The organism is Chlamydiota bacterium (genome assembly GCA_012729785.1).
In the GTDB taxonomy this organism is placed as follows: Bacteria; Auribacterota; Tritonobacteria; order UBA1439; family UBA1439; genus UBA1439.
In genome coordinates this window covers 57,672-103,193 of the sequence record JAAYCL010000027.1, presented here as the reverse complement: position 1 = coordinate 103,193, position 45,522 = coordinate 57,672, and the positions used below count along the sequence as shown (strand labels likewise).

37 protein-coding genes and 4 pseudogenes (1 of these 41 cut by a window edge) are annotated in these 45,522 nt (G+C 67.6%); 28 read left to right on the top strand and 13 right to left on the bottom strand.

Going from position 1 to position 45,522, the window contains the following annotated elements; genetic code table 11:
- From GXY35_06775 to GXY35_06715, 13 genes are all read left to right on the top strand, one after another.
- Positions 1-197, top strand: a 197-nt coding sequence (locus GXY35_06775) for a BMC domain-containing protein (protein NLW94277.1), incomplete at its 5' end; no start/stop codon positions are given.
- Positions 198-293: 96 nt separating this feature from the next.
- A complete protein-coding gene (locus GXY35_06770; GenBank protein ID NLW94276.1) occupies positions 294-611 on the top strand; it encodes a EutN/CcmL family microcompartment protein in 318 nt (105 codons plus the stop codon).
- Positions 612-649: 38 nt separating this feature from the next.
- Positions 650-2,080 (top strand): aldehyde dehydrogenase EutE, encoded by a 1,431-nt coding sequence (locus GXY35_06765; protein NLW94275.1) that lies wholly within the window; start codon positions 650-652, stop codon positions 2,078-2,080.
- A gap of 116 nt (positions 2,081-2,196) precedes the next feature.
- Positions 2,197-3,525 (top strand): electron transport complex protein RnfC, encoded by a 1,329-nt coding sequence (locus tag GXY35_06760; protein NLW94274.1) that lies wholly within the window; start codon positions 2,197-2,199, stop codon positions 3,523-3,525.
- Between the two features lie 52 nt (positions 3,526-3,577).
- A complete protein-coding gene (locus GXY35_06755; GenBank protein ID NLW94273.1) occupies positions 3,578-4,126 on the top strand; it encodes a BMC domain-containing protein in 549 nt (182 codons plus the stop codon).
- A gap of 47 nt (positions 4,127-4,173) precedes the next feature.
- The gene (locus GXY35_06750; GenBank protein ID NLW94272.1) at positions 4,174-4,941 is read left to right on the top strand and encodes a class II aldolase/adducin family protein; all 768 of its coding nucleotides are present in this window, start codon (positions 4,174-4,176) and stop codon (positions 4,939-4,941) included.
- Positions 4,942-4,943: 2 nt separating this feature from the next.
- Positions 4,944-5,240, top strand: a complete 297-nt coding sequence (locus GXY35_06745; protein NLW94271.1) for a helix-turn-helix domain-containing protein — start codon at positions 4,944-4,946, stop codon at positions 5,238-5,240.
- A gap of 66 nt (positions 5,241-5,306) precedes the next feature.
- On the top strand, positions 5,307-6,092 hold the full coding sequence (locus GXY35_06740; protein NLW94270.1) for an ABC transporter permease: 786 nt from the start codon (positions 5,307-5,309) through the stop codon (positions 6,090-6,092).
- Between the two features lie 122 nt (positions 6,093-6,214).
- Positions 6,215-7,393, top strand: coding sequence for an ABC transporter ATP-binding protein (locus tag GXY35_06735; GenBank protein NLW94269.1), 1,179 nt, complete (start codon positions 6,215-6,217; stop codon positions 7,391-7,393).
- Entirely contained in the window at positions 7,390-7,872 is a 483-nt protein-coding gene (locus tag GXY35_06730) for a hypothetical protein (protein ID NLW94268.1), read from the top strand. The genes GXY35_06735 and GXY35_06730 overlap by 4 nt, the downstream gene beginning before the upstream one ends.
- A 59-nt stretch (positions 7,873-7,931) precedes the next feature.
- A complete protein-coding gene (locus tag GXY35_06725; protein NLW94267.1) occupies positions 7,932-8,354 on the top strand; it encodes a hypothetical protein in 423 nt (140 codons plus the stop codon).
- 186 nt (positions 8,355-8,540) lie between these two features.
- A complete protein-coding gene (locus tag GXY35_06720; protein ID NLW94266.1) occupies positions 8,541-9,731 on the top strand; it encodes a glycosyltransferase in 1,191 nt (396 codons plus the stop codon).
- 183 nt (positions 9,732-9,914) lie between these two features.
- The gene (locus GXY35_06715; GenBank protein NLW94265.1) at positions 9,915-10,991 is read left to right on the top strand and encodes a glycosyltransferase family 4 protein; all 1,077 of its coding nucleotides are present in this window, start codon (positions 9,915-9,917) and stop codon (positions 10,989-10,991) included.
- 315 nt (positions 10,992-11,306) lie between these two features.
- On the opposite strand, the pseudogene GXY35_06710 reads toward GXY35_06715, so the two are convergent.
- A pseudogene (locus GXY35_06710) lies at positions 11,307-11,399 on the bottom strand (30S ribosomal protein S5).
- 664 nt (positions 11,400-12,063) lie between these two features.
- On the opposite strand from GXY35_06710, the gene GXY35_06705 reads away from it, so the two are divergent.
- The 5 genes from GXY35_06705 (at position 12,064) to GXY35_06685 (ending at position 18,938) form a co-directional block, all read left to right on the top strand.
- The gene (locus GXY35_06705) at positions 12,064-14,547 is read left to right on the top strand and encodes a hypothetical protein (protein ID NLW94264.1); all 2,484 of its coding nucleotides are present in this window, start codon (positions 12,064-12,066) and stop codon (positions 14,545-14,547) included.
- A 115-nt stretch (positions 14,548-14,662) separates the two neighbouring features.
- Positions 14,663-15,646, top strand: a complete 984-nt coding sequence (locus GXY35_06700) for a hypothetical protein (GenBank protein NLW94263.1) — start codon at positions 14,663-14,665, stop codon at positions 15,644-15,646.
- Positions 15,643-16,632: a polyprenyl synthetase family protein gene (locus GXY35_06695; protein NLW94262.1), complete on the top strand. Its 990-nt coding sequence runs from the start codon at positions 15,643-15,645 to the stop codon at positions 16,630-16,632. Before GXY35_06700 ends, GXY35_06695 begins: the two co-directional genes overlap by 4 nt.
- Positions 16,633-16,788: 156 nt before the next feature.
- On the top strand, positions 16,789-18,387 hold the full coding sequence (locus GXY35_06690; GenBank protein ID NLW94261.1) for a hypothetical protein: 1,599 nt from the start codon (positions 16,789-16,791) through the stop codon (positions 18,385-18,387).
- 287 nt (positions 18,388-18,674) lie between these two features.
- Entirely contained in the window at positions 18,675-18,938 is a 264-nt protein-coding gene (locus tag GXY35_06685; protein ID NLW94260.1) for an IS110 family transposase, read from the top strand.
- Positions 18,939-19,517: 579 nt separating this feature from the next.
- Here GXY35_06685 and GXY35_06680 read toward each other — a convergent pair.
- On the bottom strand, positions 19,518-21,083 hold the full coding sequence (locus GXY35_06680; GenBank protein ID NLW94259.1) for a hypothetical protein: 1,566 nt from the start codon (positions 21,081-21,083) through the stop codon (positions 19,518-19,520).
- Positions 21,084-21,504: 421 nt separating this feature from the next.
- Between GXY35_06680 and GXY35_06675 the strand changes: the two are divergent.
- From GXY35_06675 to GXY35_06665, 3 pseudogenes are all read left to right on the top strand, one after another.
- Positions 21,505-21,627: pseudogene (locus GXY35_06675) on the top strand (hypothetical protein).
- Positions 21,628-21,633: 6 nt separating this feature from the next.
- Positions 21,634-22,395: pseudogene (locus GXY35_06670) on the top strand (PQQ-like beta-propeller repeat protein).
- Positions 22,396-22,527: 132 nt separating this feature from the next.
- A pseudogene (locus GXY35_06665) lies at positions 22,528-22,707 on the top strand (hypothetical protein).
- Positions 22,708-23,279: 572 nt separating this feature from the next.
- Here GXY35_06665 and GXY35_06660 read toward each other — a convergent pair.
- Positions 23,280-24,191, bottom strand: a complete 912-nt coding sequence (locus GXY35_06660; protein ID NLW94258.1) for a hypothetical protein — start codon at positions 24,189-24,191, stop codon at positions 23,280-23,282.
- A 411-nt stretch (positions 24,192-24,602) separates the two neighbouring features.
- On the opposite strand from GXY35_06660, the gene GXY35_06655 reads away from it, so the two are divergent.
- Complete coding sequence (locus GXY35_06655; GenBank protein ID NLW94257.1) at positions 24,603-25,217, top strand: hypothetical protein; 615 nt, start codon at positions 24,603-24,605, stop codon at positions 25,215-25,217.
- Positions 25,218-25,390: 173 nt separating this feature from the next.
- On the opposite strand, the gene GXY35_06650 is transcribed toward GXY35_06655, so the two are convergent.
- The 10 genes from GXY35_06650 to dnaA form a co-directional block, all read right to left on the bottom strand.
- Entirely contained in the window at positions 25,391-25,840 is a 450-nt protein-coding gene (locus GXY35_06650) for a hypothetical protein (GenBank protein NLW94256.1), read from the bottom strand.
- Positions 25,841-25,891: 51 nt separating this feature from the next.
- The gene (locus tag GXY35_06645; protein ID NLW94255.1) at positions 25,892-29,059 is read right to left on the bottom strand and encodes a cyclic nucleotide-binding domain-containing protein; all 3,168 of its coding nucleotides are present in this window, start codon (positions 29,057-29,059) and stop codon (positions 25,892-25,894) included.
- A complete protein-coding gene (locus tag GXY35_06640) occupies positions 29,056-30,435 on the bottom strand; it encodes a hypothetical protein (protein ID NLW94254.1) in 1,380 nt (459 codons plus the stop codon). Before GXY35_06640 ends, GXY35_06645 begins: the two co-directional genes overlap by 4 nt.
- 55 nt (positions 30,436-30,490) lie before the next feature.
- A complete protein-coding gene (locus GXY35_06635) occupies positions 30,491-31,351 on the bottom strand; it encodes a zinc-dependent peptidase (protein ID NLW94253.1) in 861 nt (286 codons plus the stop codon).
- 24 nt (positions 31,352-31,375) lie between these two features.
- Positions 31,376-32,650 carry a serine--tRNA ligase gene (serS, locus tag GXY35_06630; GenBank protein NLW94252.1) on the bottom strand — a complete coding sequence of 425 codons (1,275 nt, stop codon included), beginning with the start codon at positions 32,648-32,650 and terminating at the stop codon, positions 31,376-31,378.
- Between the two features lie 70 nt (positions 32,651-32,720).
- Positions 32,721-35,255: a DNA gyrase subunit A gene (gyrA, locus tag GXY35_06625; GenBank protein NLW94251.1), complete on the bottom strand. Its 2,535-nt coding sequence runs from the start codon at positions 35,253-35,255 to the stop codon at positions 32,721-32,723.
- A 64-nt stretch (positions 35,256-35,319) separates the two neighbouring features.
- Entirely contained in the window at positions 35,320-37,731 is a 2,412-nt protein-coding gene (gyrB, locus tag GXY35_06620) for a DNA topoisomerase (ATP-hydrolyzing) subunit B (GenBank protein NLW94250.1), read from the bottom strand.
- Positions 37,732-37,735: 4 nt separating this feature from the next.
- Positions 37,736-38,038: a DUF721 domain-containing protein gene (locus GXY35_06615; GenBank protein NLW94249.1), complete on the bottom strand. Its 303-nt coding sequence runs from the start codon at positions 38,036-38,038 to the stop codon at positions 37,736-37,738.
- A 30-nt stretch (positions 38,039-38,068) separates the two neighbouring features.
- Complete coding sequence (gene dnaN, locus GXY35_06610; protein ID NLW94248.1) at positions 38,069-39,205, bottom strand: DNA polymerase III subunit beta; 1,137 nt, start codon at positions 39,203-39,205, stop codon at positions 38,069-38,071.
- Positions 39,206-39,506: 301 nt separating this feature from the next.
- Positions 39,507-40,940 (bottom strand): chromosomal replication initiator protein DnaA, encoded by a 1,434-nt coding sequence (gene dnaA, locus GXY35_06605; protein NLW94247.1) that lies wholly within the window; start codon positions 40,938-40,940, stop codon positions 39,507-39,509.
- Positions 40,941-41,261: 321 nt separating this feature from the next.
- Between dnaA and rpmH the strand changes: the two genes are divergently transcribed.
- The 6 genes from rpmH to mnmE all read left to right on the top strand — a co-directional run.
- Positions 41,262-41,396: a 50S ribosomal protein L34 gene (rpmH, locus tag GXY35_06600; protein NLW94246.1), complete on the top strand. Its 135-nt coding sequence runs from the start codon at positions 41,262-41,264 to the stop codon at positions 41,394-41,396.
- Positions 41,397-41,429: 33 nt separating this feature from the next.
- Positions 41,430-41,798 (top strand): ribonuclease P protein component, encoded by a 369-nt coding sequence (gene rnpA, locus GXY35_06595; GenBank protein ID NLW94245.1) that lies wholly within the window; start codon positions 41,430-41,432, stop codon positions 41,796-41,798.
- Between the two features lie 98 nt (positions 41,799-41,896).
- A complete protein-coding gene (yidD, locus tag GXY35_06590) occupies positions 41,897-42,184 on the top strand; it encodes a membrane protein insertion efficiency factor YidD (protein NLW94244.1) in 288 nt (95 codons plus the stop codon).
- Between the two features lie 3 nt (positions 42,185-42,187).
- Positions 42,188-43,837: a membrane protein insertase YidC gene (gene yidC / locus GXY35_06585; protein NLW94243.1), complete on the top strand. Its 1,650-nt coding sequence runs from the start codon at positions 42,188-42,190 to the stop codon at positions 43,835-43,837.
- A 28-nt stretch (positions 43,838-43,865) separates the two neighbouring features.
- On the top strand, positions 43,866-44,378 hold the full coding sequence (locus tag GXY35_06580; GenBank protein NLW94242.1) for a hypothetical protein: 513 nt from the start codon (positions 43,866-43,868) through the stop codon (positions 44,376-44,378).
- 147 nt (positions 44,379-44,525) lie between these two features.
- On the top strand, positions 44,526-45,522 hold the 5' portion of the coding sequence (mnmE, locus tag GXY35_06575) for a tRNA uridine-5-carboxymethylaminomethyl(34) synthesis GTPase MnmE (GenBank protein NLW94241.1). The gene runs 392 nt beyond the window's last position; 997 of the gene's 1,389 nt are visible here — the first part of the coding sequence; its start codon is at positions 44,526-44,528; its stop codon lies beyond the right edge, outside the window.

Below are 45,522 nucleotides of genomic sequence, written 5' to 3'. Positions count from 1 at the left end.
TGAGCTACGAGAAGATCGGCGGCGGCTACGTGACGGCGATCGTGCGCGGCGACGTGGCGGCGGTGCGCGCGGCGACCGAGGCGGGGGCGCGGGGGGCCGAGAAGGTGGGCGAGCTCGTCTCCGTGCACATCATCCCGCGGCCGCACGTGAACGTGGACGCGGTCCTGCCGCTCGGCCGTTCCGCGGCCAAGGACTGACCGGCGGGCCCGGGATCCCCGGACGAGGGGCCGGCCGCGGCCTCCGCGGCGCCCCTCCCCGTTTCCCGGGCCCTGAACCCTCGCAGGGAGGCCACAATGCTCCTCGGCAAAGTGGTGGGTACGCTCGTCTCCACGCAGAAAGACGAGAAGCTCGGCGGGCTCAAGTTCTTCCTCGTCGAGCGGCTCGACCTCCGGGGCGCCCCGACGGGCGTCTTCGTCGTGGCCGCCGACTCGGTCGGCGCCGGCGTGGGCGAGGTGGTGCTCTACGTCTCGGGCTCCTCCGCCCGCTACACGGCGGCCACGGAGGGAAAGCCCGCGGACGCGACGATCCTCGGCATCGTCGACTCGTGGGACCTCGACGGCACGCTGCAGTACCGGAAGGCCGAGGCGGACGGCGCGCCGACGAAGCGATGAACCCGCGCCGCGTCCGGGCGCACTAGACGGAGCGACCTATGAACCTCACCGAAGCGCAGATCGCCGCGATCGTCGACAACGTCATCAGGCGCCTCGCCGAAGAAGGGGCGGTCGAGAAGGCCGCGGCGGCGGGCGTCTCCCCCGGCGACGGCGTCTTCCCCGACGTCGACTCCGCCCTCAAGGCCGCCGAGCTGTCCCAGCGCGAGCTCGAGGCCCAGTCGCTCGACATGCGCCGCGAGATCATCGCCGTGCTCCGCCGCACCGCCGAGGAGAACGCCCAGACGCTCGCCCGGATGGCGGTGGACGAGACGAAACTGGGCCGCTACGAGGACAAGATCAAGAAGAACCTCTGCGTGGCCCGGCTCACCCCGGGGACCGAGGACCTCCGCCCGATCGCCTGGACCGGCGACCACGGCCTCACCCTCGTCGAGCGCGCCCCGTACGGGGTCATCGGCTCCATCACCCCGTGCACGAACCCCTCCGAGACGATCATCTGCAACGGGATCGGGATGATCGCCGGCGGCAACTCCGTCGTCTTCAATCCCCACCCGACCGCCAAGGGCACCTCCGCCTTCACCGTGCGGCTCCTCAACAAGGCGATCGCCGCGGCCGGAGGCCCGCGCAACCTGCTCTGCTGCATCGGCGAGCCGACGCAGGAGACGGCGGGCGAGATGATGAAGCACCCGAAGGTGCGGCTCGTGGTGGTGACGGGCGGCGGCGGGGTGGTCAAGGCCGCGATGAACAGCGGCAAGAAGGCGATCTGCGCCGGCCCCGGGAACCCCCCGGTGGTCGTGGACGAGACCGCCGACATCGCCAAGGCCGGCAAGGATATCGTCGCGGGCGCCTCCCTCGACAACAACATCATCTGCGTGGACGAGAAGGAGCTCATCGCCGTCGAGTCGATCGCGGACCGGCTGAAGGCGGAGATGAAGGCGCACGGGGCGCACGAGGTGACCGGGCGCGACATCGAGCGCCTGACGAACCTCGTCATCTCGAAGCGCAACGCCCCGCCGCACGAGAGCGTGGTGAACAAGCAGTGGGTCGGCAAGGACGCCGCGGTCATCCTGAAGGAGCTCGGCATCAGCGCCCCCGCCGAGACGCGCCTGGTGCTGGTGGACGTCGAGCGGGACCACCCGCTGCTCTGGTCCGAGCAGCTGATGCCGGTCTTCCCGATGACGCGCGCCAGGCACGTGGACGAGGCGATCGACCTCGCCCTCGAGATGGAGCACGGCTACCGCCACACCGCGTCGATGTTCTCCCGCAACATCGAGAAGCTGTCGAAGATGGCGCGCCTCGTCAACTGCTCGATCTTCGTCAAGAACGGCTCCAACGGCTGCGGCCTCGGCCTCGGCGGCGAGGGGTACACCTCGTTCACGATCGCGAGCCCCACCGGCGAGGGGCTCACCTCCGCGAAGGACTTCACACGGGTGCGGCGCTGCACGCTCGTGGACTACTTCCGGATCGTCTGAGACGCGGGGGGCCGCGGATCGGCGCGGACACGCGCATATAGCGGACCCCCGGCCCGGCCAGGGCGGAACCGCGCCGGTCGGCGGCGCACCCGGATCGCGCGGCCTGAGTGGGAGAGATGACCGCAACGCTGATCGACAAGGTGAAGCAGGCCGGGGTGGTGGGCGCCGGGGGCGCCGGGTTCCCCACCTGGAAGAAGATCGACGCCCGCGTCGACGTCGTCATCGCCAACGGCGCCGAGTGCGAACCGCTCCTCCACAACGACCAGTACCTGATGGCGCGCGAGGCGGCGCGCGTGGTGCGGGGGATGGAGCTCGTGATGGAGGCGACCGGGGCCGGGGAGGGGATCGTCGGGCTCAAGGAGAAGTACCGGGACGCGGTCGCCGCCTTCAGGAAAACCCTCGGCAAGAAGAGCCGCATCCGCCTCGCCTTCCTCGAGAACGCCTACCCCGCCGGCGACGAGTTCGTCATCGTCTACGAGACGACCGGCCGCGTGATCCCCGCGGGCGGGCTCCCGCTCGACGTCGGCGTGGCGAACAGCAACGTCGAGACGTTCAAGAACATCGCCGACGCCGCGGAGGGGAGGCCGGTCGTCTCCCGCTACGTCACGGTCGCGGGGGCCGTCCGCGCGCCGGCCACCTTCGAGGCGCCGATCGGGATCGCCTGGGGGGAGCTGATCGACGCGGCGGGGGGGCCGACGGTCGAGGAGTACGCCCTGATGCTCGGGGGGCCGATGATGGGGAAGCTCTCCTACGACGCCTCGCAGCCGCTCACCAAGACGACCGGCGCCGTGGTGGTCCTTCCCCGCGACCACCTCCTGGTCCGCCGGCGGACGGTCCCGTTCACGAAGAGCCTGCACGTGACGCGCCAGTTTTGCTGCCAGTGCGACCTCTGCACGATGATCTGCCCCCGCTACCTGCTCGGGCACGAGCTGTACCCGCACCTGGTCATGCGCTCGGTCCTCTTCGGCCTCCCGTTCCCGGCCGGCGCGGGCACGACCTCCGCGCACCTGTGCTGCGAGTGCGAGCTCTGCGGCCTCTACATCTGCCCGATGGGCCTCCCGATCGCCCGCATCAACGGCAACATCAAGCGGAATCTGAAGGCGCTCGGGTGGGCGGCGGGGGGGAAGGCCCCCGCCCCGACGCCCCGGCCGGCGCGGGAGACCACCCGCATCGCCACCGGCCGCCTCGTCGCCCGCCTCGGCCTCGGCAGGTACAACGTGAGGGTGCCGTTCAGCCCGAAACGCCTCGCCCCCTCGCGCGTGTCGATCCCCCTGAAACAGAACGTCGGCGCGGCGGCGGTGCCGTGCGTGAAGGTGGGGCAGCGCGTGCGGAAGGGGCAGGTCGTCGCGGAGATCCCCGAGGGGGCGCTGGGGGCGCGGCACCACGCGAGCATCGCCGGCGTGGTGAAAGAGATCAAGGACGCCGTGGTCATCGCCGCGGCGTGAGCACAAGGCCGCCGCGGGGCGCATCCGCGCCGCGGCCGACCGCAAGGGTGGTATGGAACCGGCAATCGGACTGATCGAGTTCAACAGCATCGCCTCGGGGATCCTCGCCACGGACGCGATGGCGAAGAGGGCCGAGGTCTCGGTGGTGGACTCGCGCGGCATCTGTCCCGGCAAGTACCTCGTGCTGGTCACGGGGGACGTCGAGGCGGTGCAGCGGTCCCTCGACGCGGGCCTCGAGGCGGGCGGCGGCGCGGTCACCGGCACGCTGCTGCTGCCGAACGTGCACGCGCAGGTCGTCCCGGCGCTCATCGCGGCCACGCCGGTCCACGCCCTCGGGGCGCTGGGCGTCATCGAGACGTTCAACGCCCCCGCCTGCATCGTCGCCGCGGACGCCGCCGCGAAGGAGACGGCGATCGAGCTCGTCCTCATACGCGTCGGCAACGGGCTCGGGGGAAAATCGTTCGTCGTGCTCACGGGGGCCTGGGCGGACGTCGAGGCGGCCGTCCAGGCCGGCATCGACCGGATCAAGGAGATGGGGGCGCTCGTCCGCCGCGTGGTGATCCCGAACCCCCACCTGGACCTGAACGCCTTCATCCTCTGACGCCGCGGCCCCCGGGCGCGGCGGGGGGACGGGATCCGGAACCGCCGATGAAATCGGAACGCGAATACCGCCAGGATATCGTCGAGGTCTGCCGCCGCATGTACGCCCGGGGCTTCATCTCCGGGAGCGACGGCAACGTGAGCGTCCGCCTCGGCTCCGGCCGCCTCCTGAGCACCCCCAGCGGCATCAACAAGGGGTTCCTCTCCCCGCGCGACCTTATCGTGACGGATATGGGGGGGAAGAAGCTGCAGGGGGACAAGAAGCCGACCGGCGAGCTGTACCTGCACCTCGAGGCGTACCGGCAGCGCCCCGACATCGGCGCCGTCGTGCACGCCCATCCCCCCGTCACCATCGCCTTCTCCCTCGCGGGGCAGAAGCTCCCGCAGTGCGTGCTCCCGGAGATCGTGATGATCTTCGGCTCCATCCCCACCGCATCCTACGCGACCCCCTGCACCGATGAGGGGCCCCGCGCGATCGCGGAGCTCATCGGCGACTGCGACGCCCTCATCATCGAGCGGCACGGCACGATCACCGTCGGCGACACCGTCTTCACCGCCTACGACCGGCTGGAGAAGGTCGAGCACAGCGCCCAGGTGAGCGCCGCCGCGCGCCAGCTCGGCCCCGTCAAGCCCCTGCCGCGGGAGGAGATCGACAAGCTGCTCGCCCTCCGGGAGAAGCTCGGGCTCAAGAGCAAGGTCTATCCGTGCAACAGCTGCGGCCTGTGCGCCTCGAGCGGCGGGGCGGCGCACACCGCACACGGGCTGGTAAGCGCCCTCTCCGCCGAACTGTACCGGACGCTACGGGAGAAACTCTGACGATGGCCGGCATTGCGAAGAACCCCGCACCCGCGGAAGCCGCGGCGGAAACCGCGCGCTTCCCCGAGGTGATGACGATCGACCAGGTCGCCGACTACCTGCACCTGCACAAGCAGGTGGTCTACCGGCACGTCAAGCGCGGCAACATCCCCGCGAGCCGCATCGGGACGACCATCCGCTTCAAGAAGTCGGTCATCGACGCGTGGCTCGAGGAGTCCGCGCGGCGGAGCCTCCGCGGGGGAACGCGGGGCGCCGCCGCGGCGAAGCCCGGCACCCGGGAGAAGTTCGTCTGGGAGTAGGACGCCCCCCCCGGGGCCAAACGGCGCGGTGTCGCCGCGCGTGCATCGAGAGGCCGGGAGCCCGCCATGGGGCTTTTCACCGACATCATCGGCAAGCGGGAGATGCTGGCGACGCTCGTCGCCCGCAACCTGAAGATCCGCTACCAGGGCTCGACCCTCGGCTTCCTCTGGACGCTCCTCAACCCCCTCTTCATGATGCTGGTCTACTGGATCTTCATCAGGTTCCTGAAGTTCCCGATGCCGCTCCCCGACCTCCTCGCCGGCATCCTCGCCTGGCAGTTTCTCACGATGTGCTGCAACGACTCGATCAGCGCGGTGGCGGGGCACCCGAACCTGGTGAAGAAGATCTACTTCCCCCGGGCCATCCTGCCGCTCTCCACGGTCCTCGCGAACCTCGTGAACTATCTCCTCTCCCTTTTCGTCCTGTTCGTCTTCGCCCTGCTCGCGGGGCGGCTCGCCTGGGGGCCGCGGCTCGCCCTCCTTCCGCTCGTCGTCGCGCTCCAGCTCGTCTTCTGCCTGGGCCTGGCCTTCCTCGTCTCCTGCTCGAGCGTCTACTTCCGCGACACGGAGCACCTCGTCGGGGTGCTCCTGATGGCCTGGTTCTTCATGTCGCCGGTCATCTACTCGTACGAGTTCATCGCGGAAAACGACCTGGTGCCGCGCTGGCTGCTCGCCCTCTACGGGCTGAACCCGATGGCGGGCCTCATCACGCTGTACCGGGCGGTCATCGTCGGCGGGCCGTGGCCGGGGGCGCCGGCGGCCGCCGCCGCGGTCGTCGTTTCGCTGCTCGTCCTCGCGGCGGGGGTCCGGGTCTTCGGGAGGTACGCGCCCGACTTCGCCGACGAGCTTTGACCGGGACTATACGCCTTGCCGCGGAGTGCCGTTCGTTTCGCCGCGGATCGACACGGATCTCCGGCGATCAGCCGAAGGGCCGGCGTTGATCCGTGAAGATCCGCGGCACCGAGGATCAGATCATGAAATCCATCGAGGTCAGCGGCGTCGGGAAGCGGTTCACCCTCAAGCACGCCGGGCGGAACACGCTCAAGGCGTCCGCCATGTCTCTCCTGCGCGGCCAGAAGGGGCGGGAGGAGTTCTGGGCGCTGAAGGGGATCAGTTTCGCCGCCGAGGCGGGCTCGACGATCGGCATCATCGGCGCCAACGGCGCCGGGAAGAGCACCCTCCTCGGCATCCTCGCCCGCACGATGCGCCCCACCGAGGGGACGGTCGAGGTGCGCGGGCGCGTCTCCTCGCTGCTGGAGCTCGGCGCGGGGTTCCACCCCGACCTCACCGGCGCGGAGAACATCCGCCTGAACGGCTCGATCCTCGGCTTGACGAGGAGGGAGATCGCCGAGCGGTTCGACGCGATCGTGCGCTTCGCGGAGCTCGAGCAGTTCATCGACATCCCGGTGAAGCACTACTCCTCCGGGATGTACGTCCGCCTCGGCTTCGCCGTCGCCGTCGAGGTGAATCCCGACATCCTCCTCATCGACGAGGTGATGGCGGTGGGGGATGAGACGTTCAGGAAGAAGTGCATCGAGAAGATCGCGCAGTTCAAGCGCGCGGGGAAGACAATGCTCATCGTCTCGCACGACCTCGACACCATCACCGAGGTGAGCGACTCGGTCCTCCTCCTCGACGCGGGGAGGATCGTCCGGGTCGGCGAGCCGGGACAGGTGGTGGACCAGTACAAGAGCCTCGGCTTCCAGAAGGCGGGGGCGGTGGTCGTGCGGGAGTGGGGCACGAAGGAGGCGGTCATCTCCGCCGTCCGGTTCACGGACGGGAAGGGCGGGGCGGTCGAGCGCATCCTGAGCGGGGAGCCGCTCGTCGTGGAGCTCGACTGGCGCGCCGGGAAGCGGATCGAGGACCCGGTCTTCGGCTTCGCCGTGACCAAGGGCGACGGGACGCTCTGCATCGGGAGCAACACGCTTATCGACCCGTTCCCGATCGACGCGATCGAGGGCGAGGGAACGCTGCGCCTCTCCTTCCCCTCCCTGCCGCTCCTCCGGGGGAGATACTACTTCTCCTTCTCCCTCCACACCCGCGACCACAAGACGAGTTACCACCGGCTCGACAACCGGTTCAGCCTCTGGGTCGACTCTCCCCGCAAGGCCGAGGGGGTGGCGGACATCCCCTGCCGGTGGGAGCGGATATGAGATCGCCGGCCTCCGCATCCTGCGGGCGCGTCCGGCACGGGGCGGGGCGCCTCGCGCATCCCGGCGCCCTCCTCCTGGCGTGCGCCCTGTGCGCCTCGTCTGGATGTGCGGCCGCCTTCGGGCCGCTCGGCGAGGACGAGGCGCGGCGCGCGGGGGCCCGCATCCTCCTCTCGGAGGTGAGCCGTTCGTTCCACGAGGACAACGAAAGGTGGCCGAGGGACTACGAGGAGCTGATGACCTACTGCGAGGAGGTCGACCTGCTGACCCTCTCGGATGTCGCGGAGAGCGCACGGCGCGGCGGAATCGATATCGATATGTATATGTTCAAGGAGCTCCTCTTCACGCCGCGCCGGGACGGCACGTTGGAGATCGACTTTACGACCGCGCCGACCTTCAGGGCGGACGGCACGCGGACCGGTTACGTAACGGGCACGGCGACCGTCCGCGTGCCGGACGACGAGGGCGAGAGCGCCCCTTGACGCACAACGGATGGGGTTCCTCCGCGACGGAGGGTTGTTCGTGCCCGGGAGGTGACAGCATGACAGGCATGTTCCAGATCGGCGCCGACGGGGTGGACGTGGCGGCGATACAGCGCGAGATCGAGGACCGCGTCGCCCGCAAGAAGGAGGCCGGGGTCTACGACCGGTACGACCTCTCGCGCGTCGCGGCGCTGGAGCTGAGCGGGGTGAAGAGCGAGGCGGACTTCCTCGAGTATTCGTTGAAGGTCATCCAGCAGACCTGGGATTTGGACATCGGCGACTTCCCGATCTACTCCAAGGGGGGGATCCTCGGCGCCCCGGCGGTCCTGCTCAAGAAGGCGATCTGGAAGCTCCTGAAGTTCTACACCTTCCGCCTCTTCTCCCAGCAGAAGGAGTTCAACTGCCAGGTGGTGAACGCCATCGTCAGTCTGAACCGCAAAGTGGACGCCGAGCTCGCGAAACTGAAGAGCGGAGGCGAATAAGCCCGAACTGGAATTATATAACATATTCCCCATGAAACTGTTATGGAGTTCTCCACAGCCCCAGGGCACACGTAAGTGTGCCCTGGGGGAAATGGTTTTCAAAGCTATCAGGGGCGTCCGAGCGGGGCGCACCCCACGGTGATACCCGGGGCACCCGTACGTGTGCCCCCGGGTGGAATGGCCCTCATGCCCGCGCGCACAATCGCGTTCGTGGTTCCACGCTACGGCGTGCACTCGGCCGGCGGCGCCGAGATGCTCGCCCAGGGCGTCGCCGAGCGGCTCGCGGCGTCCGGGGACGAGGTCACCGTCCTCACCACCTGCGCGCGCGACCATTTCACCTGGGCCAACCACTACCGCCCCGGGACGGAGACGGTCGGAGGCGTAACCGTCCGCCGCTTCCCCGTGGACGCGCGCGACCGGGCCGCGGAGTTCGCCTCGATCCAGGAACGCATCTCGCGCGGGGCGGCGGTGTCGCCCGGCGAGGAGGAGTGCTGGATCAGGGGGAGCGTCCACAGCGCCCCGCTCTACGACTTCATCGGCGGCAACCGGGACCGGTTCGACTGCTTCATCTTCCTCCCCTACCTGTTCGGCACCACCTGGGCGGGGAGCGCCGTCGCGCCCGAGAAGTCGCTCCTGATCCCGTGCCTCCACGACGAGCCGTACGCGCGTTTGGGGATATTCCGCGAGATGTTCGCACGCGTGCGCGGAATCCTCTTCAACAGCCCCCCCGAACGCGAGCTCGCCCGGCGCCTCTTCGAGACCGAGGACGCGCGCGCCGCGGTCGCGGGGATGGGGTTCGAGGCGCGCCCGCGCTACCGCCCGGAGCGGTTCCGCAAGAGGTTCGGCCTCACGACCCCGTTCCTCCTCTACGCGGGCCGGCGCGAGGAGGGGAAGAACACCCCGCTCCTCGTGGAGTACGTGCGCGTCTTCAAAAAGAATAACCCCGCGCAGCCGCTCTCCCTCGCCCTCCTCGGCACCGGCGAGGTGCGGATCCCGCCCGAGAGCGCCGGCGGCATCCTGGATCTCGGGTACGTCGACGAGGAGCTCAAGCACGACGGCTACGCCGCCTGCCTCGCCCTCTGCCAGCCCTCGGTGAACGAGAGCCTCTCCATCGTGCTGATGGAGGCGTGGCTCGCCGGGACGGCGGGGATCGTGAACGCCCGCTGCGCCGTGACGGAGGGCCACTGCGCCCGCTCCAACGGCGGCCTCGCCTTCCGCGACTACTACGAGTTCGAGGAGTGCGTGCACCTGCTCCTCGAACGCCCGGGGTTGCGCGAGGCCCTCGCCGCGGGGGGGAGACGTTACGCGGAGCGGGACTACTCATGGGACGCGGCGCTGGGGCGCTATCGGGAGGCGTTCGGCCGCTTCGGGCTGTAATCGCAGGCGTCGCAGCCGTCGGGATCGCCGTCGGGACCGGCGTCGAAACAGGATCGATCCCGTTCCCGACAGCGATATGGATCCAGGCAAGCCCCAACAGGGGGGCGCAGTCCGCGGCCTCCCGCTGACGTTGCGGCAACAAGATTCTGCGTCCCCCGTGATCTCTGTGGCACAATAGCTACCATGCGACTCGACCAGCTTCTCCCGGGCTTCGGCAGCGGCGACGCGATCAGCAACTACGCCCTCGCCCTCCAGGAGATCGCCCGCGGCTGGGGCCTCGACTCGACGCTCTACTGCGAGCCGCGCCACGTCCACCCGGCCGTCGAGCGCTTCTGCGAGGACTACCGCCGCCTCCCCTCCCCCGGCGACCCGTCGAACATCACCCTGTTCCACTTCTCCGTCGGCTCCCCCCTCTCGGACTACTTCGCGCGCCTCCGCACGCGCAAGGTGCTCGTCTACCACAACATCACCCCCGCCGACTGGTTCGACGGCGTCCACGAGGAGAAGGCGCGCGTCCTCAGGGCGGGACGGGAGGAGATGCGGGCGCTCGCCGGCGTCCCCGACCTCGCCCTCGGCGTCTCGGAGTTCAACCGCCGCGAGCTCGAGCAGTTCGGCTTCTCCCCCACCGGCGTGCTGCCGCTCGTCGCCGACCCGGCGAAGCTCTCGTCCGCCCCCGACCCGGTCTTCCTGCGGCGGTTCGGGGACGGGGCGGCGAACCTCCTCTCGGTCGGGAGGGTCGTGCCCAACAAGCGCGTGGAGGATCTGATCAAGATCTACTACTACTACCGCAACACCGTGGACCCGCGGTCGCGCCTCATCGTCGCCGGGGCGATGACCGGGATGGACCGGTACACCGCCCTGCTGCGCTCCCTCGTCACGGTCCTCGACCTCCCCGACGTCGTCTTCCTCAACCACGTCACCGACGCCGAGCTGTTCGCCCTCTACCGCACCGCCTCGGTCTTCCTGTCGATGAGCGAGCACGAGGGGTTCTGCATCCCGCTGCTGGAGGCGATGCAGTTCCGCGTCCCGGTGATCGCCTACGCCGCGGCGGCGGTGCCCGAGACGCTCGCGGAGGCGGGGGTGCTCGTGAAGGAGAAAAGGTTCCCCGCGATCGCGGAGCTCGCCGGGAGGATCCTCGCGGACCCGGCGCTCAAGACGGCGATCGTCGAGCGGCAGCTCCCGCGCCTCGCGTCGTTTTCGCGCGAGGCGGTCGCGGCGCGCCTGCGGACGCTGCTCGAACCGTGGCTGGAGAAAGGGTGAGGCGCATGGCGCGTCGGGCCGTTCACCAGATCGTCGCCGGGTTCGTCGAGGGGGATGCGATCAGCAACCACGCCCTCGCCCTCCAGAAGATCTTCCGCGCCTGGGGGCACGGCTCCGAGATCTTCTGCCCCCTGCGCCACATCTCCCCGAGGATGCGCGGCCGGGCCCGCGACCTCGCCGCCCACCGCGCCGAGGCCCGCCCCGGCGACCTCACCCTCTTCCACTTCTCCATCGGCTCCGAGACGGTGGACTACTTCCGCGCGCTCCCCGCCCCGCGCGTCCTCGTCTACCACAACATCACGCCGGGCCGCTGGTTCCACGCCCTCTACGACGAGCGGGAGCGCATCCTCGACCGCGGCCGCGGGGAGCTCGCCGGGCTCGCCGCCCTCCCCGACCTCTGCCTCGCCGACTCCGCCTTCAACGCCGAGGAGCTCGTGGCGGCGGGGTTCAGACACGTCGAGGTGATGCCGATCATCGTCGGGGATCCGCTCTCACGCGAACGCCCCGACGAGAAGTTTCTGCGGCGCTGGCGGGACGGACTGAAGAACATCCTCTTCGTCGGCAGGGTCGTCCCCAACAAGCGCTTCGAGGACCTGCTCAAGGCGTTCGCCGCCTACCGCCGCTTCGTCGGCCGGGACGCGCGCCTGCTCCTCGTCGGCTCCTACATGGGGCTCGAGCGCTATCTCGCCCTCCTGAAGAACCTCGCCCGCGAGCTCGGCCTCGACAACGTCCTCTTCACCAACCACGTCCGCGCCGACCAGCTCGCCGGCTTCTACCGCGTCGCCGACCTGTTCCTCTGCGCAAGCGAGCACGAGGGGTTCTGCATCCCGCTGCTGGAGGCGATGGCGGCGGACGTCCCGGTCCTCGCCTACGCCGCGGGCGCCGTCCCCGAAACGCTCGGGGGGAGCGGCGTCCTCTACCGCGAGAAGGATTACCCGCGCATCGCCGAGATGATGGCGCTCCTCCTCGCCGACGGGCCGCTCCGGCGCGGCGTCGTCGCCCGGCAGCGCGCCCGCCTGGCGGCGTTCGACCCGGGCCTGCTCGAGCGCCGGCTGAAAGGACACCTCACCCGATGGCTCGCCCCCTGATCCTTCTCGCCGCGGCGCCGCTCCTCCTCGCCCTGCCGGGCGCCCTGTTCCTGCGCCTCGCCTCCAAACGCGGCCGCGGGCCGCTGCCGCGCGATTTCGGCGAGTGGCTCTTCCTTGCCGCCCTCGGGAGCGTCCTCTCCGCGTCGTGGATCGGCCTCCTCCTCGCCCAGCTCTCGCTCTTCTCGCTCGAGGCGCTCCTCGCCGCGCAGGCGCTCGTCTCCCTCGCCCTGTTCCTCGCCGCCCCGCGCGCCGGATGGGGCGTCCCGCCTCCGCGCCTCCGGCCGCTCGCCTGGGCCGGCCTCATCGCCCTCTTCGCCGCCGCCCTCTACTCCCCCCCGTACGAGTACGTCCTCGGCAACTGGGACCCGGGCACCTACATCAACACCGGCGCCCGGCTCGCCCGCACCGGCCGGATCGCGTACCGGGACCCGCTCCTCGCCTCCCTCCCCCCCGCGGACCGGGAGCTGTTCTACTTCACCCACCTCATCCCGCAGCGGTACGAGGGAGGGATGGCGATCGGCGACCACGACCGCGCGATCGTCTCCCCGCACTTCTACCACCTCTACACCGTCTGGATCGCCGCGCTCCACGCCCTCGGGGGGCTCCGCCTCTCGCTCTGGACGAATGTCGGGATGGGGCTCCTCGCGCTCGCCGCCTTCGGCCTCGCGGCGCGCGAGCTCGCGGGAAAGAGGGCCGCCGCGCTCGCCGCGGTCCTGCTCGCCGGCAGCGCCGCGCAGGTCTGGTGCGTCCGCTTCCCCACCGCGGAGATCTCGGCCCAGCTTCTCCTCTGGGCCGGGATCCTCTGTCTCTCCCGGGCGCTGGACGAGAACCGGCCGGCGTGGGCCGCCCTTGCGGGCGCCTGTTTCGGGGAGGCGTTGCTGGCCATCTTCGCCGCGGCCCTCCTCCTCCCCGCCTTCCTCCTCTGCCTGCTCCTCTTCAAGAGCCGCCGCGCGGCGGCCGCGTTCCTGGTCCCGCTGGCGTTCGGGGCCGCGCACCTCGCGGTGCAGAACCTGACCGTCTGCCGGCCCTATTTCGAGCGCCAGGCGGAGGTCCTCCGCTCGCACGGCCTCGCCCCGCTCCGGCTCGTCGCCGCGGGCGGGGGGTTCCTCGCCTTCCTCGCCGCGCTGCGTTTCGCCCGGCGGCGCCCCGCGCGCCGCGCCGCTTCGAGCGGCGTCCGCTGGGCGCTCGCGGCGGCGCTGGTCGCCCTCTCGGTCTACGCGTACCATATCCGGCCGCGCCTCGGCGGCGGGCCCGACGCGCGCAACCTCCGCGAGCTCGGCTGGCTGCTCTACCCCGTTTCCGCGGGCGGGGTGACCGTGCCGCTCGGCCTCGTCCTCGCGCTTTCGGGCGCAATCCTCTTCATCCGCGGCGGGCTCGACGGCGCGCGGGGGGCGTTCTTTTTGATCGCCGCCCCTGTCTGCGCGTTCTTTGTCGCCAGGAAGATGGTCTTCCCGTCGTATCTGTGGGCCGCCCGGCGCTTCATACCGCTCGCCTTCCCCGCGCTGGTCTTCTTCGCGGCGTATCTCCTCGCCCGCCTCGCCGAACGCGGTAGGCGGTGGCGCTGCGCGGCGGCCGCCGTGGCGCTCCTCCTCCTCGCCCGGATGGGATCCGGCTACACGCGCCGCGTCCTTCCGGTCGACTACGCGGGGACCGCCGAGTTCATCGCCCGCCTCGCCGCCGCGCTCGACCGGGGGGGGATCCACGTCTGCGAGGGGAGCGGGATGGCGGCGCCGCTCGACTGCGCGTACGGCGTCGACGTGCTCCAGCTCTCCGAGCAGACACCGCGGAAGTGCCGCGGGGTGGAGCGGGTGATGGGGCGCTGGATCGAGGAGGGCCGCCGCGTCTACTACATCTCGCGCGGCGGGACGCCGTTCTCCCCCGCCCTCGACTTCGAGCCGCTCCTCGCCCTCCCCCTCTCGACGGACCACCTCGAGTACCGCGTGGGGGGGTTCCCGGCGAGGCGGATCCCGGTGGAGGCGGTCGCGCGGGTCTTCCGCGTCGTCCCCGCCGCGGAACGCGCCGGGGCGGCCCGGCGCCGGGTCATCGACGTCGCCGTCGACGCCTTCGCGCTCCTTCGCGGTTTTCACGGGCCCCTGATGCGATGGGAGCGGGACGGGGGCGCCCCGGTGCGGCGCTGGGCGCGCTGGACAAACGGCGACGCCGCCCTCGCCGTCCCGACCCTGGACGCACCCGGCGGCGTCGCCGTGACGCTTCGCGCCTCCGCGGGCAGGGGCGTTCCCCCGGTGCCGGTCAGCGTCCGCGTCGGGGGGCGGGAGATCGCGACGATCGAGGTCGGCCCTTCGTTCCGGGAGTATCGTGTCTCGGTCCCCGCCTCGGCGCTGCCCGCACACGGGACCCGCGCCGTGCTCGAGCTCGTATCCCCCGTCCGCAGGGGCCGTCCGACCGAGTTCGCCGCGCCGGCGGACCTGGGCATCTGTCTGGATTGCGTCACCGTCGAGCGGCGCTGATGCCGCCCCGTGTGCGGGCACGCGGGACCGTTTCGCGACAGCCGTCCCGCCTCTCGCGATGTGGTACCATACCGGTGTGCGGCCCGGAGCCCGTGGGGCCGCGGGGAGGAGACGCGTGAACAAGACGGCGCGGTGGTGCGTGGCATGCGCGGCGTTGGCGGTCTTCGCGCCGGCCTGCGCGAAGAAGACGGTGGTGATCGAGAACCGCTACGCGAAGGGGGAGGAGCTCACCTACCGCCTCCTCACGAAGGGGAGCGGCACGACCTCGATGTCAGGCCTCCCGGGCCGGCCGGATGCGGCGGAGATGCCGATCGGGATGGAGATGGAGCTTCTCTACCGGACAACGGTCAAGGACGTGGACGCCCGGGGCGCGGCCGAGATCGAAACCTCCTTCGAGCGGTTCAGCTCGGTGAACGAAAGCGGCGCGCTCAAGGTGCGCATCGAGGCGGACGCGAAGGGGGCGCGGATCATCCAGGGGGAGACGGTGACGAAGGAGGCCCCCGGGCTCGACGGGCTGAAGGCCCTCTTCGCCAGACCGACCGCCTTCACGATGGACAAACGCGGCAGGGTCCTCTCCGTCGCCCGGCCGGGGGGCGTCGCGGCGATCCTCCCGCAGATGGACCTGCACGCCTTCCTCAAGCACGGGCAGTTCCTCCTGCCCGACGGGCCCGTCGCCGCGGGAAACTCGTGGGTCGAGCAGCGCACCCTCTCCCTCGGCGAGGCGGCGGGGGGGAAGGCGGAGGACGCCGGCACGCTCGTCCTCGACATCCGCTACACGCTCGTGCGGCTGACGACCAGAGGGGGACGGCGCTGCGCGGAGATCGCGCTGCAGGGGGAGATGGACGCGAAGGATGTGGCGGTCTCCCTGCCGTTGACCGGGCCCGGGGGGGCCGGGATGAAGACGGTCTTCGACCGCCTCCGGCAGCGTCTGAACGGGACGCTCTTCTTCGACCTCGGCAAAGGGTGTGCCGCCGAGCTCCGCGTCGAGACGGAACAGGACGTCACGATGACGATGCGCCTCGACGGCCCCGAGGGGGAGGCGCGCCTCTCCACCGTGACGAAGATGAAGACAGACTCCACCCTGAAGCTTGTCGAATGAACCCGACACTCGGAGAGATCCTCCGCCCGGTCTCAGCGGACCTCGAGTGCGTCGAGGAGACCATCCGCGCGCGTCTCGACTCGGCCGCGGAGCGGCTGGGGGAGCTCGCGCGCCGCTGTCTCGGGGGCGCCGCGAAGCGGATCCGGCCCGCCCTGGCCCTCCTCTCGGGGGAGGCCGCGCAGGCAGCCCCGGCCGCCGGGGACGGTGCGCGCATCCCGTTCGCCGCCTCCGCCGAACTCATCCACCTGGCCACCCTCGCGCACGACGACGTCATCGACGACGCCGCCGTGCGGCGCGGCGCGGCGACGCTCAACGCCGCCTGGGGGAACAGCGTGGCGGTCCTCTACGGCGACTACCTCCTCGCGCGCGCCTTCGAGCTGCTCTCCGAGAGGTGCGGGGCGGAACTGTTGACGGCGATGGTGCGCGTGACGCGGGAGGTGTGCGAGGGGGAGCTCCGCCAGCTGCGGCGGCGGTACGACATCTCGATGCGTGCGGCGGAGTATCGGGAGACCGTCACGATGAAGACCGCCTCGCTCTTCGCGGCGTGCTGCCGGCTGGGGGCCCTGACCGCGGGAGCGCCCGCCCCGCTCGCGGAGCGCCTCGGGCAATTCGGCATCGGGTTCGGCATCGGCTTCCAGATCGCCGACGACTGCGCCGATATCGCGGGGACCGACACCGCCAAGGACCGCTTCAAGGATATCGCGGGCGGCCGCGTGACCCTCCCGCTCATACGGGCCCTCGAAACCCTCCGGGGCGAGCACCGGGAGCGTCTGGCCTTCTGCTTCCGGGAGGGGAATGTCGCCTCGTCGAGGAGGGAGATCATCCTCTCCGGGGCGCTGGAGACGAGCGTCCGGGAGGCGGAGAAGGCGCTCGGCGACGCCGCGTCCCTTCTCGTTCCCCTCCCCGACTCGCCCGCGCGCCGCGCGCTGCGCGGCCTGGCGGGATTCGTCGCCGCCCGCGCCCGCGACTGCCTCGCAGCGGGATGACGCCGTGCGCCGGGCCCGCTGGCGCCCGTTCCCCGCGCCTGAGGGGGTGCGTCCGCGAACGCTTTGACACGCCTGCACCCTCGTGATACGATTGCCGCGGCGTAACGGGTAGAGATCTTCGCCTGCTTTCGCGCCGCACCAAAAGGAGGTTGCGTCATGCGCGTGGTGATCGTAGCGGCGGCGTTTTTCCTTTGCTGCGCGGCGGGCTTATCGGCACAGACATACACGGTGCTCCACAATTTCGCCGGAATCCCCGCGGACGGCGCATGGCCGGAGGAGGGGGTCGTATCCGATGGGAAAAGGATCTACGGGACCACCGGCAACGGCGGAGAGGAGGGCAAGGGCACCGTGTACGCGGTGAACCTCGACGGAAGCGGCTATTCGATCCTTCACTCCTTCGGCCCGGCATCCGACGGAACGTACCCGAACAGCGAGCTCGCGCTGGCCGGCGGCGTCCTCTACGGAACCACCCAGGACGGCGGCGAGAACGGATGCGGCGTTATCTACTCCATCAAAGCCAACGGCAGCGGATACAGGATCATTCACCATTTCGCCGCGGACCTGTCTTTCCCGGGCCCCGTCACGGCGGCCGGCGGCACGCTCTACGGCGTGGTCGAGACCGGAGGGACCCATAACGAAGGGATTGCCTACTCCATCAAGACCGACGGCACGGCCTATACCGTGCTCCACGAATTCGCCGGGTCTCCTTCCGACGGCGCGATACCCGTGGGGAAACTGCTTCTCGAGAAGGGTGTCCTGTACGGGGCGACCGCCATGGGAGGCAAATACCTCCGCGAGGCGGGCTCACTCTTCTCGATGGCCGACGACGGGAGCGACTACAGGGTCCTGTACGACTTCTCGGGCATGCAGACGGCCAACCCGCGCGGCGGGCTCATCTCAAACGGGAACCGCCTCTTCGGTTTCACCGTCCCGGCGCAGGAGTTCTTCTTCCTCTCCTCTCTCCCGTCCGCGGTTTTCTCCGTCGCCAAGGACGGAACCGATTTCACCATTCTCCACGCCTTCGAGGAGGAATCCGTTTTCTCACGCGGGAATAGGGAATATACTGAGAAACTGTCGAGCGATGCCTCCTTCTGCACGGGCCTTGTCCTGCAGGGGACCACGCTGTACGGCACCGTGACCTCGCTCGGGATGGTCTTCGCCAGGTCCGGTGCGGCGGGGGGGGGCGATCCGGGCGCGATCTTCAGTCTCGACGCGGCCGGGGGCGGGTATGCGGTGCGGTACCGCTTCGACGGCCTTATCGGGGGGACCGGATCGCTTCCCTCAGGGACGCCCCTGCTGCTGAAGGGGACGCTCTACGGCACCGCCACCGAAGGGGGATCGGAGGGAATGGGGGTCGTCTACTCCTGCACCCTGCCGTCGCCCCCCCCGATCGACCTGACGCCGAACAAGAGGGCCTTCTTCACGACCGATTGGATCGCGGTCAGGGCCGACGTCGCCGCCATCCGCGTGCCGTGCATACCGTTCGTTCGGCTCATTACGCCGAGCGGTCAGGAGCTTTACTGCGAGCAGGGGAAAGGGTTCACGGAGATCCCGATCGGGTATCTCGGTTTCCCCGGCGTCGCTATCGTGGCATCGCCCATCTCCGACTATCCCATCTTCGACACGCAGTTCAGGGGGATGCCGAAGGGGACGTATTACCTCGAGGGCGGCGCCATCGACCCGGTGAAGACGACGGACATACGCAATCCCGTCTATATCGGGAACGTCGACAAGGAAATCCTGACCATAGACTGAACAAAGGCAAGTCGGGGTCTCACCTATGTAGGCGGAAGGCAAGCGTAAAGACACCTTGCCAGTCAGGCCTCCCCCCCTGCACATAACTTCCACGCTCTTCTCTTGCCAGCCTGGCTGAGTATCCGCGAAGCACTGGATTGTAGCGCACCAGTCTTCAGTCACCTATCGGCGGCCTTACTCCTCAACGCCGCATGATAATCTCGGGGGAGCCCCCTATGGCCTTGCTGGAGACTGGGCCGATCGAGCGGTTTGCATAGCCTGGGAATTATGCCTCGTATTGTCGGGCAGTGAAGGCCGAGCACACAAGCAATGAGCGCAAGAAGGGCGCAGGCAATCGCAAGAGCGGCAATCGATATCTTGCATGGGCATATGTAGAGGCTGCGGTTTATGCGGTGCGGTTTAGCCCGGAGCTACGTGCATGGTATCAACGCAAGGAGAAGCGGACGAACCGGGCGGTGGCAATCAAGGCACTGGCTACTACGTTGGCCAAGGTTTGTTTCTTCATTCTACGCGACGGCGTGACTTTCGACGCTAAGAAGTTAGTGGGCTAGAACGGGCGGCGGCGGTGAACCGGATCAGGGTTTGGCATAACCGACATAAGTGAATGGGACCCGCCGCCTCCCACAGTATCCGAGGATGGGATGATGTTCCGTTTCGACCACGACGCGAGTCGGCAAAGGGCTGGGAGCAGTTGTGCGCTCGGCGGACAACATGCGAACCACGATTATGTGAGAAATCCTATTGAACGCGTCGCGGCACCGACGATTTGCTGGACCCGTAAGGGCGGGATATGTCCCACGGCGATGAGGCCTTCTCGGCCCTCCCGCCGGAATGACGAGAACCAGATGGCTGACTGAACGAAACGGTCCCATATGACGTGGGCCTTAATTCCTGATGATTGCAGGGAGTCGGGTTCGAGACGGGATGGCAGCCGAGTCACGGATGCTGATTAGTATGATCGGAGCAGATAGCTTATCCCGTGGTATTGCGCGAGAGGGAGGAATTATGTCTATCGACTCCGCGCCTTTGATGGCTGACCCTGATGCTTCGCGGAAGCCCCACGCGAAGAAAAAAGCGGCCGGGGATCGCGATCCACGGCCGCGCAGAATACCTCACTACTCGAAGGACGCCTACTTCACGACCACCTGGCCCTCCCAGTAACATCCCGGGATGACGTTCTCCTTGGACGGCGGCGTCCCCGCCGGGACAAGTCCGAGGATGAAGGTATAGGTATGCCCCTGGGTGTACGGGAGCAGCGCCGCCTGGCCGTACAGCAGCCCCTCCCACGTCGTGGGGAGGCCCGGCACACCGGCGACGAGCGGCTGCACTCCGGGGCGGAGCTCCGTCGGGTCCGACAGGTTGAAGGACTGCGTGCCACACGTCGGGGAAAGGACGATGCCGTAGGCGTCGAACGGCGTGCTAAGGGGCTGGCAAATAGCTGAGAAGGTAAACGACCCCCCGACGGACGGCGACTTGCTGCTGGCTACGCCCATGAGGATGGGCGTCGGGGTCTGGGTCGGGGTCGGGGTCAGTGTCGGGGTCAGTGTCGGGGTCGGCGTCGCCAGCATGGCGATCCCCGCCGGTGCGGTGCTGACCGGCCCGATCGCGCTGACGCTCCACGTGGAGAGATCGACGGCGGAGACGCTGGAAACCGCATCACTGCCGGAGGTGTTCGTGGCGAGCGCGGTCTTCCCGTCCCCGCTCACCGCCAGCGTATCCACGCCGAACCACGCGTAGTGCGTCTTGGACAACAGGTTCGCCGCTGCCGCCGCGCCGAGCGACACCTGCCCCGGCCCCGTCACGCTCAGCCAGGAGAGCTGCGTGGTGGCGTCTTCGGGAACGGGCGTCCCCGACGGTGCCCACGTGCAGGTTTCGACGTACGCCCTGCTCCCGTCCGGGGAGAAGGCGACGGACTGCTGACACCCCGGCAGGCCTTCCACGATCGGGGTCGTCCCCTCCACGACCGTTCCGGGACCCGTGATCCTGTAGACGTTCATCGGTGCCGGCGCCTCGAGCGTCGGAGACGGGGGCGCCGTGTTGCCGAAGTTCGCCACGATGGCGGTCTGCCCGTCGGGGGAGATCGCGACGTTGAGCGGCATGCCGTCGGTGGGGAGCGACGAGTCCGACACGATGCCGGTCGCCGGGTCGACGAGCCCGAAGACCATGAGGCGAGCAAAGTAGTCGACGAAGACGGCCGTCTGGTTGTCGGGTGCGATCGCCACCGCCTGCGCGGCTCCCGCCTTCAGCGTGGAAATGGTCGTAAGCGCGAACGTATCCAGGTCGATGACGGCCACTTCGTGTTTATAGCCCCCGTCCGTGACAAGGGCGAACTTCCCGTTCGGCGCGACGGCGACATCCTCCGCAGAGAAGCCGATCTCGATCGACCCGGCGGCGACCGGGGCGGTCGGGTCGGAGACGTCGACGCGGAACAGGAGCTCATCGCCGAAGTTGGTCACGAGGATGTACGGGCTGTTGGGGACGACCGCGACGTCGAAGAGGCCGCCGTCATCCGTGCCGAGTTCGCCCGCCAGGAACGGGCCGTGCAGCGTGGGCGGGGTCGTGCCAAGGTCGATGGTGCTGATGGTGGCTTCCGCGCTGTTCGCCACGACGGCCCATGGCGTGGCGTGGGCGGCATAATGGGGCGTCAGCGCGAGTACGGCGGCGAGAACGATGCACGCACGGATACCAATGCTCATTACATTCTCCTTTCTGTATGCACTGGTTAGGATACCACACCATCCCTCCATGTCAATGCGTATCCCCCAGGACTTGCCCCACTTTTCCGGATTTCAGGATGAAGAAGGAACAGATCCAGGGTCAGCTATGGGGTGCTCGCTCATTATCCCCCTCCCCCTTGCGGGGGAGGGTTGGGGTGGGGGGTAACAATGCACCCCATAACTGACCCATTACACATCGCCCTCCAAACCCTCAAAACCTTACAATACCCTCCAAACCTGTTGTGTGCCACCCGAAAGGGTGTTAATCTACGCATCACCGGCTCGCCATATGCCATAGGAGGGAGTTATGCCCAAGTTTGCCGCCTCGCTGATGCTCGCCATCGGTGTGTCATTGCTCGCGTCTTCCACGGACGCCCAGCTCGCCGACACGCCGTGGCCGATGTTTCGCCGCGACGCGGGGCACACGGGGCAGAGCGTGTATGAAGGGCCGTCTATTCCCGCGCTCGCGTGGAGCTATGGCACGGGGGGCTATGTGATATCCTCCCCCGCGCTGGGGAGCGACGGGAGGGTGTATGTCGGGTCCTACGATAACAACATCCACGCCGTGAATCCCGACGGCACGCTCGCGTGGAGCTATGCTGCGGAATCGAGAATTTTCTCCTCCCCCGCACTGGGGAGCGACGGGAGGCTGTATGTGGGGTCTTGGGATGACAACCTCTACGCCCTGAATTCCGACGGCACGCTCGCGTGGAGCTTTGGCACGGGGGACAGTGTGGTATCCTCCCCTGCGCTGGGGAGCGACGGGAAGGTATATGTCGGGTCCTACGACAACAGCCTCTACGCCCTGAATTCCATCGGCACGCTCGCGTGGAGCTATCTCACCGCGGACGGGACATATTCCTCCTCCCCCGCACTGGGGAGCGACGGGAGGGTGTATGTCGGGTCCGACGATTACAACCTCTACGCCCTGAATTCCGACGGCACGCTCGCGTGGAGCTATGGCACGGAGAACGATGTGTCCTCCTCCCCCGCGCTGGGGAGTGACGGGAGGGTGTATGTCGGGTCCTACGATAACAACCTCTACGCCCTGAATTCCGACGGCACGCTCGCGTGGAGCTATGGCATAGAGGACGTTGTGTACTCCTCCCCCGCGCTGGGGAGCGACGGGAGGGTGTATTTCGGGTCCGACGATAACAACCTCTACGCCGTGAATTCCGACGGCACGCTCGCGTGGAGCTATGGCACGGAGGACGATGTGTCCTCCTCCCCCGCGCTGGGGAGCGACGGGAGGGTGTATTTCGGGTCCTACGATAGCAACCTCTACGCCGTGAATTCCGACGGCACGCTCGGGTGGAGCTATGGCATAGAGGCCTTTGTGTCCTCCTCCCCCGCGCTAGGGAGCGACGGGAGGGTGTATGTCGGGTCCCATGACTGCAACCTTTACTGCATAAAGCAGGCGGCTCCGACAGAAACGCCGACGCATACCCCGACGGCGACGCCGACGCATACGCCGACGGAGACGCCCACGCCGACCCATACGCCTACGGAGACGCCGACGGAGACCCCGACGTTCACCCCGACGTTCACTCCGACGCATACACCGACGCAGACGCCGACGCACACGCCGACGTTCACGCCGACCGCCGTCCCCGCCTTCGCGACCGCGGGGCTGTGGATGAACGCTCGGACGTTCCGCGCGGGCGAGCCGATGGTACTGTACTACTCGCTCACGACGAACGCGGCGCAGGGGATGCTGGCGGACGTCTATATCGCGCTCGCGGGGCCGCGCGGGCTGCGATGGTACGTGGGGAACAACGCGTTCTCGGACAGGGTGGTGCCGATGGTGAGGGGGATGCGGGTCTCCCCCGGGAGCGTCTGGGGCACGGCGGTCTGGATGAGGCCGGACAAGACGTGGGCGGCGGGGCGGTACGAGTGGCTCGGGGGGCTGTGCGCGAGCGGGGCCGACCCGTTGGACGAGGACAGCCGTTTGAGCAACGTGGCGCGGACGGGGTTCGTGTTCGCGAAGTGACGCGCGGGCGAGGCAGCCGGAGACCACCCTGTCGGTATCACGGGCCTCGCGTCCACGCCGCCCGCATGCATGACCAGCGGACCGTCACCGGATCGTGAACGTCTTCGCCGCCTCCATGAACGCGTCGCCCCGTCCCGTGATCGGCGCGCGTACCTTCGGGGCGTGCCTTCGGGGTTAGACCTTTACTATACACTAAAAAGCTTGCGGTGGATCTTTTCCACGCGTCTGGTTAATCTTGCATCATCCGACATCTGTTGCTGAAGACGCATGTGGTTGTTTGTTATCGCAGCTCCTCCAATCCCCCCCAATTCATCCCCCAATTTCTGAAGAGGTAGATAGTTCGTGTTCAACCGATAACTCATCTCAAGCAGTACTCGCCGCGCCTCCCGATGCGGCGAACGCACTTTGAAATTTTCTGCGGGTTTGACTCCATACTCCTCTCCCACCGCCTGCGCGATCTCCTCCACGGGAATCACGCCCCTAAGCGGTTTCACCTGCGGTTGTTCCTTTCGAGTCCATTTCCGTCCGTCGACAAAGGTCTTCCTGATCCATTCAATGAAACTCTCCGTCCCCAACACCGCTCCCGCCCGCGAATCCGCAAGAGGGTTCTTCATCACCGTACCCAACCCGGATAGCACGAAGTCGCCATACCGCCTCGCCCCTTCCTTCGTCTCTCCGCCCATGTAGCCCAATACCGTATCATACAGCACAAATGAATCCCGTTTCCCCAAACCCATATAGCCGCGCAGGCTGCTCCAGCGATACTCCTTGAGTAGCTTCGCCTTCTCCTCGATCGGCAATTCTTTGTACTTCTTCAGTCGCACCGGGTTCAAATGCAAATACCGTGACAACTCCTTTAGATACTCGTCCGCCTCCACCACCACCGCCTTGAACCGCCCCCCGTATAAGTGCCCCGTAATAGTCGAGGCCTGGTCTTCGGCCTCGTCAAACCATCCCCTCGCAATGCCCCCCTTGGGGTGAGTGCCATCCGCCGGCAGCGGGTTGGCATAGATCCGGATGGATCTATCGTTTTTCAGCGGATTGGAGCTGTGCGAATCGAATTCAGCCCTGTGCAATTTACTGAGCTGCTCCCGCATCGTCTCCGACCTACGCGCCAAACCGTTGTTTTTCAGTCGATCCACAACTCCGTGCGCCTCTGCAGCCGCACCGGGTTCAGGCGCGGACACCGGATCGACTCCTGCCGCCGCTCGTCCGCCGCCGCCCTGAACCGCCCCCCGTATAAGTGCCCCGTGCTGGTCGAAACCCGATCTTCAACCTCGTCAAACCACCCCCTAAAAATGTCCCCCGTGGGGTGATTGACATCCCCCGGTAAGTAGTTACCATTGATCCAGGAGGGTATATCGGCTCTTTGACGATTTTGAGCTGCATGCAATAGACGCAAGCCGTCTATGCCCGGTGCATGTCGCGGAGGCCCATGTGCGGCCGCCGCGCCGAAGGCGGCAGGGTCGTTGACGGGAGCGGCTGGATCAGCACAGAGGAGGGGAGGCATGAAAAAGCTGATCGCTGTGCTTTGCGTGCTGCATGCAGTTGCCTCTTTTTCATCGGCCCAGAGCGACCCCCTCGTGGCGGGGGACGTCTCCTACATGCAGATCTCCATCACGCGCTCGAGCATAGACGGCGGATGGTTCTTCATCCTGGGGCTGGCAAGCGACATCTCCGGGTCTCGCCTCGGCTCTGTAAATGACAACCCCAACGACTTCACCGACTTGAACAGCTACGCGCCCGCTCCGGTGGGTCTGTGGGTGGGGCGCGATTCCGAGGATATAGCCGTCCAGGCCGGCGATTACCTGACGATTAAAATTGATTCCGGCGATTGGCGGAACATCTATCTGCCGGAGATACATGGCGGCGATATCAAGCTGTACGTGGGGGCAGACGGCTCGACATACTACGATCCCTCCTTGACCGTTCTGGCGTGCGCAGCCAATCTTTTGACAGACATCTACGTATCTTTCGGGCCCGAGAGTGCCGGAACAAAAACGTGGATAGAGGGGATCTTTTATCCGCCCTGGCCGCGATGGTTCTATTTCGACAGCGCTCAGGGGAGCGCGAAATATTATGGCTTGGCGGGTGTGCTCGAATACGGATGGATGACGGACTAGAAAATCGATCGGCGGAGTCGATCGAACGCCGGTGATGACGCAAACGTTGTACTATTGTTCAATGAAAATGCTCGAGAAAAAAAGCGGGATCAAACCTCGACTTGCGCAAGTGTCAGGGTAAACTACCCACAGCCCCCCTACCCTGAAGCGTATCGATATCCGGTTATTCGCGCTCAATCGGCGCCGTCGGGTTGTATCCCCTGATCATCCTGTCCCCATCCGCGCTCTATCCCCTCGGCGACGTGGACGAAGCCCCTGAGTTCCCTCGTGTCTTTTGCGTAACGGGATTCCCGGAGCTTCCCGGTGACGGGTATCTTATCGCCGTCTTTCAGTTGCGCGAGAAGGCCGCTCGTGCGGGCGGTCTTCTTCATCACGATGCTGTCCAAGCCCCGGGGCAGATAGATCGGATAGCCGTCTTGCCCTGCCCGGCGGGCCCAGCGGCCGTACTTGTCCGCATCGACCGGATACAGCGTGCCCTCGCGGAACTGTGCATACAACCGCAGGCTGTTCGCATTGGTGTACCCCGCCCGCTTCTCCAGAACCGTGAACTGACCGCTCATCGCCCTGAAGTACCTCCCTCCGCTCGTTCCCGCGGCTCGTCGCGTGGCGCCGGATTTCCGCATCTTCGATCCGCGGTGCCCATGCCATGACCCGAGCAGACCACCCGCCCCATCTCAGTCATTAGACGATAGTTGACCCCGGATGCCCACCTTTCCGATGGTGCGGCGCAGGCGGCGGCAGAACTCCTCGCAGATCATGATCGAGACGCCCGGGTACTCCCGGAGCATGTCCCGGAATTCGCGCTTTTCGATCTTCAGGGCCGTGACCGGCCCGTCGGCGACCGCGGTGGCCGAGCGCGGCGAGTCGTCGAAGAGCGCCATCTCGCCGAAGTAGTCGTTCTCGCCGAGCGCGGCGAGCTGGACCTCCTTCGCGTCCCCCTCCGCGTGCGAGAGGATGCGCACCTTCCCGGAGACGATCAGGTACATCGCGTGGCCCCGCTCCCCCTGGCGTATGATGCGGTCGCCGGGATCGAACGTCTCCTCGCGCGCGATCGAGGCGATGGCGAGCAGCTCCTTGAACTGGAGGTGCGCGAAGATCGGCACCCCCTTGAACGTCAGCACCTTCTCCATCAGGTCTTCCACGGCCTTTCCTCCCTGGATCTTCAGCGCCGCGATGCGCCGTTCCGCCGTCTCGCGGAGGGCGGTCGCCGCGGGCGGCCTCCCCCTCCGGCACGCCTCCCCGACGCACATCAGCCCGCAGAGCGCGTCGGCCCCGTGCGGCGAACCGAGCATCTCCCCGAGGATCCCCCCGATGGTCGCCGCCCCCAGCCGGTAGTGCCGCTCCCCGGCCGCGAGCTTGAGATCGATCGGCAGATCCTCCAGAAGCGGCAACAGCTTCCGCGCGATCTCCGGGGTGAGGGCGTTCTCGAGCGCCTCGAGCGCCTGCTCCCGCACCGACTCGTCGCGGTCGTCGTAGCTCTCCTGTATGAACTGCACCTGCCCGCCCTTCAGGAGCATCCCCAGCGCCCTGAACACCTCGTACGTCGCGTCGCTCAGCCGGTTGCGGCAGAGGAGCGACAGCACCTCGCGCGAGCGCCCGGGCGGGATCTCCTCCGCGCAGCGCAACATCGCGACCGCGCGGTACCCCTCCTCGACCTTCGCGTCGATGAAGGAGAGGAGCGTCTGCTCCTTGACCCCCAGATCGTCGAGCATCGCCATCAGCGCCGTCCGGGTGAATACCCCCGCCCGAGGCAGCGCCTCCGTGAGGAGCGGTATCGCCGCCTCGCCGTGGCCCGCGATGAGCGCCCGCGCCCCCTCGCGCACCGCCCCGTCCTCGTCGCCGAGCGCCTCGACGGCGTTCCGCACCGTCGCGGGATCCTTGAGCGCCGCGAGCCCCTCGAGCGCCTTCAGCCGCACCCGCGGGTCCGCATCGGCCTGAAGGAGGCGCCACCGCTCCGAGGAACGCGGGAGGCCGAGTTTTCCTAGCGCGGCCGCGCAGGCGGCGCGCAGCTCCGGCGCCTCCGATCCGGCGAGGGCGGCGATGCGCTCGAGGCAGCCGCGGCACCCCGCCTCCCCGAGGAAATAGACGGCGGCGGCCGCGACGCCCGGCTCCTTCGAATCGAGCCGCTGCATGCCCCATTCCGCGTCCGGCGCCCCGAGGCCGAGGAGCGCCTCCGCGGCGAGGCGGGCGTCCGGGCTCGAGCGCCACTTCCTGAAGAGGCCCGCGCCGTCGACGGGGGCCGTCCTCCTCAGCAGGGCGGCGAGCTCCGGGAGGACGGACGGGTGCACGGCGGCCGCCGCTCCGAGGAGCGCCTTCGCCGCCTCGTCGGGCGGGCCGGTCGAGACGATGCGCAGCATCTCCGCCTGCGTCTCGGGCCGCCTCCCCGCGAGGCGCGCGCCGACGAGCGTTCTCCACCCCGCGACACCGGACCGGCTCAACAGGCGGGCCGCCATCAGGGCGGTCGCGGGCCGCGCCGCGTCTAGGTTCTTCTCCAGCGCCGCGCGCGCCTGCGCCGACATCAGGGAGCGCAGGTCCCGGCCCTCCAGCTCCGCGAAGTTCACGTGCTTCTCGCTCAGGGAGCGGTAGAGGATGTCGGAGTAGGAGCGGCGAAGGCGCCAGGTGCACCAGAGCCAGGCGAGGGCAAAGACCGGCCCCACGACATTCAGCTGGAGCGGGGAGAGGTGCGACTTGAGGACCCAGAGGAGCCCGCTGCCGGCGAGCTCGCCGACCCGCCGCACCGCCCCCTGCACGAGGGCCGCCACCCGGCCGCGGAGCTGCGCGGGGATGATGTTGTAGAGCATCTGGCAGCCGGGCTTGTAGAAGGCGGCGTCGATCGCCTCGAGCCCGGCGCGGCCCGCCGCGGCGGCGGAGATCCGGAAGCTCGCGAGGAGCCCCCCGAAGGCGAACAGGTAGCCGGCGGGGAAGGAGAGGAGGACGTTGACGATGCCATGCCGGCGGAAGACGGCGCCCGCGGCCGTCACCTGGCAGGCGAGGATGAGGATGTTGAACGACCCTTTGAAGAGGCCGAAGAAGCCGAAGAGCGCCGCCTCGGACTGGTACGTCCTGTCGGCGAGGTAGTTGAAGACGTAGTCGTAGATCGGCCCGACGATGCCGGGGAGGAGGGCGAGGAGGATCAGGTAGTTGAGCAGCGAACCGCCGCGCCGCCCGAAGATCTCGCGCCGGACGAACCTGCCCAGCGAGGCGATCGTCGCCGTTCCGGAGGGGGAGAATGCGACGGGGGAGAGCCGGCTCACCTGACGTTTCCCGAGGCCGATGAGGAGCCACGAGACGAGCATCCCGGCGCCGGTGAAGAGGACCACGTTGTCGATCCCGGCGACCGCCCTGACCCACCCGCTCGACAGACTCCCCGCGATCGTCCCGATGACGGCCCCGCCGCCGATGAGGGGGAAGAGGCGCCGCGCCTTGCGCGTGGAGTAGATGTCGCTCGCGAGCGTCCAGAAGACGATGAAGAAGAGGTACTTCATCTGCTTGACGACGATGTAGACGACCGGGTACGCGAGGGGGAGGCCCGACAACACGAGGAGCCGGAGCGCGACGAGCACCCCCGCGAAGACGAGGAGGAGATCGGAGACGAGGCGGGTCCGCGCGGTCCGGTCCACGACCGGGTTGATGGCGAAGACGAGGGCGAGGAAGACGAGGGAGTTGAGGAAGTAGGTCGTGGGCAGGTGCGCGACGCCGAGGCGCTTGAGGAACACCGTCTCGGAGAAGTTCTCGTTGATGATCTGGCAGAACTGGAAGAGGGCGATGGTCCCGACCATCAGCAGGAGCAGCGGCTGCTCCTGCCGGCGGACCTTCAGGATCCTCTCCAGCGATCGGCTCATTCAGGCGCGGTGGTTGCGTCGGCGCGTTGCGGCTTCACCCCGTAAAAGTCGAGGATCCTCTTCCGGCGCTCCAGCAGCGTCCGGTAGACGTAGTCGGCGTCCTCGGCGCGCGAGTAGCAGGCAAGATCCACCGCCGCCCGCACCTGCGCGTCGCTGTACCGGGCGATGAGGTCCGCGGCCCAGAGCGCGTCCTCGCGCGTCATCTCGGCCCAGGCCAGGTTCGGATAGTTGGGCCGGTACCAGTTTGGGCGGAAGTTGCTGTCGAAGTAGCCGACCGCCTCGCTGTACGGCGCCGCCTTCCCCGGGTACGGCCTGCGCAGGAGCCCGGCCAGCTCGAGCGGCCGGGCGACCGGCCAGAGGAAGAACTCGTGGAAGCTCGCGTAGTGCTCCCAGCCGTCCCTCGGCTCCTTGATGCGGATGTTCCAGGAGCCGAGCGAGCCGCCGAAGTCGAAGACGAAGTAGCGCGTCAGCGGGACGCCCCCGACCTTGTTCACGCTGACGCCGGTGTTGTGGTCCACCCAGTCGGTGTTGTGGAGCCAGGCGGCGAAGAGCATCGACGCGCGCATCTCGCGGCGATCCTTGAATGCGCGGTAGGTCCAGTGCCCCTTGTAGCCCTCGACGAGCCGCGTCGCGACCGCCCGGCGGCCGTCGAACTCCGGATTCCCGGTGCCGGAGATGGTGACGATGGCGCTCGAGGCGATATTGTAGCCCGCCATCCGGACCAGCGTCGAGCCGATGACCTCCGCGGCGGTCACCTGCTCCTCCATCCCCGGAGGGTCGACGATGAAGATATACTCGAACCCGCGGTCGTCCATCCCGTAGAAGCCCTTCGACTTCCCCTCCTCCTTCTTGCGGGTGATCTTGACGGCGCCCCGCGGCCGTATGCGCGCATCCTCCTCGGCGAGGGATTGGGGCGTGATCGAGGCGATGCGGCGGTTGAAGAAGAAGGCGGAGTCGGGCACCCCCCCGCCCTCGCGGGCGTTGGAGGCGCGCTTCGGGAAGCCGACCATGCGCCGGATGTTCCGGGGCGCGTTGAAGAGGCGCAGCACCCTCCAGTAGACGCTGTTGGATATCCAGGCGCCGTCGAAGAACCAGTCGCCATGGATGTCCTCGCAGCGCCCCCGCACGCCCATGAAACTCTCGTAGTCGACGTTGTCGCGGACGAGGGCCTCCTCCAGCCTCTCGATTGTCTCGCGGAGCTCGGCCCGCCGGGCCCGGTCGCCCGCGAGGGAGAGCTCCTCCCGCACCCGCGCCCACTCCGCCACCCGGTTCAGGACGTCGGCGATGCGCGCCTCGCCTTCCGCCGCGGCGGCGGGGAGCGTCGCCGCCGGGATGCAGCACGCGCACAGCAGCACGGCCCACAGACGTCGCGTCATCCGATGGTTCTCCTCTGCGAGGGGCGGATCGCGGCGCAACGGCGCGGCTCCGCCCCTACCGCGGCTCCTGGTTGAAGAACCGGGCGAGCGCGGCGTAGAGCGCGGGGTGGCGCGCCCGGAGGAGGCGCGGTTTCCCGAAGAAGCACTCCACCGCCACGGCGAAGAACTCGGCCGGGTTCTCCGCGGCGTACGGCCGCAACAGCGACCGCCCCCGCGCCGCCTTATCCATCTCCGCCTCGGCGAGGGCGAGCCAGCCGCACACCTCCGCCCGCGGCATTTCCCGGGGCACGCCGTCTGAAACGCCGCCCTTCATGTCCAGCAGGTGCGCGAACTCGTGGAGGACCACGTTGCCCGCGCCCGCCGGATCCCGCCATCCCTCCCGCACCGCGCCGCGCGCGAGGATGACCGGCCCCTGTCCATGCGCCTGACCGTCCAGCGGCCCGCGCGGCGCGCACCTGAACTCTTCGTCGAACGCGCGCGGGTAGAGCAGGATCGCATGTCCGGGCGGCAGCTCCCAGTCGGGCCGCCCGTGGAGGAGGACCGCCGCCCCCGCCGCGACGAGCAGCCGCAGCTCGTCGGTGACGCGCACGCCGTCCACGCCCTCGATCGTCCGCTCGTCGAGAAACCAGCGCAGGTCGCGCTCGAAGCGGGCGCGCCCCGGCGCGTCCAGCCCCCGGTAGTACCGCACCTCCCGCCTGAGGATCTCCCGCCACGCCGCGGGGAATTCCGCCTGCGCCAGCCGGGCCCGCCTGAACGGGCGGCGCAGCGCGGCCGCGGCATAGGCGAGGAACGCCGAGAAGGCGAGGAGGCCCCCGACCGGGCGCCCGAACGGCGCCGCGAACAGGGCGGCGAGCAGCGCCACCCCCGCCGCGCACGCGCCGTGCAGCGCGATGTCGGCCCGCCTGATGATCCGCATTCCCCGCGCCGCGCCCCCGTTCCCCTACGCGCCTATGACCTTCGCGCCGCCCATGTACGGGGCGAGCGCCTCCGGGACGGCGACCAGGCCGTCGGCGGTCTGGAAATTTTCCAGCAGCGCGAGGAAGGTCCGCGCCAGCGCCACGCCGGAGCCGTTGAGCGTGTGGGGGTGGAAGGTCCCTTTCCCCTCCTTGAGCCGGACGCGGATCCCCGCGCGCCGCGCCTGGAAGTCCCCGCAGGTGCTGATCGAGGCGACCTCGAGCCACCTCCGCACCCCCGCCGCCCAGACCTCGATGTCGTACGTCTTGGCGGAGGCGAAGCTTATCTCCCCGGCGCAGAGCGCGAGAACCCGGTACGGAAGGCCGAGGGCCTCGAGCACCTCCTCCGCGTGGCGAAGCATCGCATCGAGCGCCGCGAGCGACTCCTCGGGGCGCGTGATTTTAACCATCTCCACCTTGTCGAACTGGTGCACGCGCATCAGCCCGCGCGTCTCCTTCCCGTAGGAGCCGGCCTCGCGCCTGAAGCACGGGGAGTAGGCGACGTAGCTCAGCGGGAGGGCGCGCTCGTCGAGGATCCGACCCCGGTGGAGATTCACGAGCGGCACCTCCGCGGTGGGCACGAGGAACAGGTCGTCCTCGCCGCACAGGTACATGTCGCCCTCGAGCTTGGGGAGCTGGCCGGTCCCCGTCATGCATTCGCGTTTCACGAGGTACGGCGGGCTCACCTCCGTGTAGCCGTGCTCCCGCACGTGCAGATCCAGCATCCACGACCAGAGCGCGCGCTCGAGACGGGCGCCAAGCCCCTTGTAGACGGGAAAGTTCGATCCGCTCAGCAGCGACCCGGAGGCGAAATCGAGTATCCCCAGGCGTTCCCCTATCTCCCAGTGCGGCAACGGCTCAAAATCGAATCGGGGCAACTCCCCTATTTGCTTGACAATCACATTATCGTTGCTACTCGCTCCATCGGGCGTGGAGATATCGGGGATATTTGGGATCCGGAGCATCAGGTCTTCCATCCTGGAGTCTATATCCCCCACCTTGAGGTCATAGTCCCGGATTTTGTCGGAAACCTGCTTCATCTCAGCGATGGCCTCGGAGGCCTCCTTCCCCACCGCCTTCGCTTTTCCTACCTCCTTGGAGACGAGGTTCTTGCGGCTCTTGAGCGCCTCCACCGCCGCCACGCACTGCCTGCGCTCGGCGTCGAGGCGCAGGAGGTCGTCTATCGCGGCGGCGCCGCCGCGTCGCGCGAGGGCGGCCTTCACGGCCGCGGGGTCCTTGCGGATCAGTTTGATGTCGAGCATGGTCTGGTCGCGTCCTTAGGCGCGCGGAGAGGCCGGGACCGGCATCGCCCCGAGTATGCGCCCGCGTGTCTCAGGTCTCGGGCGAATCGCCCCCGCCGCCCGGGCCGTCGGCGGGCGTCTCCGCCGGGGCGGCGGGGCCCTCCGCCTCCCGGCGCCCGCCGTTCTGATCCTCCACCCCGTTCGTCTCGGGAATGACCTTGGCGACGGAGACGACGCGGTCCCCTTCGTCGAGGGCGTGGACACGAACCCCCTGGGTGGCGCGCCCGATGACGGAGATCCCCTTCACCGGGGTGCGCACCATCTTGCCGAACGCGGTGGTGAGCATGATCTCGTCGTCCTCGCGCACGCTGATCGCCCCCACGACCCGGCCGTTGCGCTCCCCGGTCCGCATGCAGATCACGCCCTTTCCGCCCCGGGACTGCTTCCTGAACTCGGAGAACCCGGTGCGCTTCCCGTACCCTCTTTCGGATATGACGAGGATCGCGGAGCTCTCGTCCACGATCTCCATATCCACCACGCGGTCCCCCTTCCCGAGCGTGATTCCCCGGACCCCGCGCGCGCCCCTGCCCATCTCGCGCACGTCCTCCTCCGCGAAGCGTATCGACTTCCCCTCGCTGGTGACGAGGATGACCTCGTGGTGCCCCTCGGTGAGCTTGACATGCGTGAGACGGTCCCCCTCGTCGACGCCGATGGCGATGATGCCGCCTTTCCGCGGGTGCGAGAACGCCGTGAGCGCCGTCTTCTTGACCACCCCCCGCTCAGTGGCCATCACGATGGCGCGCCCCTCCGTGAACTCGCGCACGCGCAGGAGGGCCGCCACGTGATCGTCGGCGGGGATGCGCAAGAGGTTCGCGATCGACTTCCCCTTCGCCTGACGGGTCCCCTCGGGGATCTCGTACGCCTTGAGCCAGTGCAGGTTCCCCCGCTCGGTGAAGAAGAGCAGGTAGTCGTGCGTGGAGACGCTGAACAGGTGCTCGACGAAATCCTCCTCCTTGGTCTCGATCCCCGTGACCCCCTTCCCGCCGCGGCGCTGCGCCCGGTAGGCGGCGGTCGCCACGCGCTTGATGTAGCCGCCGCGCGTGATGGTGATGAGGGAGGCCTCGTCGGCGATCAGATCCTCGATCTTCAGCTCCACCCCCGCGTCCACGATCTCGGTCCGCCGCCCGTCGCCGATGGCGTCGGCGAGCTCGCCGAGCTCCGCGACGATCAGGTCCAGCACCTTCCGCTCGCTCTCGAGGATGCCGCGGAGGTAGGCGATCCGCTTGACGAGCTCGACGTACTCCTTCTCGATCTTGTCGATCTCGAGGCCGGTGAGCTGGTAGAGCCGCAGGTCGAGGATGGCGTTCACCTGCACCTCGCTCAGGGGGAACCGCTTCAGCAGGCCCGCCTTCGCCCCGGCGCGGTCCTTCGACGCCTTGATGATCTTGATGACCTCGTCGATGTGCGCCAGGGCGATCTTGAACCCCTCGAGGATGTGCGCCCGCGCCTCCGCCTGCGCGAGATCGAAGCGCGTCCTGCGGACGATCACCTCCTTGCGATGCTCTATGAAGCAGGAGATGAGCTGCCGCACCCCCATCACCCGCGGCCGCCCCTTGTCGAGGGCGAGCAGGATGATCCCGTAGGTGGTCTGGAGGGTGGTGTGCTTGTAGAGCTGGTTGAGGACGATCTGGGCCTCTTCGCCGCGCTTGAGGTCGATGACGATCCGCATCCCCTCCTTGTCGGACTCGTCGCGGATGTCGCTGATCCCCTCGATCGACTTCCCCTTGACGAGCTGCACGATCGTCTCGATCAGGCCCTTCTTGCTGACCATGTACGGGATCTCGCTGATGACGAGCGACTCCTTCCCCCCCTTGCGCGTCTCCGAGCGCACCCTGCCGCGGAGCTGGATATGCCCCCGCCCCGTCGCGTACGCCCGCGCGATCCCCTCCCGTCCGTAGATGATGCCGCCGGTCGGGAAATCGGGACCGGGCAGCGCCCGCATGATCTCGCCCGTCGGGGCGTTCGGGTTGTCGATGAGGAGGGTGACCGCCGCCGCGACCTCCCGAAGGTTGTGCGGCGGGATGTTCGTCGCCATCCCGACCGCGATCCCCTGCGAGCCGTTGCAGAGGAGGTTGGGGAACTGGCCCGGAAGGATGACCGGCTCCTGGAGGGTCTCGTCGTAGTTCGAGACGAAGTCCACGGTCCGCTTCCCGAGGTCCTCGAGCATCGCGGCCGAGGCGCGGCTGAGGCGCGCCTCCGTGTAGCGCATCGCGGCCGCCCGGTCGCCGTCGATCGAGCCGAAGTTCCCCTGCCCCTGCACGAGCGGGTACCGGGTGCTGAAATCCTGCGCCATCCGCACGAGGGTCGGATAGATGACCTGCTCGCCGTGGGGGTGGTAGTTGCCGGAGGTGTCGCCGGCGATCTTGGCGCACTTGCGGTGCTTGGCCCCGGGCGAGAGGTTGAGGTCGTTCATCGCCACGAGGATGCGCCGCTGCGACGGCTTCAATCCGTCGCGCGCGTCCGGGAGCGCGCGGGAGATGATCACGCTCATCGCGTAGGAGGTGTACGACTCCTTCATCTCCTCTTCGATGTCGCGAAGGACCACCTTCCCGCCCTCGATCGTCATCTCCGCCACCTCATCTCCGCCCCGCGCCGGGGGGCCTCCCGCCGAATCCGGCGGGCGTCCGTCCTCAGACGTCCAGATTCCGCACGTGCAACGCGTTCTCCTCGATGAACCTGCGCCGCGGCTCGACCTCGCTCCCCATCAGCACGGTGAAGATCCTGTCCGCGGCCACGGCGTCCTCGAGCGTCACCTTCAGCAGCGTCCTCCGCTCCGGGTCCATCGTGGTCTCCCAGAGCTGCTCGGGGTTCATCTCGCCGAGCCCCTTGTAGCGCTGGATGGTGAGCCCCTTCTTCCCGATCTCCCGCACCGCGTGCAGGAGGCCGAGGAGCGAGTGCACCCGCGTCGTCCCGCCGTCCCCCCCGACGGAGAGCTCGTAGACCGTCTTCCTGGAGGGGCAGAGGTGGTCAGGGTTCATCCCCGCCTTCGCAAGCCCCTCGAAGACGCGCGACAGTTCGCGCGCCTCGTACAGCTCGAGCACCTCGATGCCGTGCACCTCGCGCTCCCCCTCCCCTCCCCCCTCGACGATCTCGAGTTCGCGCCCGCGCTTCCGCTCCTCCTCGGCGGTCAGCTTCGCGAGCTCCTCGTCGGAGAAGAGGTACCGTTCGTCCCCGTTCACCTTCACCTTGTAGACCGGGAGGCGGTTGCCCGCGCGGTCGCGCGCCGCGAGGTAGTCGTCGAACTTGATCCCCTTGCGGCGCAGGATCCCCGCGAGATACTCGACCTCGACGAGCAGGTCCATCGACGCCCGCAGCTTCGCCCCCTCGATCGGCTTCTTCTCCTCCGGCCGCACGAGGCGCGCCTCCTCGCAACCGAGGTCCAGGAGTATCCCGTTCATCTCCCGGTCGCTCTCGACGTAGCGCTCCGTCTTCCTGCGCCGCACCTTGTAGAGCGGCGGCTGGGCGACGAAGACGTGCCCCGCCTCGACCAGGGGCCGCATCTGCCTGAAGAGGAAGGTGAGGAGGAGGGTGCGGATGTGGCTCCCGTCGATGTCGGCGTCGCACATCAGCACGATCTTGTGGTAGCGGAGGCGGGAGAGGTCGAAATCCTCCAGGCCGATGCCCGTGCCGATGGCGGTGATCATCGTCCCGATCTCCTCGTTGGAGAGCACCTTGTCCAGCGGCGCCTTCTCCACGTTGATGAGCTTGCCGCGAAGCGGGAGGATCGCCTGGAACCTTCGGTCGCGCGCCTGCTTGGCGGAGCCGCCCGCCGAGTCCCCCTCGACCAGGTAGAGCTCGCAGATCGACGGGTCGGTCTCGGAACAGTCGGCGAGCTTGCCGGGGAGCGACTGCGTGTCGAGCGCCCCCTTGCGCCGGGCGAGATCGCGCGCCTTCCGCGCCGCCTCGCGCGCCCGGGCGGCGGTGACGCACTTGTCGACGATCTTCCGGGCCTCGGACGGGTTCTCCTCGAAGAACTCGGCGAGCCCCTCGTTCACGATCGAGGCGACGATCCCCTCGACCTCGCCGTTTCCGAGCTTGGTCTTGGTCTGCCCCTCGAACTGGGGGTCGTGGATCTTGACGCTGATGATCGCGGTCAGCCCCTCGCGGATATCCTCGCCGCTCATCGCCTTGTCGTCGTCCTTGGCGATATTCTTCTCCCGCGAGTAGGCGTTGATGGTGCGGGTGAGCGCCGACTTGAAGCCGCTCAGGTGCGTCCCCCCCTCGACCGTGCCGATGTTGTTCGCGTAGGAGAAGAGCGTTTCCGCGTAGCCGTCGTTGTACTGCAGGGCGATCTCCGCGTCCACCCCCTCCTTCTCGCTGTGGAGGTAGATGACCCTCTTGTGGAGGCAGGTCTTGTTCTCGTTGAGGTGCTGGACGAAGGAGACGATCCCGCCGTCGTACTGGAACCGGACCTCCTTGTCGCTCCGCTCGTCCTTCAGGGTGATCTCGATCCCCGCGTTGAGGAAGGCGAGCTCCCGGAGGCGCATGGAGAGGGTGTCGAAGTTGTAGTCGGTGACCGGGAAGATCTTGCCGTCCGGCTTGAAGGTGATCTTGGTGCCGGTCTTGGAGCTCTTGCCGATCACCTGGATCCGCGAGGCGGTCTTGCCGCGCTGGAACTTCTGGCTGTGGATCTGCCCGTCCCGTCTCACCTCCGCCTCGAGCCACTCGCTCAGGGCGTTGACGCAGGAGACGCCGACGCCGTGCAACCCCCCCGAGACCTTGTACGCGGTGTGGTCGAACTTGCCCCCGGCGTGGAGCGTCGTGAGCACGACCTCCAGGGCGGGCTTGTGCTCGGTCGCGTGCTCGTCCACCGGGATGCCGCGCCCGTCGTCGATCACCGTGACGGAGCCGTCGACATGGATGACCACGTCGATCTTCTTGCAGTAGCCCGCCATCGCCTCGTCGATCGAGTTGTCCACCACCTCGTAGACCAGGTGGTGGAGCCCCCGGTGGCCGGTGTCCCCGATGTACATCGCGGGGCGCTTGCGCACCGCCTCGATGCCGTCGAGCACCGTGATCGTTCTCGCGTCGTACCTGGGCATCCCCCTAGATCTCCCCTATCCTGAACCGGATGTCGACGATGCGCCGCTCCCCCAGCTCGTCGCGGATCTTCTCGAGCATCGCCCCCTTGAAATACCGGTCGAGCTCCGCGAGCCAGACCGACGAGTCCACATGGACAAGCAGCGTCTTCCCCCGCACCCCCACCGGCTTCGAGTGGCGCGCGATCGTCTCCCCCACCACCCTCCCCCACTCGAGGGCGATCCGCGCCTCCCGCGTCCTCCGCTCGAGCCCGAGGCGTTTCAGGAGCCGCCCGAGCACATCCCCGATGGGGACCAGATCTCTCGCCATGCCTCCTCCCGGCGCCTCCCGACGCCCGCGTCAGGTCAGGCGTATCGGCATGATCACGTACAGGAACGATTTCCCGGACCTGACGACGCCCGGGTTGAGGGCGTCGGTGAGCTCGAAGACGATCTCGGGTTCGTCGAGGTTCTTCAGCACGTCGATCAGGTACTGCGGGTTGAAGGCGATGGCGAACTCGTCGCCGATGTAGGTGATCGTCAGCTCCTCCTGCGCCTCGCCCACCTCGGGGGTGTTCGTCGAGAGGATCAGGCGGTTCTTCTTCAGGGCGATCTTGACCGAATTCGCCTGCTCGCTCGTGAGGAGCGAGACGCGCCGGGCGGCGTCGAGGAGCTCCGCCCTGCCGATCAGGAGCTTATGCGCCGAGCGCTGCGGGATCACCTGCTGGTAGTTGGGGAAATGCCCCTCGACGAGGCGCGTCACCAGCGTGCAGTCGCCGGTCGCGAAGGCGGCCTGCGTATCCCCGAGGAACACCTCCACCATCTCCTCGTCCTTCTTCTCCGCCTTCTTCTCCCCCTCGTCGGCCTTCTTCCGCTCCAGCGCCCGCCCCAGCTCGATCACCGCCTTCGTCGGGATGATGATGCCCCGGTCCGCCCCCTCGGGGATCCGGGCGGGCGCCTCGCACAGGGCGAGCCGCCTGCCGTCCGTGGCGACGCCGATCACCTTCTTCCCGGAGAGGACGAGATGGAGGCCGTTGAGGACATACCGGCTCTCGTCGTGCGACACCGCGTAGTGCGTCTTCCGTATCAGCTCGGCGAACGCCGCCCGGCCGATCGCCAGGGACATCGCCTTGTCGAACTGCGGCAGCGCGGGGAAGTCGTCCTTCGGGAGGCCGAGCACCTTGAAATACGAGGCGCCGTAGCGTATCTCGACCTCCTTGCCGTCGGTAGCCTCGAGCGTCACCTCCGTCACCGGGAGCTCGCGGAGGATCGCGAGGAGCCGCTTGGCGGGCAGGGTGACCGTCCCCTTCCTCTCGACCTTCGCCGGGACCCTCCGGCGCATCCCCACCTCGAGGTCCGTGGTGGTCAGCACCAGTTCCTTCCCCTCCGCCTCGAGGAGGACGTTGGAGAGGATGGCGAGCGGCGTCTTTCCCCCGACGATGCTCTGCACCGCCTGAAGGCCGTCCAGGATATCCTGTTTCAAGCACTTGATCTTCATCTCCCCTCCCTTCGGGATGTTATCCACCCCTTTGGTATTCAATACCTTCCTTCTTTATAAAACTGTAGTAGTAGTAAAGGTGTGCACAACCCCGGTTGCCGGCGAGCCGCCCCGCGCATGGATGCCGCAGCGTATTCCACCGCAATTGGTTGCGCTGCCTCCGGCCGGCGGAACCGGCGCGGACCTCCCTGTGGAGAAGCTGCGAGGAAGCTGTGCGGCGTCCGGGGGTTTGCGTATCCCCTCCCGCGCCTGTTCCGCGGCCCCGTCTTGTCCACGGATTATCCACAGGCTCCTCCACACGTTACTCCTTCAACTGGCGCTCGAGGTAGGCGACGATCTTTTTCACCCCCTCGTCGGTTTTCATCCGCGTTTCGATCGCCTTGACGGCGTACAGGACCGTCGTGTGGTCCCGGCCCCCGAACGCGTCCCCGATCTCGGGCAGGGAGCTGCCCACGAGCGTCCTGGCGAGGTACATCGCTATCTGCCGGGGGAAGGCGATCGCCTGCGGCCGTTTCTTGCTCATCATGTCCGAGACCCGGATATCGAAATACTCCGCGACCCTCTTCTGGACCGCCTCGGTCGTGACGGTCTTCATCTCCTCCGTGCCGATCATGTCGCCCAGGATCGCCTCGGCGACCTGCACGTTCATCGGCGCCTTCATCAGGGAGCTGTAGGCCGTCAGGCGGCTCATGGCGCCCTCGAGCTTCCGGACGTTGGATTTGATCTTGGAGGCGATGTAGAAGATGACCTCGTCGGGGAGCGACACCCGCTCCTGCTCCGCCTTCTTCCTGAGGATCGCCACGCGCGTCTCGATGTCCGGGATCTGGAGGTCCGTGACCAGGCCCCACTCGAAGCGCGACACCAGCCGGTCCTCGAGATTCGGGATCTCCTTCGGGGGCCGGTCGCTGGAGAGGACGATCTGCTTGTGTGCGTCGTAGAGCGTGTTGAACGTGTGAAAGAACTCCTCCTGCGTCTGTTCCTTGCCGCCGAGGAAGTGCACGTCGTCGATGAGGAGAACGTCTACGTTCCGGTACCGGTTCCTGAACTTGACGGTCGCCTTGTTCTGGATCGCGTCGATGAGCTGGTTGGTGAACTTCTCGCTGGAGATGTAGCTGACGCTCGCCTCGGCGAACTTGTCCTGGATGTAGTGGCCTATCGCCTGCATTAGGTGCGTCTTCCCGAGGCCCACGCCGCCGTAGATGAACAGCGGGTTGTACGCCTTGGCGGGGGACTGCGCCACCGCGATGGAGGCGGCGTGCGCGAAACGGTTGCTCGGGCCGACCACGAAGGTGTCGAAGGTGTATTTCCGGTTGAGCTTGAGATCGGCGTTGAAGAGCCGCCGCCGCGTGACCGTCACGCCGGGCCTCGGGCGCGCCGTCGGCTCCGCCTCCACGCCGGATCGGACGCACCGCACCGAGATGGGGCGTCCGAGCAGGCCGCTCGCGGTCTCCTCGATCTCGCGGCGGTAGTGCCCGGCGATCCAGTCGCTGAAGAGCTGGTTCGGGACCTCGAGCACGAGCACGTCGCCCTCGATTGACGTGGCGCGCACCGGCTGCAGCCAGGTGTCGACGGTGTCCTTGTGCGCCCCGTGGCCTATCCGGGCCACGATGGTTTTCCACAGGGAAGAAGAAGAGTAGTCCACATCAACCTCCGTACGGAGTATAGAGGATAGGGGGTGTGTTGTGAAGCAAAAAATAACGACATAACTATGCTCTCTCGTGATAGTTACAATCATGATCGAAATGCGGAATCGGAATTCTCGCCGGGTGCGGCCCGAGGCGCCGAAAGCGGCGCCGGATACGCTCGTCCGTGCACGCGCAGGCCGCACATGGCGGCGGCGGGCCCCGTGTTTTCCACAACTTATTCACAGGGGGCAAAAGAGCGCAACAGGGCGCCGCTGCCGCAGATACAGTGCGCGCGGCATATCGGCGGAGGCGCCGGCGGCCGTGGGGCGCGGAGAAAGGGAGCTTCCGCGGCATCGCGCCTTGACAAGCGTCCAGACACGTATATAATCTGCACCTTCGGACAACAGGGCCGCATCTGGAGAATTTCGACGATGAAGAGGACCTACCAGCCGTCCAAGAGGTGGAGGAGCAAGACGCACGGTTTTCTCAAGCGCACGAGCACGAAGACCGGGAGGGACGTGATCCGGCGCAGGCGCAAAAAGGGCCGCAAGAAGCTCACCGCCTGAACGAGCCGCGCCCGCAGCGGAAGGGGGAGCGGAATGGCAGCAGCGCACCGCCTGCCGAGGAAGAGGTTCGCTCTCTCGAGAGGCGAATTGCGGGAGGTGCTCGAGAAGGGGCGCAGGCGCGCGGGGCGATGCATGGTGCTCTGCGCGATGCGGGCGGACACGGGATTCAGATTCGGCGTCAGCGCGAGCCGGCGCGTGGGCGGCGCGGTCGATCGGAACAGGGCCAAACGGCTGATGCGCGAGATCATCCGCCTGAACGCGTTCCGGGTACGGGACGGATGGAGGATCGTCGCGATAGCGCGCCAGGGCATATTCTCCAACACATTCAGGGAGAAGGAGTTAGAGTACATCAGGCTTCTCGGAGAGGTCAAGGCGCTCGGCGATCCCCCCGACACCGCTTGAGAGGCGCACCGCCGCCGGGCGACGCTCGACGGCGAGTGCACACTCCCCGCCCTCGCGGACGGCCATCGGGGGCGTTGTCCTGTTTGAGGTCAGCTGCCATGACTGTCGTTGCACGCTGCATCACGGTTCCGATCAAGGCGTACCAGCGCTTCATCTCGCCGTTGCTCGGCGCGCACTGCAGGTACCATCCGTCATGCTCGCAGTATCTCATCGACGCCGTTCGCGCGCGCGGCGTCCTGGCGGGCGTCGCGCTCGGCGCCCTGAGGCTGGCGCGCTGCAACCCGCTCTTCGCGGGCGGATACGACCCGGTGGACGACTGTTCCCGCCCCGGCGAGGCGCGCCTGCGCCGGGCGCACGAATCGGGCACGCACAATGAAAAGGAATGAAGAATGGATCGTAGGACCCTGATCGCCCTCGCGCTTTCGTTCGTGGTCATCCTGGTCTACACCAGGTTCATCGCCCCGCCGCCCCCCAGGAGGATGCCGCAGCCCTCGCCGCAGCAGGCCGCGGTGACGCCCACGCCCCCCCAATCGGGGCGTGAGAAGGCGGAGGCGGACGGACCGCGGGAGGCGGCAATAATCGAGCCAAAAGGAAAGTTATCCACAGTCCGCACTGAGGCGATGGAGATCGCTTTTTCGACCGAAGGGGGGGCGATCACCCACGCCACCCTCTTCAAATCACCCGTCATCAAGAAGGGGCCGATACACGTAGTTCAGCCGTTAGACGTATCGCCGCAATCGGTTACGCTCAAAATCCAGGGGTTGGACGATGCGGCCGAGTATCTGCTGGAGTCGGAGAACGCCCAAGAGAAGGAAATCTCTTTCCTCAAGGCGTTCGACGGATTGACGATACAAAAGACATATCGTGTTCAGAACAAAGGATATGTGATCAATGCAAGAATAATGATCAAAAACACCGGCGCAGAGAATGTCGAGATCAGGGAGAGTGTCGAATTGGCTGCGGGGGCGGTAGTTGCGCTCACCGTTCCGGAGAAGGACACCTACGTGGGCATCGAACGCCTCGACGAGACCGGCAAAGTGGCCAGAATCGGGGCCGGAAAAACCGTCAAGGGGTGGTCCGAGCTGCGCCCGACGCGCTGGTTCGCCCTGAGAAACCAGTTCTTCACGGTCATCGTCAAGCCCGGTGCGCCCGCAATGGGTTCGTACGCGAGGGCGGTGCGCCTGGAGGGGGGGTTGAGCGGGATCGAGGGCGGCCTGATGCTGGGGCCTCTCTCCCTCGCGCCCGGGGCGACGAAGGAGTTCGCCTTCGATATCTACATGGGCCCGAAAGAGTACACGGCGCTCGCGGCGTTCGGCGCCCCCGAGATCCTGGATTTCGGCTGGTTCGGCTTCATCGGGAAGTGGATCCTCCTGGGCTTGAACGCGTTGTACCGTTTGTGCGGAAACTACGGCGTCGCCATCATCCTCCTGACCATCGTGATCCGCATCATCCTCTTCCCGTTGAACCAGAAGAGCTTCAGGTCGATGAAGAATATGCAGGCGCTCCAGCCTGAGATCACCGCCCTCCAGCAGAAGTACAAAGGCGACCCGAAGAAGAGCCAGGCGGAGATGATGAAGCTCTACAAGGAGCACAAGGTCAACCCGATGGGCGGATGCCTGCCGTTGCTCATACAGATGCCGATACTCATCGCCTTCTTCAGGGTGCTTCAGAACGCCATCGAGCTCTGGGGGGCCCCGTTCTTCCTCTGGATGACCGATCTGTCCGAGCCAGACGCCTTGATGCGGTTCTCGACCGGGAAGAGCGTGGTGCCGTTCATCGGGCGCATGGTCGACGGGCACGGGTACATCTTCCTCAACGTGCTGCCGATCCTGATGCTGCTCGTCTTCTACATACAGCAGAAGATGACCCCCTCGGGGATGTCCGCGTCGCCCGAGCAACAGCAGCAGCAGAAGATGATGGGAGTCCTGATGCCGCTGATGTTCGGCGTCATCTTCTACAATATGCCGGCCGGATTGAACCTGTACTTCGCGGCGAGCACTTTGCTCGGAATTATACAGCAAAAGTATATGATAAAGTAATATCGTACTAACGATGGATCACAAATGTATGACTGAAGAGACGGCAGCCCTGATCAAAGAGATTCTGGAGAAGATGCTGGCGCATCTTTCCGTGCGCGCTTCGGTCGATGCCGTTTGGGACGGGACCGCCGTGCGCATTGAGGCGGTCACGGAGGATCCCGCGGCTTTCGGCAGGAACGAGAGCGGCGTGCTGGAGGCGCTGCAGTACCTGGCGCAGCGCATAGCGGGCAGGAAGCTCGGCGACGGCGGGCTGCCGCCCGTCGTGCTGGACCTCAACGGCTGCAGGAAGAGGCGCGAGATTGAGCTCGGGCGCCTGGCGGAGGAGGTCTCCGGCCGAATCGGCGTGACCGGAGGCTCGGAACTGCTCCAGCCGATGACCTCCTGGGAGCGGAAGATCGTGCACGTCGCGCTCCGCGACAAGGCGGGGATCGAGACCCGGAGCGAGGACAGCCGCGAGGGCCGCCGCGTCCGCATACGCTCCTGGCAGCAGGCCCCTCCCGGCGGAATGCCGCACGACCTCCCCTCCCCCGCCGGCGAATAGCCCCGCCGTCAGCGGCCTCGGGCGGATCCCGCCTGGCGGCGCTCACCCCGGTCCAACCGGCGTGCGCCCGCGCAACGGGGCCGGGTCCCCCCGCCGTCCCGCATTAATCTGTCCCCGCCCCGCGTCAGGCGACGTATAATCTGGCCCGTGAAAGCGCATCCGCACGACACCATCGTGGCCGTCTCCACCCCGCACGGAAGGGGCGCCATCGGCATCGTGCGCCTGAGCGGCCGGCGCGCCCTCGAGATAGCCGGCTGTCTCACCCGCGCCGCGCCCGGCCCTCCGATCGAGGAGTCCGCCACACACACGCTCAGACAAAGGCGGCTCTCTGACGGCGGGATCCTGCTCGACGAGGCGCTGGTGGCGGTGATGCGGGGGCCCGGGAGCTACACCGGCGAGGACGTCGTCGAGTTCCACTGTCACGGGAACCCGCTGGTGCTGGCGAGGGTGCTCGAGGCGTGCCTCCGGGAAGGCGCCAGGATCGCCCTCCCGGGAGAATTCACCCGGCGGGCGTTTCTCAACGGGAGGATGGACCTCTCGCAGGCGGAGGCGGTCGCGGGGATCATCGACGCGGAGAGCGGGAAGGCGCTCGAGCTGGCCCTCAGGCAGGCAGACGGCGCCTTGAGCCAAAGGATCGGGAAGTTCAGGGAGGAGTTGCTGGATCTCCTCGCGGATCTGGAGGCGCGGATCGAGTTTCCCGAAGATGTTTCGACGGACCAGGGCGGCGATATCCGTTCCGGCCTCGCCCGGGCGCAGGAAAGGTGCCGTCTTCTCGACGCGGCCGGGACCGCGGGGATGCGCGCGCGGGAAGGGGCGCGCGTGGTCATCGTCGGGAAGCCGAACGCGGGGAAGTCCTGCCTGTTCAACGCGCTCCTGCACGCGGATCGCGCGCTTGTCACCCCGCAGAGGGGGACGACACGCGACACAGTGGAGGAAACGGTCGAGCTCGACGGGATCCCCGTCACCTTCGTGGACACGGCGGGGATCTGCGGCGACCATCTCGACGAGGCGGGCAGGGCGGGCGTCGCGAGGAGCAAGGCGGCGCTCGAGCGGGCCGACCTGGCGCTCTTCGTCGCGGACTCCTCCGTGCCCTGGTCGGAGGAGGATCGGGAAATCGCCGCGCTTCTCGCGGAAAGAAAAGTAG

Excerpts from the sequence above, each read along its gene's own strand:
- GXY35_06705 (NLW94264.1), top strand. The coding sequence starts at position 12,064 with ATGGCTCGCCCCCTGATCCTTCTCGCCGCGGCGCCGCTCCTCCTCGCC.
- GXY35_06635 (NLW94253.1), bottom strand. The coding sequence starts at position 31,351 with ATGCGGATCATCAGGCGGGCCGACATCGCGCTGCACGGCGCGTGCGCG.
- GXY35_06640 (NLW94254.1), bottom strand. The coding sequence starts at position 30,435 with ATGACGCGACGTCTGTGGGCCGTGCTGCTGTGCGCGTGCTGCATCCCG.
- gyrA (NLW94251.1), bottom strand. The coding sequence starts at position 35,255 with ATGACGATCGAGGGCGGGAAGGTGGTCCTTCGCGACATCGAAGAGGAG.
- yidD (NLW94244.1), top strand. The coding sequence starts at position 41,897 with ATGACTGTCGTTGCACGCTGCATCACGGTTCCGATCAAGGCGTACCAG.
- GXY35_06660 (NLW94258.1), bottom strand. The coding sequence starts at position 24,191 with ATGCGGGAGCAGCTCAGTAAATTGCACAGGGCTGAATTCGATTCGCAC.
- GXY35_06645 (NLW94255.1), bottom strand. The coding sequence starts at position 29,059 with ATGAGCCGATCGCTGGAGAGGATCCTGAAGGTCCGCCGGCAGGAGCAG.
- GXY35_06735 (NLW94269.1), top strand. The coding sequence starts at position 6,215 with ATGAAATCCATCGAGGTCAGCGGCGTCGGGAAGCGGTTCACCCTCAAG.
- GXY35_06745 (NLW94271.1), top strand. The coding sequence starts at position 4,944 with ATGGCCGGCATTGCGAAGAACCCCGCACCCGCGGAAGCCGCGGCGGAA.
- GXY35_06765 (NLW94275.1), top strand. The coding sequence starts at position 650 with ATGAACCTCACCGAAGCGCAGATCGCCGCGATCGTCGACAACGTCATC.
- GXY35_06655 (NLW94257.1), top strand. The coding sequence starts at position 24,603 with ATGAAAAAGCTGATCGCTGTGCTTTGCGTGCTGCATGCAGTTGCCTCT.
- GXY35_06715 (NLW94265.1), top strand. The coding sequence starts at position 9,915 with ATGCGACTCGACCAGCTTCTCCCGGGCTTCGGCAGCGGCGACGCGATC.
- rnpA (NLW94245.1), top strand. The coding sequence starts at position 41,430 with ATGGCAGCAGCGCACCGCCTGCCGAGGAAGAGGTTCGCTCTCTCGAGA.
- GXY35_06580 (NLW94242.1), top strand. The coding sequence starts at position 43,866 with ATGACTGAAGAGACGGCAGCCCTGATCAAAGAGATTCTGGAGAAGATG.
- serS (NLW94252.1), bottom strand. The coding sequence starts at position 32,650 with ATGCTCGACATCAAACTGATCCGCAAGGACCCCGCGGCCGTGAAGGCC.
- GXY35_06695 (NLW94262.1), top strand. The coding sequence starts at position 15,643 with ATGAACCCGACACTCGGAGAGATCCTCCGCCCGGTCTCAGCGGACCTC.
- GXY35_06615 (NLW94249.1), bottom strand. The coding sequence starts at position 38,038 with ATGGCGAGAGATCTGGTCCCCATCGGGGATGTGCTCGGGCGGCTCCTG.
- GXY35_06690 (NLW94261.1), top strand. The coding sequence starts at position 16,789 with ATGCGCGTGGTGATCGTAGCGGCGGCGTTTTTCCTTTGCTGCGCGGCG.
- dnaN (NLW94248.1), bottom strand. The coding sequence starts at position 39,205 with ATGAAGATCAAGTGCTTGAAACAGGATATCCTGGACGGCCTTCAGGCG.
- GXY35_06650 (NLW94256.1), bottom strand. The coding sequence starts at position 25,840 with ATGCGGAAATCCGGCGCCACGCGACGAGCCGCGGGAACGAGCGGAGGG.
- yidC (NLW94243.1), top strand. The coding sequence starts at position 42,188 with ATGGATCGTAGGACCCTGATCGCCCTCGCGCTTTCGTTCGTGGTCATC.
- GXY35_06760 (NLW94274.1), top strand. The coding sequence starts at position 2,197 with ATGACCGCAACGCTGATCGACAAGGTGAAGCAGGCCGGGGTGGTGGGC.
- gyrB (NLW94250.1), bottom strand. The coding sequence starts at position 37,731 with ATGCCCAGGTACGACGCGAGAACGATCACGGTGCTCGACGGCATCGAG.
- GXY35_06750 (NLW94272.1), top strand. The coding sequence starts at position 4,174 with ATGAAATCGGAACGCGAATACCGCCAGGATATCGTCGAGGTCTGCCGC.
- GXY35_06770 (NLW94276.1), top strand. The coding sequence starts at position 294 with ATGCTCCTCGGCAAAGTGGTGGGTACGCTCGTCTCCACGCAGAAAGAC.
- GXY35_06755 (NLW94273.1), top strand. The coding sequence starts at position 3,578 with ATGGAACCGGCAATCGGACTGATCGAGTTCAACAGCATCGCCTCGGGG.
- GXY35_06680 (NLW94259.1), bottom strand. The coding sequence starts at position 21,083 with ATGAGCATTGGTATCCGTGCGTGCATCGTTCTCGCCGCCGTACTCGCG.
- GXY35_06720 (NLW94266.1), top strand. The coding sequence starts at position 8,541 with ATGCCCGCGCGCACAATCGCGTTCGTGGTTCCACGCTACGGCGTGCAC.
- GXY35_06740 (NLW94270.1), top strand. The coding sequence starts at position 5,307 with ATGGGGCTTTTCACCGACATCATCGGCAAGCGGGAGATGCTGGCGACG.
- GXY35_06730 (NLW94268.1), top strand. The coding sequence starts at position 7,390 with ATGAGATCGCCGGCCTCCGCATCCTGCGGGCGCGTCCGGCACGGGGCG.
- rpmH (NLW94246.1), top strand. The coding sequence starts at position 41,262 with ATGAAGAGGACCTACCAGCCGTCCAAGAGGTGGAGGAGCAAGACGCAC.
- GXY35_06725 (NLW94267.1), top strand. The coding sequence starts at position 7,932 with ATGACAGGCATGTTCCAGATCGGCGCCGACGGGGTGGACGTGGCGGCG.
- dnaA (NLW94247.1), bottom strand. The coding sequence starts at position 40,940 with ATGATTGTAACTATCACGAGAGAGCATAGTTATGTCGTTATTTTTTGC.